This is a genomic window from Streptomyces lacrimifluminis (genome assembly GCF_014646095.1).
In the GTDB taxonomy this organism is placed as follows: Bacteria; Actinomycetota; Actinomycetes; order Streptomycetales; family Streptomycetaceae; genus Streptomyces; species Streptomyces lacrimifluminis.
In genome coordinates, this window is sequence record NZ_BMMU01000011.1 from 1 (window position 1) to 57,221 (window position 57,221).

51 protein-coding genes, 3 pseudogenes and 1 riboswitch (1 of these 55 running past the window's edge) are annotated in these 57,221 nt (G+C 69.9%); of the genes and pseudogenes, 24 read left to right on the forward strand and 30 right to left on the reverse strand.

Features of this window, described 5'->3' with window-relative positions; all coding sequences use genetic code 11:
* Positions 1-232: 232 nt before the first annotated feature.
* The 4 genes and pseudogenes from IEY89_RS17860 to IEY89_RS17870 form a co-directional block, all read left to right on the forward strand.
* Entirely contained in the window at positions 233-1,453 is a 1,221-nt protein-coding gene (locus tag IEY89_RS17860) for a metallophosphoesterase (RefSeq protein ID WP_189148421.1), read from the forward strand.
* A gap of 114 nt (positions 1,454-1,567) precedes the next feature.
* On the forward strand, positions 1,568-2,236 hold the full coding sequence (locus tag IEY89_RS40690; RefSeq protein WP_229695291.1) for an MMPL family transporter: 669 nt from the start codon (positions 1,568-1,570) through the stop codon (positions 2,234-2,236).
* Complete coding sequence (locus tag IEY89_RS40695) at positions 2,214-3,356, forward strand: MMPL family transporter (RefSeq protein ID WP_229695292.1); 1,143 nt, start codon at positions 2,214-2,216, stop codon at positions 3,354-3,356. The genes IEY89_RS40690 and IEY89_RS40695 overlap by 23 nt, the downstream gene beginning before the upstream one ends.
* Positions 3,353-3,631 (forward strand): annotated as a pseudogene (locus IEY89_RS17870) (2,3-diaminopropionate biosynthesis protein SbnB); the annotation flags it as partial. The gene IEY89_RS40695 and the pseudogene IEY89_RS17870, both read left to right, overlap by 4 nt.
* 115 nt (positions 3,632-3,746) lie before the next feature.
* On the opposite strand, the gene IEY89_RS17875 reads toward IEY89_RS17870, so the two are convergent.
* Both IEY89_RS17875 and IEY89_RS17885 read right to left on the reverse strand, forming a co-directional pair.
* Positions 3,747-4,769, reverse strand: coding sequence for an LLM class flavin-dependent oxidoreductase (locus IEY89_RS17875; RefSeq protein ID WP_189148422.1), 1,023 nt, complete (start codon positions 4,767-4,769; stop codon positions 3,747-3,749).
* 129 nt (positions 4,770-4,898) lie between these two features.
* Positions 4,899-5,368, reverse strand: a pseudogene (locus IEY89_RS17885) (aldehyde dehydrogenase family protein).
* Between the two features lie 104 nt (positions 5,369-5,472).
* Between IEY89_RS17885 and IEY89_RS17890 the strand changes: the two are divergent.
* On the forward strand, positions 5,473-6,288 hold the full coding sequence (locus tag IEY89_RS17890) for a penicillin acylase family protein (protein ID WP_229695293.1): 816 nt from the start codon (positions 5,473-5,475) through the stop codon (positions 6,286-6,288).
* A 97-nt stretch (positions 6,289-6,385) separates the two neighbouring features.
* Here the strand turns inward: IEY89_RS17890 and IEY89_RS17895 are convergent, their stop codons facing one another.
* On the reverse strand, positions 6,386-7,936 hold the full coding sequence (locus IEY89_RS17895; RefSeq protein ID WP_189148628.1) for an acyl-CoA synthetase: 1,551 nt from the start codon (positions 7,934-7,936) through the stop codon (positions 6,386-6,388).
* A gap of 8 nt (positions 7,937-7,944) precedes the next feature.
* Positions 7,945-9,087 carry a nitronate monooxygenase gene (locus IEY89_RS17900; protein WP_189148424.1) on the reverse strand — a complete coding sequence of 381 codons (1,143 nt, stop codon included), beginning with the start codon at positions 9,085-9,087 and terminating at the stop codon, positions 7,945-7,947.
* A gap of 183 nt (positions 9,088-9,270) precedes the next feature.
* Between IEY89_RS17900 and IEY89_RS17905 the strand changes: the two genes are divergently transcribed.
* The gene (locus IEY89_RS17905) at positions 9,271-11,049 is read left to right on the forward strand and encodes a serine hydrolase domain-containing protein (protein ID WP_189148425.1); all 1,779 of its coding nucleotides are present in this window, start codon (positions 9,271-9,273) and stop codon (positions 11,047-11,049) included.
* A gap of 29 nt (positions 11,050-11,078) precedes the next feature.
* On the opposite strand, the gene IEY89_RS17910 is transcribed toward IEY89_RS17905, so the two are convergent.
* The 3 genes from IEY89_RS17910 to IEY89_RS17920 all read right to left on the reverse strand — a co-directional run bounded on the left by IEY89_RS17910 (position 11,079) and on the right by IEY89_RS17920 (position 16,281).
* Entirely contained in the window at positions 11,079-12,665 is a 1,587-nt protein-coding gene (locus tag IEY89_RS17910) for a phytoene desaturase family protein (RefSeq protein WP_189148426.1), read from the reverse strand.
* A gap of 466 nt (positions 12,666-13,131) precedes the next feature.
* A complete protein-coding gene (locus IEY89_RS17915; RefSeq protein WP_189148427.1) occupies positions 13,132-15,366 on the reverse strand; it encodes a serine/threonine-protein kinase in 2,235 nt (744 codons plus the stop codon).
* Between the two features lie 57 nt (positions 15,367-15,423).
* On the reverse strand, positions 15,424-16,281 hold the full coding sequence (locus IEY89_RS17920; protein ID WP_189148428.1) for an oxygenase MpaB family protein: 858 nt from the start codon (positions 16,279-16,281) through the stop codon (positions 15,424-15,426).
* Between the two features lie 459 nt (positions 16,282-16,740).
* Between IEY89_RS17920 and IEY89_RS17925 the strand changes: the two are divergent.
* The 3 genes and pseudogenes from IEY89_RS17925 (at position 16,741) to IEY89_RS17935 (ending at position 19,357) form a co-directional block, all read left to right on the forward strand.
* Positions 16,741-17,390, forward strand: a pseudogene (locus IEY89_RS17925) (MMPL family transporter).
* 332 nt (positions 17,391-17,722) lie between these two features.
* Entirely contained in the window at positions 17,723-18,529 is an 807-nt protein-coding gene (locus IEY89_RS17930) for an SGNH/GDSL hydrolase family protein (RefSeq protein WP_189148429.1), read from the forward strand.
* Between the two features lie 72 nt (positions 18,530-18,601).
* Complete coding sequence (locus tag IEY89_RS17935; protein ID WP_229695294.1) at positions 18,602-19,357, forward strand: DUF3533 domain-containing protein; 756 nt, start codon at positions 18,602-18,604, stop codon at positions 19,355-19,357.
* Here IEY89_RS17935 and IEY89_RS17940 read toward each other — a convergent pair.
* Positions 19,251-19,826 (reverse strand): PadR family transcriptional regulator, encoded by a 576-nt coding sequence (locus IEY89_RS17940; RefSeq protein WP_189148430.1) that lies wholly within the window; start codon positions 19,824-19,826, stop codon positions 19,251-19,253. The two genes, IEY89_RS17935 and IEY89_RS17940, sit on opposite strands and share 107 nt — an antisense overlap.
* 125 nt (positions 19,827-19,951) lie before the next feature.
* Between IEY89_RS17940 and IEY89_RS17945 the strand changes: the two genes are divergently transcribed.
* On the forward strand, positions 19,952-20,344 hold the full coding sequence (locus IEY89_RS17945; protein ID WP_020269986.1) for a nuclear transport factor 2 family protein: 393 nt from the start codon (positions 19,952-19,954) through the stop codon (positions 20,342-20,344).
* A gap of 191 nt (positions 20,345-20,535) precedes the next feature.
* Positions 20,536-20,775 (forward strand): hypothetical protein, encoded by a 240-nt coding sequence (locus IEY89_RS17950; protein WP_189148431.1) that lies wholly within the window; start codon positions 20,536-20,538, stop codon positions 20,773-20,775.
* Between the two features lie 476 nt (positions 20,776-21,251).
* Here IEY89_RS17950 and IEY89_RS17955 read toward each other — a convergent pair whose 3' ends face one another.
* The 3 genes from IEY89_RS17955 to IEY89_RS17965 form a co-directional block, all read right to left on the reverse strand.
* Positions 21,252-22,442, reverse strand: a complete 1,191-nt coding sequence (locus IEY89_RS17955; protein ID WP_189148432.1) for an acyl-CoA dehydrogenase family protein — start codon at positions 22,440-22,442, stop codon at positions 21,252-21,254.
* A gap of 154 nt (positions 22,443-22,596) precedes the next feature.
* Complete coding sequence (locus IEY89_RS17960; RefSeq protein ID WP_189148433.1) at positions 22,597-23,373, reverse strand: CbtA family protein; 777 nt, start codon at positions 23,371-23,373, stop codon at positions 22,597-22,599.
* A 25-nt stretch (positions 23,374-23,398) separates the two neighbouring features.
* Positions 23,399-23,620 (reverse strand): CbtB domain-containing protein, encoded by a 222-nt coding sequence (locus tag IEY89_RS17965; protein ID WP_189148434.1) that lies wholly within the window; start codon positions 23,618-23,620, stop codon positions 23,399-23,401.
* Between the two features lie 37 nt (positions 23,621-23,657).
* A riboswitch (cobalamin riboswitch) is annotated at positions 23,658-23,789 on the reverse strand.
* A gap of 131 nt (positions 23,790-23,920) precedes the next feature.
* Between IEY89_RS17965 and IEY89_RS17970 the strand changes: the two genes are divergently transcribed.
* Positions 23,921-24,529, forward strand: coding sequence for a histidine phosphatase family protein (locus IEY89_RS17970; protein WP_189148435.1), 609 nt, complete (start codon positions 23,921-23,923; stop codon positions 24,527-24,529).
* 46 nt (positions 24,530-24,575) lie between these two features.
* Here IEY89_RS17970 and IEY89_RS17975 read toward each other — a convergent pair whose 3' ends face one another.
* The 9 genes from IEY89_RS17975 to IEY89_RS18010 all read right to left on the reverse strand — a co-directional run bounded on the left by IEY89_RS17975 (position 24,576) and on the right by IEY89_RS18010 (position 31,033).
* Positions 24,576-24,977: a four-helix bundle copper-binding protein gene (locus tag IEY89_RS17975; protein ID WP_189148436.1), complete on the reverse strand. Its 402-nt coding sequence runs from the start codon at positions 24,975-24,977 to the stop codon at positions 24,576-24,578.
* Positions 24,978-25,019: 42 nt separating this feature from the next.
* Positions 25,020-26,138, reverse strand: a complete 1,119-nt coding sequence (paaE, locus tag IEY89_RS17980) for a 1,2-phenylacetyl-CoA epoxidase subunit PaaE (protein ID WP_189148437.1) — start codon at positions 26,136-26,138, stop codon at positions 25,020-25,022.
* A complete protein-coding gene (gene paaD, locus IEY89_RS17985; protein ID WP_189148438.1) occupies positions 26,138-26,656 on the reverse strand; it encodes a 1,2-phenylacetyl-CoA epoxidase subunit PaaD in 519 nt (172 codons plus the stop codon). The genes paaE and paaD overlap by 1 nt, the downstream gene beginning before the upstream one ends.
* Positions 26,650-27,504: a 1,2-phenylacetyl-CoA epoxidase subunit PaaC gene (paaC, locus tag IEY89_RS17990; RefSeq protein ID WP_189148439.1), complete on the reverse strand. Its 855-nt coding sequence runs from the start codon at positions 27,502-27,504 to the stop codon at positions 26,650-26,652. The genes paaD and paaC overlap by 7 nt, the downstream gene beginning before the upstream one ends.
* Positions 27,505-27,525: 21 nt before the next feature.
* A complete protein-coding gene (gene paaB / locus IEY89_RS17995) occupies positions 27,526-27,810 on the reverse strand; it encodes a 1,2-phenylacetyl-CoA epoxidase subunit PaaB (protein WP_373287260.1) in 285 nt (94 codons plus the stop codon).
* A gap of 8 nt (positions 27,811-27,818) precedes the next feature.
* The gene (gene paaA, locus IEY89_RS18000; RefSeq protein ID WP_189148441.1) at positions 27,819-28,817 is read right to left on the reverse strand and encodes a 1,2-phenylacetyl-CoA epoxidase subunit PaaA; all 999 of its coding nucleotides are present in this window, start codon (positions 28,815-28,817) and stop codon (positions 27,819-27,821) included.
* Between the two features lie 191 nt (positions 28,818-29,008).
* Complete coding sequence (locus IEY89_RS18005) at positions 29,009-29,206, reverse strand: hypothetical protein (RefSeq protein ID WP_189148442.1); 198 nt, start codon at positions 29,204-29,206, stop codon at positions 29,009-29,011.
* Between the two features lie 2 nt (positions 29,207-29,208).
* Complete coding sequence (locus tag IEY89_RS41495) at positions 29,209-29,334, reverse strand: hypothetical protein (protein ID WP_268240738.1); 126 nt, start codon at positions 29,332-29,334, stop codon at positions 29,209-29,211.
* Positions 29,321-31,033, reverse strand: a complete 1,713-nt coding sequence (locus tag IEY89_RS18010; protein WP_189148443.1) for an IlvD/Edd family dehydratase — start codon at positions 31,031-31,033, stop codon at positions 29,321-29,323. The genes IEY89_RS41495 and IEY89_RS18010 overlap by 14 nt, the downstream gene beginning before the upstream one ends.
* Positions 31,034-31,081: 48 nt before the next feature.
* Here IEY89_RS18010 and IEY89_RS18015 point away from each other — a divergent pair, with 48 nt between their 5' ends.
* The 3 genes from IEY89_RS18015 to IEY89_RS18025 all read left to right on the forward strand — a co-directional run bounded on the left by IEY89_RS18015 (position 31,082) and on the right by IEY89_RS18025 (position 33,877).
* Positions 31,082-31,912 carry an IclR family transcriptional regulator gene (locus IEY89_RS18015; RefSeq protein ID WP_229695295.1) on the forward strand — a complete coding sequence of 277 codons (831 nt, stop codon included), beginning with the start codon at positions 31,082-31,084 and terminating at the stop codon, positions 31,910-31,912.
* A 73-nt stretch (positions 31,913-31,985) separates the two neighbouring features.
* On the forward strand, positions 31,986-32,846 hold the full coding sequence (locus IEY89_RS18020) for a fumarylacetoacetate hydrolase family protein (protein ID WP_189148444.1): 861 nt from the start codon (positions 31,986-31,988) through the stop codon (positions 32,844-32,846).
* Between the two features lie 14 nt (positions 32,847-32,860).
* Positions 32,861-33,877, forward strand: a complete 1,017-nt coding sequence (locus tag IEY89_RS18025; protein ID WP_189148445.1) for a zinc-dependent alcohol dehydrogenase — start codon at positions 32,861-32,863, stop codon at positions 33,875-33,877.
* An 830-nt stretch (positions 33,878-34,707) separates the two neighbouring features.
* Here IEY89_RS18025 and IEY89_RS18030 read toward each other — a convergent pair.
* On the reverse strand, positions 34,708-35,748 hold the full coding sequence (locus IEY89_RS18030; protein ID WP_189148446.1) for a LacI family DNA-binding transcriptional regulator: 1,041 nt from the start codon (positions 35,746-35,748) through the stop codon (positions 34,708-34,710).
* 312 nt (positions 35,749-36,060) lie between these two features.
* Between IEY89_RS18030 and IEY89_RS18035 the strand changes: the two genes are divergently transcribed.
* From IEY89_RS18035 to IEY89_RS18050, 4 genes are all read left to right on the forward strand, one after another.
* Entirely contained in the window at positions 36,061-37,386 is a 1,326-nt protein-coding gene (locus tag IEY89_RS18035; RefSeq protein WP_189148447.1) for an ABC transporter substrate-binding protein, read from the forward strand.
* A gap of 67 nt (positions 37,387-37,453) precedes the next feature.
* Positions 37,454-38,386: a carbohydrate ABC transporter permease gene (locus IEY89_RS18040; RefSeq protein WP_189148448.1), complete on the forward strand. Its 933-nt coding sequence runs from the start codon at positions 37,454-37,456 to the stop codon at positions 38,384-38,386.
* Positions 38,383-39,210, forward strand: a complete 828-nt coding sequence (locus IEY89_RS18045) for a carbohydrate ABC transporter permease (RefSeq protein ID WP_189148449.1) — start codon at positions 38,383-38,385, stop codon at positions 39,208-39,210. Before IEY89_RS18040 ends, IEY89_RS18045 begins: the two co-directional genes overlap by 4 nt.
* Before the next feature lie 43 nt (positions 39,211-39,253).
* Positions 39,254-40,684, forward strand: a complete 1,431-nt coding sequence (locus IEY89_RS18050; protein WP_189148450.1) for an RICIN domain-containing protein — start codon at positions 39,254-39,256, stop codon at positions 40,682-40,684.
* A 78-nt stretch (positions 40,685-40,762) separates the two neighbouring features.
* Here IEY89_RS18050 and IEY89_RS18055 read toward each other — a convergent pair whose 3' ends face one another.
* A complete protein-coding gene (locus IEY89_RS18055) occupies positions 40,763-43,963 on the reverse strand; it encodes an alpha-L-rhamnosidase (RefSeq protein ID WP_189148451.1) in 3,201 nt (1,066 codons plus the stop codon).
* Here IEY89_RS18055 and IEY89_RS18060 point away from each other — a divergent pair.
* Positions 43,934-44,125, forward strand: coding sequence for a hypothetical protein (locus IEY89_RS18060; protein WP_189148651.1), 192 nt, complete (start codon positions 43,934-43,936; stop codon positions 44,123-44,125). The genes IEY89_RS18055 and IEY89_RS18060 overlap by 30 nt on opposite strands.
* A gap of 77 nt (positions 44,126-44,202) precedes the next feature.
* Here IEY89_RS18060 and IEY89_RS18065 read toward each other — a convergent pair whose 3' ends face one another.
* From IEY89_RS18065 to IEY89_RS18075, 3 genes are all read right to left on the reverse strand, one after another.
* Positions 44,203-45,474 carry an ABC transporter substrate-binding protein gene (locus IEY89_RS18065; RefSeq protein WP_189148452.1) on the reverse strand — a complete coding sequence of 424 codons (1,272 nt, stop codon included), beginning with the start codon at positions 45,472-45,474 and terminating at the stop codon, positions 44,203-44,205.
* Between the two features lie 61 nt (positions 45,475-45,535).
* Entirely contained in the window at positions 45,536-46,357 is an 822-nt protein-coding gene (locus tag IEY89_RS18070) for a carbohydrate ABC transporter permease (protein ID WP_189148453.1), read from the reverse strand.
* A complete protein-coding gene (locus IEY89_RS18075; RefSeq protein ID WP_189148454.1) occupies positions 46,354-47,304 on the reverse strand; it encodes a carbohydrate ABC transporter permease in 951 nt (316 codons plus the stop codon). Before IEY89_RS18075 ends, IEY89_RS18070 begins: the two co-directional genes overlap by 4 nt.
* A gap of 340 nt (positions 47,305-47,644) precedes the next feature.
* Between IEY89_RS18075 and IEY89_RS18080 the strand changes: the two genes are divergently transcribed.
* The 3 genes from IEY89_RS18080 to IEY89_RS18090 all read left to right on the forward strand — a co-directional run bounded on the left by IEY89_RS18080 (position 47,645) and on the right by IEY89_RS18090 (position 50,822).
* The gene (locus tag IEY89_RS18080; RefSeq protein ID WP_189148455.1) at positions 47,645-48,682 is read left to right on the forward strand and encodes a LacI family DNA-binding transcriptional regulator; all 1,038 of its coding nucleotides are present in this window, start codon (positions 47,645-47,647) and stop codon (positions 48,680-48,682) included.
* 176 nt (positions 48,683-48,858) lie between these two features.
* Positions 48,859-49,998, forward strand: a complete 1,140-nt coding sequence (locus IEY89_RS18085) for an ABC transporter substrate-binding protein (RefSeq protein WP_189148456.1) — start codon at positions 48,859-48,861, stop codon at positions 49,996-49,998.
* A 194-nt stretch (positions 49,999-50,192) separates the two neighbouring features.
* Complete coding sequence (locus IEY89_RS18090) at positions 50,193-50,822, forward strand: hypothetical protein (RefSeq protein WP_189148457.1); 630 nt, start codon at positions 50,193-50,195, stop codon at positions 50,820-50,822.
* Between the two features lie 330 nt (positions 50,823-51,152).
* On the opposite strand, the gene IEY89_RS18095 is transcribed toward IEY89_RS18090, so the two are convergent.
* The 3 genes from IEY89_RS18095 to IEY89_RS18105 form a co-directional block, all read right to left on the reverse strand.
* Entirely contained in the window at positions 51,153-52,265 is a 1,113-nt protein-coding gene (locus IEY89_RS18095; protein ID WP_189148630.1) for a sensor histidine kinase, read from the reverse strand.
* Positions 52,266-52,267: 2 nt separating this feature from the next.
* Positions 52,268-52,957: a response regulator transcription factor gene (locus IEY89_RS18100; protein WP_189148458.1), complete on the reverse strand. Its 690-nt coding sequence runs from the start codon at positions 52,955-52,957 to the stop codon at positions 52,268-52,270.
* 180 nt (positions 52,958-53,137) lie between these two features.
* Positions 53,138-54,490 (reverse strand): hypothetical protein, encoded by a 1,353-nt coding sequence (locus IEY89_RS18105; protein WP_189148459.1) that lies wholly within the window; start codon positions 54,488-54,490, stop codon positions 53,138-53,140.
* Between the two features lie 113 nt (positions 54,491-54,603).
* On the opposite strand from IEY89_RS18105, the gene IEY89_RS18110 reads away from it, so the two are divergent.
* On the forward strand, positions 54,604-55,836 hold the full coding sequence (locus IEY89_RS18110; protein ID WP_189148460.1) for a molybdopterin-dependent oxidoreductase: 1,233 nt from the start codon (positions 54,604-54,606) through the stop codon (positions 55,834-55,836).
* A 337-nt stretch (positions 55,837-56,173) separates the two neighbouring features.
* On the opposite strand, the gene IEY89_RS18115 is transcribed toward IEY89_RS18110, so the two are convergent.
* Together IEY89_RS18115 and IEY89_RS18120 are read right to left on the reverse strand one after the other, a co-directional pair.
* A complete protein-coding gene (locus tag IEY89_RS18115; protein ID WP_189148461.1) occupies positions 56,174-57,025 on the reverse strand; it encodes a class I SAM-dependent methyltransferase in 852 nt (283 codons plus the stop codon).
* Positions 57,022-57,221 carry the 3' end of a TIGR04282 family arsenosugar biosynthesis glycosyltransferase gene (locus IEY89_RS18120; protein ID WP_189148462.1) on the reverse strand. Its footprint extends 418 nt past the window's final position, so the window shows 200 of its 618 coding nt (coding positions 419-618); its start codon lies beyond the right edge, outside the window; its stop codon occupies positions 57,022-57,024. Before IEY89_RS18120 ends, IEY89_RS18115 begins: the two co-directional genes overlap by 4 nt.

Below are 57,221 nucleotides of genomic sequence, written 5' to 3' on the forward strand. Positions count from 1 at the left end.
ACCGCCGCCACAGTCACTACGAACGCCACAAATCACCTGTAAACCAGATCAGTTGCTCTCTTAGAGGCAATGCCATCAGAGCCGGAGCGCTTCACGGTGTCACCGCGGAGTACTGCCATCCCGCAGGAATCTCCTCACCCCAAGGCGGCACCCCCCATGAACGCCCCTCCCACCAGCCCCGGGGCGACCGGATACAGTGCGCGAGACGGCAGCGCGGTCAGAGAGGGGAAGCGTGACCGACACCAGCGACACCCGACCCGCCGACAGCGAGGTGCAAGCTCCACACCAGAGCCGGCTGCACCGCCTGATGCGCTACCTCCCCCTGATCGCCCCCGTCCTGCTGTGGGCCGTGCCCTGCTGGGCGCTCCTATACGCCGGCCAGCACTGGCCTTTGCCCGTCACGCTGGGCGGCACCGCCCTGTTCGTCCTCGGCCTCGTCGTTATGCCGCTCGCGATGGGGCGCGGCCACGGCCGGCGCCAGAAGGACCGGGCGGCGATCGTCGGTGACACCCTGCTGGGCGCCAGCTGGGTTCTGTTCACCTGGTCCGTTCTGCTCGGTGTCCTCTTGCGGCTCGTCCTGACCTTGGCCGGCGTCGGCGAGAGTCAGGACCGGGCCCGAATCGTCACCTGGGCCGTCCTCGGCACAACCGCCGCACTGCTCGCCTGGGGGTACGCCGAAGCCCGCCGCGTGCCACGCGTGCGCCGCCTCGACGTACAACTCCCCCGGCTGGGTGCCGGGTTGGACGGCCTCCGCGTCGTCCTCATCACCGACACCCACTACGGCCCGCTCGACCGCACTCGCTGGTCGGCGCGGGTATGCGAGACGGTCAACACCCTGGAAGCCGACCTGGTCTGCCACACCGGCGACATCGCGGACGGCACGGCCGAACGCCGCCGCGCCCAGGCCGCCCCACTCGCCACCGTGCAGGCCACCCGGGCCCGGGTCTACGTCACCGGCAACCACGAGTACTACAGCGAGGCCCAGGGCTGGGTCGACCTGATGGACGAGCTGGGCTGGGAGCCGCTGCGCAACCGCCATCTGCTGCTCGAACGCGGCGGCGACACCCTCGTGGTCGCCGGCGTGGACGACGTCACCGCCGAAGCCTCCGGCCTGGCAGGCCACCGCGCCCACCTCGCCGGAGCCCTGAACGGCGCCGACCCCGACCTACCCGTCCTGCTCCTGGCCCACCAGCCCAAGTTCGTCGACCGGGCAGCAGCCGACGGCATCGACCTCCAACTCTCCGGCCACACCCACGGCGGCCAGATCTGGCCCTTTCACCACCTGGTCCGCCTCGACCAGCCCGCCCTCGCCGGCCTCAGCCACCACGGCACCCGCACCCTCCTCTACACCAGCCGCGGCACCGGCTTCTGGGGTCCCCCGTTCCGCGTCTTCGCCCCCAGCGAGATCACCCTGCTCGTGCTCCGCTCCCCGCACCTGCCCACCACGCCGTAGCACTGGGGCAGGCCATCACATCCGCTTGGAACAGTCCACGAGCGGCTCACCCCGCAGGTGCCGCGCCCTGACTGACGCGATCCCGCTCCTGCATGGACTGCTCGATGAGTCGGTGTGTTCGGCGCGCTGATCGCGGCGAGCGTCCCCCTGCTGCTCTCGATCACCGCCGTGCTCTCCGCCCTCGGTTTCCTCCAGGCACTCGGCCATGTGATCCCGATCAACAGCACCGTCTTCTCCGTGGTGCTCCTGATCGGCATGGCCGTCGGCGTCGACTACTTCCTCTTCCACCTGCGCCGCGAGCGTGAGGAACGGCAGCGGGGCCGCGACTTCAAGGAAGCCCTCCAGGTGACCGCCCGTACCTCCGGGCACGCCGTCGTGCTCTCCGGTGTCACCGTGATGCTCTACCTGTCCGGCCTGTACCTGACCGGAATGGACGGCTTCCGCAGCCTCGCCGTCGGCACCACCATCGTCGTCGGGCTGACGGTGATCGGCTCCATGACCGTACTGCCGGCCCTCCTGTCCGTACTGGGCCACCGCGTCGACAAGGGCCGGATCCCCCTGGCTGAGCCGCTGGCGCACCGCCGCGGGAGAATCACGGGTGTGGGCCGCGGTGGCCAGGGCCGTGGTCCGTCGTCCGCTGGCGTGGGGCGGTGTCGCGCTGCTGGCGGTCGCGCTCCCCGCGCTGGACATGCGCCTGCAGGATCCGTCCGTCACGGTCAGCATGCCGCACACCAACCCCACCGTCGAAACAGTGGCCCGCATGGACAAGGCCTTCCCCGGTGATCCGTCTCCGGCGCGGCTCGTGGTCTGGGGCGACAAGGTGGGCGACCCGGCGGTGCGCCAAGCGGTCGACTCACTGCGCGAGCGGGCGGCCGACACCGACGGGCAAATCGGCACCTCGATCACCAGCACCACGGTCGGCAACGCTCTCGTGGTCAAGGTTCCGCTGGCCGGTTCCGGGACCGACAAGACATCGAACGCCGCCCTGGAAACCCTCCGCGAGGACCTCCTGCCCCCTACTCTGGGCAAGGTCGACGGCATCGAGTACGCGGTGAACGGTCAGACGGCCCAGCCGTACGACTTCACCAAGACGCTGAAGGACACCACACCCGTCGTCCTGGCGTTCGTGCTAGCCGTGGCCTTCACCCTCCTGCTCGTCTCCTTCCGGTCGCTGGCCGTCCCCATCATCTCGATCGTCCTCAACCTGCTGTCGATCACTGCCGCCTACGGTGCCGTCACCTGGGTCTTCCAGGACGGTCACCTCAGTTCGCTCCTGAACTTCACGTCTTACGGCGGAGTGACCAGCTGGCTGCCGCTGTTCATGTTCGTACTGCTCTTCGGCCTGAGCATGGACTACCACATCTTCATCCTGAGCCGGATCCGTGAACGACGGCTGGCCGGCGAGGACCCGAAAACCGCCGTCGCCAGCGGTATCGCCACGAGTGCTGGCGTGGTGACCAGCGCGGCCGTCATCATGGTCGCCGTCTTCAGCATCTTCGTCACGCTGTCTGCCATCGAGTACAAGATGCTCGGTGTCGGGATGTCACTGGCGATCATCATCGACGCGACCGTCGTGCGGGGTGTGCTGCTTCCCGCGGTGATGTCCCTGTTGGGTGAGAACACCTGGGCTCTCCCCCGTTGGATGCAGTGGCTGCCCGCGGCGCAGGACGAAAGCCGCGGCCTCGGAGCCGATCCCCGCTCCCGGACACACGGAGCCCTCGGTCCTGGTGCAGCGCGGCGAGGACACGTCCCCGAGTACGCCCCGGTCCCAGGGATGAACCAGCGAAGGCGTGAGCCTCGAAGGTATGAGTCTCGAAGGTGTGAACCCACCGCTCGTCCGGAACGCCCAGCCCGTCCGGATCACCCAGCTCGTTCGGAGCGCCTAGTCAGGAGCGTCGCATGAGCCCGGTTCCGTCCTTTTCGGTGATCTCGGGCGCCCAGGTCGACGGCGTGCTCAGCGGGCAGGAGAAGGAAGTCCTCCGTCTCGTCGAGAACGCCTACCGACTGCACGGCGAGGGCGCCACGATCAACCCCGACTCCTACTTCCTGCGATTCCCCGACCGGCCCTCGTCGCGCATCATCGCGCTGCCGGCCTCCGTCGGGGGTGACGTCGACGTGCACGGCATCAAGTGGATCTCCAGCTTTCCGGAGAACGTGGAGCAGGGCATACCCCGGGCTGGGCCGCCGACCACATGTAGACCTCACGGTAGGCGGGCCCGCTGATCCGTCTAGTATTCAAGGCGGCCTGACCACCACGGTGCCGAGCCGACCCGCGTACAGAGCGGCAGAACACTCAGCGCCAGCCGAGCTCCGGTGCCACCTGGGTCAGGATGCTCTCCAGCACATGGGCGTTGTAGTCGACCCCGAGCTGGTTCGGGACGGTCAGCAGCAGGGTGTCCGCGGCCTGGATGGCCTCGTCCTCCCGGAGTTGCTTCACCAACACGTCCGGCTCGGCGGCGTACGAGCGTCCGAAGATCGCCCTGGTCGTGTCGTCGATCATGCCGACCTGGTCCCGCGAGTTACGGTCGCGGCCGAAGTAGGCCCGGTCCACGTCGTCGGTCAGGGCGAAGATGCTGCGGCTGACGGACACCCGCGGCTCTCGCGCGTGGCCCGCTTCCTTGTACGCCTCGCGGTACGCCTCGATCTGCTTGCGCTGCTGGACGTGCAGCGGCTCGCCCGTCTCGTCGTCCTTCAGTGTGGAACTCTGCAGGTTCATCCCCAGCGTCGCGGCCCAGACGGCGGTCGCGTTCGAGCTGGAGCCCCACCAGATCCGTTCGCGCAGCCCCTCCGAGTGCGGCTCGATGCGCAGCAGCCCCGGTGGGTTGGGGAACATCGGCCGCGGGCTCGGCTGCGCGAAACCGTCGCCCTCGATCGCCTTCAGGAAAGCCTCGGCGTGCCGGCGGGCCATGTCCGCGCCGGTCTCCCCCTCCTCAGGGGCGTACCCGAAGTAGCGCCAGCCGTCGATCACCTGTTCCGGTGAGCCACGGCTGATGCCGAGCTGCAGACGGCCGCCGGAGATGAGGTCGGCCGCGCCCGCGTTCTCGGCCATGTACAGCGGGTTCTCATAGCGCATGTCGATCACGCCGGTGCCGATCTCGATCTTCGAGGTCCGCGCGCCGATCGCCGAGAGCAGCGGGAACGGGCTGCCCGCCTGCTGCGCGAAGTGGTGCACGCGGAAGTACGCGCCATCCACACCCAGCTCCTCGGCAGCGGCCGCCAGGTCGATGGACTGGTGCAGGAAGTCCGCGGCGGACCGGGTCTTGGAATGCGGACTCGGCGACCAGTGACCAAACGAAAGGAAACCTATCTTCTTCACACAGGCCAGAGCGCCCGGCAGCCACGATTGATTCCCCGCGCCGGCGCACCGTGACCAGGCCAACCAGCCAGTGCGGCCATCGATATCCTCCTCAAGGAAGCGACCACTTCCGCGCCGAGGTCGACAACGTCACGGTGGTGATAGGCAGCGGCGCGAGGCGACCTCCAGACCGGTGGCGATGTTCTCCGTGATGACGCCGGCGCTGAGTCCGTGCGGTGTGTCGTTGGCGAGGGTCACGGCGTCGTGAATGCCGTCGACGGCATAGACGACGGTGGCTGGCCGAAGATCTCCTGCTGGTGGATGCGCATGCGATCGGTGACGCCGGACAGGACGACCGGCCGCAGGAGCGTGTCGGGTCCCTCGGGCTTTCCTGTGCCCGCCAGCATCGTTGCCCCCTTGGCGAGGGCGTCCCCGACAAGCGACGTCACCCGGTCGGCGGCCCGCGCGTCGACGAACGGACCGATGGCGTCGCCCGGGTCGATCGGGACGCCGTACGGCAGCTGGGAGACGCGGGCGGCGAACCGTGCGGTGAACTCCTCGGCCACGGAGAGCTCGACGATGACGCGGTCCACGCGCACGCAGATCTGTCCGGCGTTCATGAAGGATCCCAATAACCGCCGCGTCCAGGGCGAACTCCAACGACAGTGCGTGGCTGGCCAACCTGGACCGGCCGATCACCGGCTACGAGCGGATCTTCGGCCCGGTGCGCACTGCCGCTTCACCGCGTACCCGTGGCGCCGTCGCCGATGTGGCGGCGCTGGCCGCGAAGGGCGGCCTGACGGTAGCGGATCTCCAGCGGCAGCAGTTCGCGAACCGTTCCACGTCGGGCGCACTGGCCGCCGCCGACGCGGCCCGGGCCTGCGCGGCGCTTCCGGGCGGTACAGCAACAGGCAGCAACGGTACGCCAGTTGATGTCAGTCAGGCGTGCGGTGTGCTGGCGTCCTGGGATCGGACCATGAACAGTGACAGCCGGGGGGGCGCTGCTCTTCGCCCGGTTCTGGCGGCAGTTGCTCGGCGCCGTGCCGTCCGCGCAGCGCTGGAAGGTGCCGTTCTCGGCGGCGGACCCGGTCGGCACCCCCAACACGCTCAACACGGACGCGCCGGGCTTCACCAGGGCCCTCGCCGACGCGGTGACGGAGCTGCGCGCGGCGGGCATCCCGTTGAACGCCCGGCTCGGAGACCACCAGTACCTCGTACGGAAGGGTCAGCGCCTGCCGGTCGGCAGCGGGACCGAGTCCCTGGGCGTCTGGAACAAGATCGAGCCGGTGTGGACAAGGCCAACGGCGGTTACCGGGACAACGCGTTCGGGTCCAGCCACATCCAGGCCGTGGGCTGGGACGGCAGCCGCTGCCCGGTGGCCCGCACGCTGTTGACGTACTCCCAGTCGTCGAACGCCGACTCGCCGCACTTCGCGGACCAGACGCGGCTGTTCTCGGCCGAGAAGTGGGTCAAGGCGAGGTTCTGCGAGAAGGACATCCTGTCGTCGCCCGCGCTGCGGGTGATCCGGGTGCACAGCTGACGGACTGACCGACGTACGTACAGTCGGCCCGCCGTGGTCCCGTCCCGTCGCCGGGGCGGGACCACCACGGTCCACACCGCGCAACTCACACAACCGCTCACACGGGCCGCGTACGGCCCTCCCAGTAAGGGTCGCGCAACCGGCGCTTGTACAGCTTGCCGTTGGGATCGCGCGGCATCCGCTCGATGAAGTCGACGCTCTTGGGCCGCTTGTACCCGGCGAGTCGGCGCGCGCAGTGGCCGAGGATCTCGGTGGCCAGGTCGGGCCCCGGCACCTGTCCGGGCGCCGCCTCCACGACCGCCTTGACCTCCTCGCCCCAGTCGTCGTGCGGGATGCCGAAGGCGGCGGCGTCCGCGACGGCGGGGTGGGCGAGCAGGGCGGCCTCGATCTCGGCGGGGTAGATGTTGACCCCGCCGGAGATGATCATGTCGATCTTGCGGTCCCGGAGGAAGAGGTAGCCGTCCTCGTCCAGGAGACCCAGGTCGCCGACGGTGAAGAAGTCGCCGATGCGGTTCTTCCGCGTCTTGCTCTCGTCCTTGTGGTAAGCGAAGCCGCCGGTGCTCATCTTCATGTAGACGGTGCCGAGTTCACCGGGAGGAAGCCGGTTGCCGTCGTCGTCGAAGATCGCGAGTTCACTGATCGGCCAGGCCTTGCCGACCGTGCCGGGCTTCTTCAGCCAGTCCTCGGCGGTCGCGAACGCGCCGCCGCCCTCACTGGCCGCGTAGTACTCCTCCACGCACTCGCCCCACCAGTCGATCATGGCCCGTTTCACATGGTCGGGGCAGGGCGCGGCCCCATGGATGGCATGCCGCATGGACGACACGTCGTACGCCCGCCGCACCCGCTCCGGCAGCGCCAGCAACCGGTGGAACTGGGTCGGGACCATGTGGGTGTGCGTGCACTTGTGGGCGTCGATGACGCGGAGCATCTCCTCCGGCGTCCACTTGTCCATCAGCACCAGGCGGTGCCCGATGTGCAGGGACGCGCCCGCGAACTGGAGTACGGCGGTGTGGTAGAGCGGCGAACAGACGAGGTGCACGTTCCCGCCGAGCGGCTTGATGCCGAAGATGCCGAGGAACCCGCCGAGGTACGCCTCCTCGGGCGGCTTGCCCTGCAACGGGCGCCGGATGCCGCGCGGGCGGCCCGTGGTGCCCGAGGTGTAGTTCATGACCCAGCCGAGGGTGCGGTCGCCGGGCGGCGATCCGGGCTGCCCGTCGAGGAGCCCGGTGTACGGCCGGAATCCGTCGACCTCGCCGACCGCGTACCGCCGCTCCGCCGGGAGCTGTGCCTCGTCGGCGGCGGCGCGTGCCGCGTCGGCGAACCGCTCGTGCGCGATGAGCACCTTGGCGCCGGAGTCGGAGACGATCCAGGCGATCTCGGGTCCGACGAGGTGGTGGTTGACGGGGACGAGATAGAACCCGGCCTGGGAAGCGGCCAGATAGGCGACGAGGAACTCGACACCGTTGGGCAGGACGACGGCGAAGGCGTCCCCTCGTTCGAGTCCGGCGGCGCGCAGCCCGTGGACCAGCTGGTTGGTGGCGGCGTGCAGGCGTCCGGCGCTCCACTGCTCCCCGTCGGGCGCGATGAGGACCAAGCGCTCCGGGTCGACGGCGGCCTGCGCCCAGAATCCGTTGGCGGTCTGGCTCACTGTCTCGCTCACGACTGGTCGCCCCTTCCGTCGGTGCTGCTTCCGTCGGTGTTCCGGCCCGCGATCCGGTTGACTCGGTTCACAGCTTGCTCAAAGCCGCTGGTGAGGTCGTCGAAGACGGCCTGGACGGTCCGCTCGCTGTTCATCCGGCCGACGATCTGACCGACGGGCGTGCCGAGGAGCGGTGCGACCTCGTACTTCTGGATGCGTGAGACCGCCTCCGCCACGAGCAGACCCTGCAAGGGCATGGGCAGGGTGCCGGGTCCGTCGGTGGAGTCCCAGGCGTCGGTCCAGTCGGTGCGCAGCTGACGTGCGGGTTTGCCGGTCAGGGCGCGGGAGCGGACAGTGTCGCCGGAGCCGGCCGCGAGCAGTTTCCGGGTGAGCGCCGTCGAGTGCATGTCGGCCTCGGTGACGGTCAGCCAGAGGGAGCCCAGCCAGACCCCCTGGGCGCCGAGGGCCAGCGCGGCGGCCACCTGCCGTCCGCTGCCGATGCCGCCGGCCGCGAGCACCGGCAACGGGTCGACGGCGTCGACGACTTCGGGGGTCAGCACCATGGAGGCGATCTCGCCGGTGTGCCCGCCCGCCTCGTAGCCCTGTGCGACGACGAGGTCGATACCGCCCTCGGCGTGCTTGCGCGCGTGCCGGGCACTGCCCGCGAGGGCCGCCACGAGCACGTCCTGATCATGCGCGCGGGCCACCACATCGGCGGGGGGCGAGCCCAGGGCATTCGCCAGCAGTTTGATCGGGTAGTCGAAGGCCACGTCGAGCTGGCTGCGGGCGACCTGCTCCATCCACCCCGTGATGCGCCAACCGGACGCCTCGCCCTCGGCCAGTTCGGGCACGCCGTACTTGGCCAGGGTGTCCCGGACGAACTGGCGGTGCCCCTCGGGGATCATCGCCTCGACCTCGGCCTCGGTCACCCCCTCGACCTTCCGGGCCGGCATGACGACGTCCAGCCCGTACGGCCGGCCGTCGACATGCGCCTCGATCCAGTCCAGGTCGCGTTTGAGGTCGTCCGGCGCCGTGTAGCGAACCGCGCCGAGCACCCCGAAGCCGCCGGCCCGGCTGATGGCCGCGGCGACGGCGGGGAACGGCGTGAAACCGAAGACGGCGTGCTCGATTCCCAGTTTCTTGCTCAGCTCCGTCTGCATGGCCGCAGGATGCCGCAGTCCTCCGGACGAGGGAAGACCTTTTCTGATACACCGTCAGATTCTTGGCCACGGCGGCCGGTGCGGCTGACACGCGGTTGACACACACCTCGGGTGACACGAAGGTTTCACCGCGCAGGGCGGTCCCGAAGAATTCTTTCAGGCAGTGCGGTGGGAGGCTCCCCGATGACGGAAGACGCGGCGAGTGGCGGACTGACGCGACGTCAGCTGGGCCTACGCGCGCTGGCGTTGGGCGGAGCTCTGACCTTCGCCTCCTTCCCGACTGGACCGGCCGAGGCGACCTCCCGGACAACAGGCCGGCGCTCGACCCTGCGCCCCGGCTCACCCGAACGAGCCGGTCTCCTTGCCCGGCACCTGGACCAACTGGTCACGGACGCCGAGGCGTTCCTCCATTCCTCTCCCAACCATCCCTGGTACGCGGGCGCGGTGCTGCTCGCCGGGCGTGGCTCCACCGTGGCACTGCATCAGCCGATCGGCATGGCGGTGCGCTATGCGGCGTACGACGAGAAGACGGACACCGGCGTCGAGTTCCCGCCCGCGGAGCAGATCCCGATGACCGAGAACACGGTGTTCGACCTCGCGTCGGTCTCCAAGCTGTTCACGTCGATCCTGGCCGTGCAGCAACTGGAGCGGGGCGCGCTGGAACTGGAGGGGAAGGTCGCCACGTATCTGCCGGAGTTCGCACGGGCCGGCAAGGAGAAAGTGACGATCCGTCAACTTCTTACCCACACCTCGGGGTTCCGTGCCTGGATCCCGTTCTACAACGCCCCGACTCACGAGCAGAAGCTCGAACTCATCTGGAATCAGGCGCCGCTGAACCCGCCGGGCACCAAGTACCTCTACTCGGACCTCAATCTGATCTCGCTCCAGCTCGTCCTGGAGAAGATCACCGGCCTTCCGCTGGACACCCAGCTCCGCGGCGAGGTCACCGGTCCCCTCGGCATGTACCGCACGCGCTACAACCCGCCCGCGTCCTGGAAACCGACGATCGCCGCCACCGAGGACGCCCGCGCGCCCTGGTCCGGGCTCGACCGGGGTCTGGTGTGGGGCGAGGTGCACGACGAGAACGCCTACAGTTTCGGCGGCGTGGCGGGTCACGCCGGTGTGTTCTCGGCGGCCTGGGACCTCGCCGTTCTCGGCCGGACACTCCTCAACGGGGGTGCGTACGGCAGCGCACGGATCCTGTCGCCGGCCTCGGTCGAGCTGATGTTCACCGACTTCAACACGGCCTTCCCCGGGGACGAGCACGGTCTCGGCTTCGAGCTCCACCAGCACTGGTACATGGGCGCGATGGCCACGCCCCGCACCGCAGGGCACACCGGCTTCACCGGTACCTCCCTCGTCCTCGACCCGACGACCGACTCCTTCCTCGTCGTCCTCGGCAACTCCGTTCATCCCGTGCGCAATTGGCGCTCCGGCTCCGCACCCCGGGTCGCCGCCGCGAACAACCTGGCCCGTGCGGTGCCGGTCCGTCCACGCCACGGACGCAAGGCCTGGTTCTCCGGCATGGCAAGCGCGGCGACGGCGACGCTCGCCCTCCCGCCCCTCGCCACCACTGCCAACTCCCGCCTGTGCTGCGCCCTGTGGTGGGACACCGAGCCACAGTCGGACGTGCTGTTCCTGGAATCCTCCGCCGACGGCGGCGCGACCTGGCAGCCGGTCCCGTTCACCACCACCCCCGCCGACGGAACCCCGCAGGAACATCCGGCGGGTTCGGTCACCGGCTGGTCCGGGCGCGTCTGGCACCGGCTCTCGGCGGACCTTCCCGCCGCGCCGGCCCTCGTCCTGCGCTGGCGGTACACGACCGACCGGCTGTACGTCGGCCGTGGAGCGTACGTCGACGGCCTGACCGTACGCGGCGACGGCAGCACCGCGTTCGACGAGACGCGTCCGGGGGACACGGCACGGATCGAGGCGGTGGGCTGGACGGCGTCCGCGAACTGACCCCGCGAAAGGCCGGCCAGAACCTGCGCTCAGCCCACATCCGTCTCCAGTACGGCCATGGCTGCGTTGTGCCCCGGCACCCCGCTCACGCCGCCCCCGCGCACCGCGCCCGCCCCGCACAGCAGGATGTTCGCGTGCCGGGTCTCCACGCCCCAGCGCCCGCTGTCCTCCTGGGCGTACGGCCAGGTCAGGTCACGGTGGAAGATGTTGCCGCCGGGCAGGCGCAGGTCGCGTTCCAGGTCGAGGGGGGTCTTCGCCTCGATGCAGGGGCGTCCGTCGGCGTCGGTGGCCAGGCAGTTCGCGAGAGGTTCGGCGAGGTGGACGTCGAGCTGGGCGAGGGTGGATTTCAGGAGCTCGTCCCGGACGGCGTCGTTGTCGCGAGCGAACAGCCGTGCGGGCGTGTGCAGGCCGAAGAGGGTCAGCGTCTGGTAGCCCTGCTCGACGAGGTCCGGGCCGAGGATCGTCGGGTCGGTGAGCGAGTGGCAGTAGATCTCGGACGGCGGCGCCGCGGGCAGGTCACCGGCCGTCGCCTGGGCGTGGGCGGCGGCCAGTTGCTCGTACCCCTCGGCGATGTGGAAGGTTCCGGCGAACGCCTCGCGCGGGTCGACGGACGTGTCCTTGAGCCTCGGCAGCCGGGTGAGCAGCATGTTCACCTTGAGCTGGGCACCCTCGGCGGGGTTCGGCGGCGCCTCCCCCGTCAGCGCGGCCAGTTCCTGCGGCGAGGCGTTCACCAGGACGTGCCGGGCGCCGACCGTGCCCTCGCCGTCAGCCGTCCTGTACGTCACCTCGGCGGCGCGGCCGTCCGTGTCCACCCGCACTGCCTCGTGGCCGGTGGCGAGCACGGCGCCCGCGTTCCGGGCGGCGGCGGCCAGCGCGTCCGTGAGGGCGCCCATGCCGCCCACGGGCACGTCCCAGGCACCGGTGCCGCCGCCGATGACGTGGTAGAGGAAGCAGCGGTTCTGCCGCAGGGAGGGGTCGTGGGCGTCGGCGAAGGTGCCGATCAGCGCGTCGGTGAGGACGACTCCGCGTACGAGGTCATCGGCGAAGTTCGCCTCGACGGCGGCGCCGATCGGCTCCTCGAAGAGGGTGCGCCAGGCGTCCTCGTCGTCGATGCGGCGGCGGAGTTCGTCGCGGGTGGGCAGGGGCCCGGTGAGGGTGGGGAACACCTTTTCGGCGACGCGGCCGGTCATGCCGTAGAAGCGCTGCCAGGACTCGTACTCACGTTCTCCTCCGGTGAGGCGCGCGAAGGCCTCGCGGGTGCGGCGCTCGCCGCCGCCGACGAGCAGTCCGGTGGGCCGGCCGTCGCGCTCCACGGGGGTGTACGAGGAGACGGTGCGCCCGCGCACCCGGAAGTCCAGGTCGAGATCGCGCACGATCTTCCGGGGCAGCAGGCTGACCAGGTAGGAGTAGCGCGACAGCCGGGCGTCGACGCCGCTGAACGGGCGGGTCGACACGGCGGCGCCACCGGTTCCCGCCAGCCGTTCCAGCACCAGCACGGACTTCCCGGCACGGGCCAGGTAGGCGGCGGCGACGAGGCCGTTGTGGCCACCGCCGACGATCACCGCGTCGTATCGATCGGGACGGCCGGATCGGTCGGGGCGCTCGTGTGCGGGCATGGTTCTTCGTAACACGTGATGATCCACCCGGGCCAGAGCTGTACGGCCAAGGGGCTCCGGACCCTTCCGCCAGATCATGCGGGAGAGGAGGGGCTCGGCGCCCCTCGCCCAGCGGCGTTGCCGTCGACACCCGGTCAACGCTCGGCTTCGCCCGCCACGGGTCCCGGCGTCACCGGCCACGACGGCAGCCGGCTGCGGCGCCGACGCCGCGTCACAGCCCGACCTTTCCCCACTCGACGTCGCCCACACGAGGCCCGTAGCCCGCAGGCCCCCTGCCCCACCGCGTCACCGCCCCTCACCGCCTCACCGCGGCAACCGATGACGGCGGGGCCGCTGCCTTGGTGTCGGACGTTGCCCGCACGACACGGCTGACAGGGGCGAGGGGTCCCATCACCCCCTCTCACCCTCACTCTCACACGCCGCAGCCGTCCTCCGCCCGGCCTGCCGGGCAGGTCCTCAATGGCCCTCAATGGCCGGAAGCCCGCTGCTGTCGCAGCACGGCCACCCGCCGGTACAGCTCGACGGCCTCGGCGCCCCGGCCGAGCTGCTCCAGGCAGTGGGCCTCGTCGTTGCGGCTGGCGAGGGTGTCAGGGTGATCGGCGCCGAGCACCCGCTCGCGGGCCGCGGCGACCCTCCGGTACTCGGCGAGGGCGTCGGGCCAGCGGCCGAGCCAGCCGAGGCCGACGGCCACCTCACGACGGCTGACCAGCGTGTCCGGGTGATCGGCGCCCAGGATCCGTTCGCGGATCGCGCACACGTCACGCGACTCGGCGAGCGCCTCCTCCCAGCGGTCGAGGCGGCCCAGGTTGACGCCGAGACCGTGCCGGGCGCGCAGTGTCTCGGGGTGCGCGGGGCCGTTGACACGGGTGCGGTCGTCGATCAGGTCGCGGTACAGCTTGAGTGCTTCCACGCTGCGACCGAGCCGCCCGAGGCTGATCCCGACCTCGTAGCGGGCGGCGAGCGTGTCGGGATGATCGGGGCCGAGCGCCTCGGCACGCGCCACCGCGACCTCCTGGTACGTCCGGAGGGCCTCGGGCCAGCGCCCCAACTGGCCGAGCGCGTAGGCGACTTCGTACTGCGTGACCAGGGTGTCGGGATGGGCGGCGCCGAGCACCCGGGCACGCGCCGTCGCCACCTCGCAGGCCATGCGGTACGAGTCCTCCAGACGCCCCAGGCGACTCAGGTTGAAGGCGAGGTTGTGGCGGCAGCGCAGGGTGTCCGGATGGTCGGGGCCCATCGTGCGCTCCCGGGCGGACAGGACGGCCGTGTAGGCCTGGTGCGCATCGAAGTGACGGCCCAACTGCCCCAGGACGTACGCCATTTCCTGTCGGGCGGCCAGCGTGTCCGGGTGGTCGGCGCCGAGCACACGCTCCCGTTCCCGGGCCACATGGGTGTACTCGCGCAGGGCGTCGGCGGCGCGGCCGGTGCGGCTGAGGGTGAAACCGACCTCGTAGCGGCTGGCGAGGGTCTCGGGGTGGACGGGCCCGAGGACGTGTTCGCGCTCGGCGGCGACCGCGCGATGCACCTCGCCCGCCTCGGCCCAACGCCCGAGGCGCCCCAGGCTAAGGCCCGCGTTGTGCCGCCCGGCCAGCGCGTTGAGCACCTGGGGTGAGGGCGCGGGCGGCAGCTGCGGTACGGGTTCCTCGGGACGGCCGGTGGCCGGGCGGGCGATCCAGTCGCCGGTGAGGCCGGCCGACGGGTCCGGGGGTGCGGTGCCGATCCCGGCGCCGGTCGCCTTGTGCCCGGTGGTCATGCCCCGGGTCCAGGACGGCAGCCGGGGTTCGCGGGCGGCGGGCTCGGGGGGCCGGAGCTGGGGCTGCGGGGAGACGACGGTCGGCACGTCCAGCGGGGTGGCCCGGCCCGCGCTGATTCGGCGGGCCAACTCCCGTGCGTCGCGCGGGCGTTCGTCAGGAAGCTTGGCGAGGAGAGCGAGGATGACCTGCTCCAGGAACTCGGGGAGCTCCGAACGGTGGCTGCGCGGCGGCTCGGGCGGGGTGTCGCGGTGTCCTATGAGCACCGCCCAGGCGTCGTCGAGGTCGAACGGAGGTACCCCGGTGGCCAGTTCGTAGAGAACGCAGCCGAAGGAGTACAGGTCGCTGCGCTGGTCGACCTCGCTCCCGCTGATCTGTTCCGGCGACATGTAGTGCGGGGTGCCCATCGCGATTCCGGTGCCGGTGAGCCGGGAGGTGAAGCCGATGTCGTGGCCGAGGCGCGCTATGCCGAAGTCGCAGATCTTCACCGTACCGTCGGTCAACCGCATGATGTTCGCGGGCTTCAGATCGCGGTGGACGATGCCCTGTTCGTGGGTGTACGCGAGGGCGGCGGCGACCTGGTCGGCGATGTCGACGACGTCCGGGACGCGCAGCGGATGATGCTTGTTGTCCTCCAGGAGCTGGCTCAGATTGCGCCCGTCCAGCAACTCCATGACGAGGTAGAGCACCCCGTCGGACTCGCCGAAGTCGTGCACGACGGTCACGCCGCGGTGCTGCAACGCGGCGGCCACCCGCGCCTCGCGCCTGAACCGTTCCCGCAGGACACGCGTGAAGGAGTGGTCGTGGTGCGGCCCGAGCGGCTTCAGACACTTCACGGCGACCTGCCGCCCCAGCGACTCGTCGCGAGCACGCCACACTTCCCCCATGCCGCCACGCCCGATCAGATCGATCAGCCGGTACCGGTTCTGGATCAGTCTGGTGTCCGCCATCTCGTGCTGCCGCCCCCGGTCCTGTTCACCCTCCCCTGGCCCGTCCAGTATGGCGAGCTATCCTCCGAGTTTGTACGGCGCGGGCCGCGAGCCGGGGCCGAGCCGTGACATGGCCTGCAGCACTTGTCTGCGCGGGAGTTGCCAGCGAAGACGTGCGGGAACGCAGCGGAGCACGGTGCCGGTGGCACGCAACTGCCGGGTGACAGTGGCCGGTTCGGCTGCGGCTCTGCCGTACAACTCGTGGGCGTGCGGCGGCAGAGAGGCGTACGCCAGCCGCGACACGCGCCGCCACAGCAGCTCACGCGCCGGGACGAGCAGCGGATTCGTCGGTGGACGGCGAAGGAAGTCGTCCACTTCGCGCGCGTCGGCCCCGACGGCCAGTTCGGGCCGGACCTTCTCGAAGTACTCGCGCATCTCGGCCTGGTCGGCCGGTACGGCGTCGGGGTCGAGGCCCACCAGGCGGGCGCTGACCAGGTGTTCGCGGATGTACCGGTCGGCGTGGGCGTCGGTGATCGGGTATCCGGAGCGGCGCAGGATGTGCACGTAGGAGTCGATCTCGGCGCAGTGCACCCACAGCAGCAGCTCGGGTTCGTCGACACCGTACCGCTCCCCGGTGTCCGGGTCGACGGCGGACAGCATGCGGTGGATCTTCCGGACCCGGGCGCCCGCCTTCTCGGCGGCGTCCTCGGTCCCGTAGGTCGTCGTGGCCACGAAGCTCGCGGTGCGCATGAGCCGGCCCCAGGCTTCGTTGCGGAAGTCCGAGTTCTGTACGACCCCGCGCACCGCACGCGGATGCAGCGCCTGAAGGTAGAGCGCGCGGACTCCGGCGACCCACATCATGGGGTCGCTGTGCAGCTGCCACGTCACGGACCGGGGGCCGAACAGTCCCGGGTCACCTGCGTCTTTGCCGTCCACTCGACGCCTCCCTTGTCGGGCTGCCTGAAAGGGCACGCCTTCGCCACGACGTCACCCCGCATCCTTCCCCGGCATCTCCGGGTCATTCCCTCAACGGGCCGTGATGGTACCGGCCATGGGTTCAGCCGCCCGTCCCGGGTTCGGGTGCGGCGACACCGGCGGGGGCGTCGCCTTGCAGAGTGCGTCGCCGGCCGACGGGCACTGAGGAGGACAGGGATTGGTACAGCGGTACCAACAGGCTCCGCCTGATTCGGTTCCGCGGTACCGGACGGTCACCCGGTACCGCTCCTAGGTTGAGATCGCGGGTCAGTCGGGCCCAGCTCACCAATGATCTCTTCTCCTGGTGGGAGTAACTCCGTGGCCACCTTCCTCTATCGGCTCGGCCGACTGGCGTTCCGGCGACGACGCATCGTCGTGATGCTGTGGGTCGCCGTCCTGGCCGCCATCGGCGTCGGCGCCATGAGTGCGCCCGGCACGTCCTCCGGGGCCCTGAGCGTTCCGGACACGCAGTCGCAGCGGGCGATCGACCTGCTGCAGGAGGAGTTTCCGCAGGCTGCCGCCGACGGCGCCACCGCGCGCGTGGTGTTCGAGGCGCCCAGCGGGCAGAGGCTCACCTCCGCCAACAAGGCCGCGGTCGAGTCCCTGGTGGCGAAGCTGGAGAAGTCGCCGCAGGTGTCGGGCGTCTCCGTCCCTTCGCCAGCGGCCTGGTCAGCGAATCCGGCACCATCGCCTACGCCCAGGTGTCCTACGAGGTCGCTCAGACCGACGTCAGCGGCGCGGCCCACACCGTCCAGTCCGAGGTCGTGGCCCAGGGCGAGAAGGCCGGCGTGAAGGTGAGCCTGGGCGGCAACGCCGTCAAGAACGAGGCGACGAGCAAGGTGGCCGAGCTGATCGGCGTCGGGGTCGCCGCCATCGTCCTGATGATCACCTTCGGCTCGCTGATCGCAGCCGGACTGCCTCTGCTCACCGCGATCCTCGGGGTGGCCGCGGCCATCCTCTCGGTCCGCCGCGTAGGTGAAGAAGCCTGTGGCGCGTTGATCAGCGGCATGGGCTCGTCGAGGCAGAGTAGGCGTTGTCGCCCGGGCCGTGGACGCCACCGTTCAAGGTGACCCGGTACGGGCGGTTCGGCGCGAAACGGCGGGCGGTGGTGAAGCCGACCGCGTCCTCGGTGTGCATGCCGTTGAAGACCCAGGCGCTCAGTTGCCGGCGCAGACCGTGGTCGGTGCTCAGGTCTGAAGAGGGAAGGGGCGGTGAGGTCGGCGCGGGACCAAGGCGGTGGACCGCTCTCGACGGCCTCAGCACCTGCCTGAGCGGCGTCACATTGCAGGAAGGTGAGCCCGCGGCTATCCTCCTAATCAACAATGCGACTAAGTGCCTAGTTGTTTAGCGATGGCCGTGTGCCACGTCTATCAGCAAGCGTTGACGAGAGGCGGTCGGCCCCGTGTCGAGCAGTGGGTATCTGCGCTATGTCGCCCTGGGCGACAGCCATACCGAGGGGCTCGGGGACGGCGACGACATCTGTGGTCTTCGGGGCTGGGCGGACCGGCTCGCCGAGCAGGTCACCCGCCACAGTCCCGGCCTGCTCTACGCCAACCTCGCGGTGCGCGGCCGCAAGGCCGGTCAGGTGCGCGCCGAGCAGCTGGCTCCGGCTCTCGCGATGCGGCCCGACCTCGCCACCGTGGTGGCTGGGGTCAACGATGCGTTGCGCCCGGGCTGCGACCTCGACGAGGTGGCCGGCCACGTTGAGGCGATGTTCGCCGCCCTCACAGCGCAGGGCGCCACCGTCGCGACCCTCATGTTTCCCGATGTCGGGCGTATCACGCCCTTGGCCCGCCCGATCGGTCACCGTGTTCTCGCACTCAACGCGCGCATCCGGGAGGCCGCCGACCGCCACGGCGTGGTGGTGGCGGAGACGGCCGCGCACGCGGCGGCGACCGATCCACGGTTGTGGAGTGCTGACCGGCTGCACGCCGGTCCGCTGGGACACGCGCGCATCGCGGCTGCCGTGGCCCAGGCGCTCGGTCTGCCGGGCAGCGACGACACGTGGACCCTTCCCCTTCCGGCCGAGGGGACAGACATCTCGGTCCGGAGGACCGTGGGTGCCGAAGTGCGCTGGGCCGGCACCTTCCTCGGCCCTTGGGTCGGCCGCCGCCTGCGTGGCCGCTCCTCCGGCGACGGCCGCCAGGCCAAGCGGCCGGCGCTGCTTCCGGTGGCCGCGTCCGCTGGGGACACCTCCCCATCGGTGTGATGCTCCGGATTGCGACGACACCGGCGGCTCCTCGTGCTGAACTGCTCTTCACCGGACGAGAGCTGGAGATGAGTGACATCCATCCCTTCGCGTAGTGACGGGCCTCCGCTCTCCCACAGCGGCCTGGGTCTGAGTGCCTTCTCCTACTCGCTCGTCCTCGTCGTCCGCGGCATGCGAGCCGCCAACGTCATCAGCGGCCAGGTGGACCACGCCCTCGGCCACACCCGCAGCGACATGGGCACGCTGCGGATCCACAGCCCGCTACTGCGGGCGACCCGGGTACAGACCTGGCCCTCAGCAGCACGCTCATGCCGGGGATGGCTGTTCATCACGATCTTCTACATCGCCGTAGTGGTACCGACGTCCGGCGCCACGGTCCCCCTCCAGGCACTCCCGGGCTTCCACCGCACCCTCGGCGAGTTCCAGCCCCTGCGTCAGATCACCGGCGTCGTCCGCTCCATCCTCTACTACGACGCCCAGGGCGAGGCCGGACTGCCCCGAGGCTGGGTGATCCTGGGCTTGGGACTCGCGGTCGCGTGCCTCTACGGCTTCGGCGTGACCCGGTTCTACGACCGCAAGCGACTGCATCGCGATCCCGCCGACAAGGAACCGCAGCCGGTCCTCGCTCGGACACTGACCGACGACCCCTGTGAGGCCGGGCTGTTCACGACCGTCCAGCTCCTCACTTTGGTGACTAACTGCGCGGGTGGGGCCGCCGCAGTCAGCCGTCGGCCCGGAGCGCGGCCGTGCGCTGTTCGAGCCTGCGCAGCGCCATGTCCCCCCACCGGAGGTTCTCCCGCTCGAACGACATCCCGCGCAGCAGGGTGAGATACGGGCCGATGCGCTCGGCCTCGGCGAAGTACGCCTCCTCGGAGCGCCCGTCGAGCAGGCGCTGCCGGAGCCGCTCGTAGCGGGCCAGCTTGGCGGTGGCCCACTCCATGCGCTCGGTGACGGCGGTCCGGACCGCTTCCATGTCACCCGCGTCCAGGCACTGCACCTTGACAAGCAACTCGTCCCGGATCACCGCCGGTTTGCCCAAGGGCTCGGCGGTGTAGGCGTGGACGGCCTTCCGCCCGGCCTCCGTCAAGGAGAACAGTCGCTTGTTGGGGCGGCGCTTCTGCTCGACGACGCGGGCCTTGACGAGTCCTTCGGCCTCCATGCGATCCAGCTCCCGGTAGAGCTGCTGAGGCGTCGACATCCAGAAGTTGGCGACCGTCGCGTCGAACGCCTTCGCGAGGTCGTACCCGGACGCCTCGCCCTCCAACAGCGCGGCCATCACCGCGTTCCGCAAAGCCATGGATGCACGTTAGCAGATTAATCAACTAGGTGACTAATGGTTACCCCTTTCCCATAGACAGGCCCCAACGGGCCCTCTATTCTCCAACCCGACTATTCATATTTCGGAGTATCTGAGGTGGGCTCATGCATCCCTTCCGCAAGGCCGTCGAGAGCGGCGACCTGGACGCCGTGGCCGCTCTGCTGGCCGACGACGTCGTCTTCACCAGCCCCGTCACCTTCAAGCCGTACCCGGGCAAGGCCATCACCGCCGCGATCCTGCGCGGCGTGCTCCGGGTCTTCGAGGACTTCACCTACATCCGTGAGATCGCCAATTCCGACGGCCGCGATCACGCCTTCGTCTTCACCGCCACCGTCGCCGGCAAGCAGCTCCAGGGATGCGACTTCCTGCACTTCGACGACGACGGGAAGATCGACGAGTTCACGGTGATGGTGCGCCCGCTCTCCGCCGCCCAGGCACTCGGCGAGGCCATGGGCGCCCAGTTCGAGCAGATCGCCCGAGAGGCCGCCGAACAGTAACCACCACGACGGACTTCGACGCGGTGGTCATCGGCGCGGGGCAACGCCGGACTGACCGCCGCCACCCTCCAACACTGGGACCGCGTAACCTCCTGTCGGAGCGCCACAACGTCCCCGGCGGCTGTGCCACCTCCTTTCGAGGAGACCGCTTCGAGTTCGAGACGGCGCTGCACCAGCTGTCCGGAGTCGGCTTGGAAGTCCAGCCGTACACGCTGCGCGGGCTGTTCGAGAAGCTGGGCGTCGCTGACTCACTGTGGTTCGTCCAGGAGTACGACCTGTATCGCGCCGTGGACGCCCTGAAGGACGACTTCCCCAGCAACCGCGCCCGCGTCGAGCGCTTCTTCGCGCTCGCCAGGGATGTGACGGAGCCGTCACGACACACGACCTCGACGCCCGGATGCTCGCGCAGCCAAACTAGGTCTGCCGCGTAGGTCGACGCTTCCTCGGCCATGCTCCAGCTCATCCCAAGTAGGTGACCGGGCCACTTGCATTGCCGATCAGAGGATCGCTCGACCAGGGCAAGGTCTCTCCCGCATGCTCGGTGATGTCGCACCACCGCTCAAGAAGCGCGGCGACGTAGGCGGCGATGCGTTCAACGCCGGTTGCTCGACCATTCCCGACGGCTGGTGTCCACGAACCTGCGCATACTGGCGCGAGCGGTACGGCTTGCTGTCCAGCACAGCTTCTCGCCTCGCAGGAACACGGCAATGTGGCTGCCGCGTTCCTATCAAAGCTGTCGTCGCGGAAGATCTCTGGCCCCGCTATGGCGACACACCCCTCATGACCTGCGCTATACCAAAGTGCCAACTATTTCGCTGATTCTGCGGCTCCGGCCACTGAAGCTACTTGGCATCAGTGCAGGTCGTGAACGTGGCCTGGTGCCAACTACCGAGCCCGGTCACGGCTCCTAACGCCGCACCCTCGGCATCCCCAGCCCGATCCACGAGATGATCTCCCGCTGGATCTCGTTGTTGCCGCCCCCGAAGGTGAAGATCACCGCTGAGCGGTAGCCGCGTTCCAGTTCGCCGTGGAGTATCTCGCCGGCCGAGCCCTCCTTCAGCGCGCCCGGGGCGGCGACGATCTCCAGGAGCCAGGCGTAGGCCTCGCGGCGGGCCTCGGAGCCGTACACCTTGACCGCGGAGGCGTCCTGGGGGGTGAGGGTGCCTTCCTGGACGGCGTTCACCATCTGCCAGTTGAGGAGTTTCATCGCGTCGAGCTTGGTGTGGATCTGGGCCAGACGGCGGCGCACCCACGGCAGGTCGACGACGCGGCGGCCGTCGGCGAGTTTGGTCTCCATCGCCCAGCGCTGTACGTCGTGCAGGGAGCGGATGGCCATCGTGCCGTGGGCGGCGAGGGTGACGCGCTCGTGGTTGAGCTGGTTGGTGATCAGCCGCCAGCCCTGGTTCTCCTCGCCCACGCGGTGGGCGACGGGGACGCGGACGTTCTCGTAGTAACTGGCGGTGGTGTCGTGCGAGGCGAGGGTACGGATGAGGGTGCAGGAGTAGCCGGGGTCGGTGGTCGGCATGAGGAGCATGGTGATGCCCTTGTGCGGCGGGGCGTCCGGGTCCGTGCGTACGGCCAGCCACACCCAGTCCGCCGTGTCACCGTTCGTCGTCCAGATCTTCTGGCCGTTGACTGTGTAGTGGCCGGTGGCCTCGTCGCCGTCCCGTACCGCGCGCGTTTTCAGGGCGGCCAGGTCGGTGCCCGCGTCCGGCTCGCTGTAGCCGATCGCGAAGTCGATCTCGCCGGCGAGGATCTTCGGCAGGAAGTACGCCTTCTGCTCCTCGCTCCCGTAGCGCATGATCGTCGGGCCGACGGTGTTGAGCGCCATCAGCGGCAGCGGTACGCCCGCCTGGGCGGCCTCGTCGAAGAAGATGAACTGTTCCATCGGGGACAGCCCGCGCCCCCCGTACTCCCGCGGCCAGCCGACACCGAGCCAGCCGTCGGTGCCCAGACGGCGGATGGTCTCGCGGTAGAAGCGCTTCTGGGCGACATGGTCGTTGAAGCGCGAGTAGGCCCGGTCCGGCACCAACTCGGCGAAGTAGGCGCGCAGTTCGGTGCGCAGCTGCTGCTGCTCGGGCGTGTATTCGAGATGCACGGCGCCTCCTGCTGGCTCCCCAAGGCCGGACCTGTCGGCGCACACGGTAGAACGTGTTCCAGAAATTGGGAATGGCGGTGCGTGTACCCGTGCGCACATGCCCCGAGGGGGTCCCGGACGTCCGGGACCCCCTCGGGGCAGATAGGCGAACCGCTCAGTGCGTCACGGGAGTCGCCTGCGACTCGGCACCACTCGCCCCGACGGCCGCTGCCGTCCTCGGAGCCAGCAGCCGTTCCGCCAGCAGTCCGAAGACCAGGCCGAAGGCGGTCCACATCGTCGCCTGGATGGCGAGCGTGGCCACCCGGTACCGCCACAGCAGGCTCGCGGAGAAACCCTCCGGGACCTCGTTGGTGAACGACGGCAGGAACGCGTACGCGAGTCCCACGACCAGGACGAAGGAGGCGATCGCGGCGAGGGTCGCGTTCCAGTTGCCCAGGCGCGGGGCGAGGCGCTTGCCCAGGATCACCGCGCCGACGGCGAGCAGCACACTCAGCGCGACCATCAGGAAGAACAGCGCGGTGCGCTGGTTGAGGGTGTCCGGGTCCCCGACGGCGGGCGGGTTGGCCGGGTACTTGAGGAACGGCACGACGTACACGGCGAGCAGTCCGGCCCCCGCGAGGAGCAGCGCGGTCGCGCGCGGCCCGAAGCGGCCGATCCGGCCGAGCGCGAAGCAGTACGCGAGGGCGGCGATACCGCCGAACGCGACGCCGTAGACGAGGACCCCGGTCCCCAGACCGACGGTGGACTGCAACGCGCGGGAGACCAGATCCTGTTCGGCGTGCCCGTGGGCCTCTTGCGTCTCCTCGAACGCGATCGCTTCGTCGACGAGCGGCTCGGCGAGGAGGTACGCGACGACCCAGACGAGCGCGCCCGCGACCAGGCCCGCGAGCATGCCGCGTACCAGGAGGTTTCTGACAGTGGTGGAGTTCATGAGCTCGTACGTTTCCCTGCCCTCGTCAGTGGCAGGGGAAGCCGAGCAGGTGACGGGCGTCGTGCACCCATTCGTGCACGCCCTCGCCGGAGACCAGGGAGGTGGCGCCCTGTTCGGCGCCGACGAAGTAGAGCAGCACCAGCATCAGCACGCCGAAGAAGACCGCCCAGGGAGCGATCGCCCCGATCGGCAGCTTCTCGGGTACGGCGGTGGGTGCAGCGGTCGACTGGAGTGCGGACTGTGCCATGGCAGGACCTCCTGGGGGAACTCGCGTCCCGTATCGGTGGTGCAGAGGACGACAGTCACGGGTCTGACTTGCCCCCGGGCCGCACCGGGCGGGTGCGTACGGGGCTTACAGTGGCGCGACCGTGCCGGATTCCCACCGGCTTCCGTCGAACCGTCGTCAATATCGACGAGAAGGTACCGCGAAGCGGGGGTGCGGCCAAGGGCGCGCGGGACGGCGTACGGTGCGCCGGTGCGCCGTACGCCGCTTCAAGTGCCGTACATGACAACGACATTGGGGCAGAATGAGTACGGGAACGACCCGATGACGAGCCGAGTGATGTTGATCTCACCGGCGATCAGTGCGGCCCTGCGGGAGGCCCGCTTCGACGACGACTGCCCTCTGGACGCCTCGGGTCTGCGGCTCGCGCGGTCGGCGGCGGGATCGATCCCACCGGTCTCCCGGGTCTGGGTCTCCCCCACCGCACGGTGCCGTGAGACGGCTCAGGCGCTGGGCCTGGACGTCGGTGCGCAGCCGGGCCCGGCCGGCCTGGACGCGGGCCGCTGGCGCGGCGCGACCCTGACCGAGGTGACGGAGAAGGAACCGGAGGCGCTGACCCAGTGGCTCACCGACCCCCAATCGGCCCCGCACGGCGGTGAGTCGGTCCGCGCGCTCTGCGACCGTGTCGCCCACTGGCTGGACGACACGGCGGCACAGGTCACGGGCCGGTCCGTCGCGGTCGTCGAGCCGGAGATCGTACGCGCGGTGACGGTACGGGTGCTGGGGGCGCCCGAGTCGGCGTTCTGGCGGATCGACGTTCCGCCGTTGACGGCAACGGAGTTGAGCGGCCGGGCGGGACACTGGAACGTGCGGGTGGGCGGGCGGCTCGGCGCGCCGCACGAGGAGCCGGCGGGGGCACCGCACACCGAGTAGTGGGGCGGCGTGTCCGTGAACCCTCGGGTTCACGGAACGTCGTGTCTCACCCGCCGCCGCGGCCGGAGTCCGGCGCCTCCAGCGTCCACGCGAAGTCCGTGCACGCCTGTGCGCACTCACGGCATGCCTTCGCCGCGTCCTCGCCACCGGGGTATTCGTCGAAGACCTGGGCGGTTTCCAGGCAGACCGTGCTGCACCACTCCAGTTGCACTCGGAGGGCGGCCTCGTCCAGGTCCACCTGTTCGGAGAGCAGGCGGCACGTCGCGTCGCACACCTCCGCGCACAGAATGCCCTTGCGGCGCGCGAGGGCCTCGGCGGCGGGCCCGTCCGGGTCCGCGAGACTCGCGCGCAGTGCGCACGCCCGCGCGCACTCGGTGCACGCCTGGGCACAGACGAAGCGGTCCTCCAAGAACCGGAAGAGTTCCTGTTGCGTAGTTGTAGGGGTCACGTCGGTCGAGTTGCCGAAGCGCGGCCCGCCAAACCCTTTGATTCAACTGTCGTAGTCGACCGTCAATGTCTCCGAGACCGGGAACGACTGGCAGGTCAGCACGTACCCCGCGGCGACCTCCGCGGGTTCGAGGGCGTAGTTGCGGCGCATGTCCACCTCGCCCGAGGTGACCAGCGCCCGGCAGGTGCCGCAGACACCGCCCTTGCAGGCGAACGGCAGGTCCGGGCGGGTGCGCGCGGCCCCGTCCAGGACGGTCGTCTCCCGGGGCAGCGCGGTCGTGGTGGAGCGGCCGTCGAGGGTGACCGTGACCCGGCTCACCGGGCCCGCGGCCACCGCGTCCGTGTGCTGGACCTGGCGGACCGGCTGGTCGTCGGCGTAGAAGAGTTCCTGGTGGACCCGGTCCGCGGGCACACCCAGCTGCGCCAGCAGGTGCTGGGCGTCGCGGACCATGCCGTGCGGTCCGCACAGCCACCAGTGGTCGGTGCCCGGGACGTCGACGAGGCCCGCGAGGAGCGCGGCGAGCCGTTCGGCGTCCAGCCGCCCCGACAGCAGGTCGGCCTCGCGCGGCTCCCGCGACAGTACGTGCCCCAGCTGGAAGCGCGCTGGGTACAGATCCTTCAGGTCCGCCAGTTCGTCGGCGAACATCACGGTGTCCGTACGCCTGTTGCCGTACAGGAGGGTGACCTGTGAGCGGTCGTCGGCGGCCAGGACGGACTCGGCGATCGACATCAGCGGGGTGATGCCGGAGCCCGCGGCGATCAGGACGTGCCGGCCGGGCGCGGTCAGGTCGGGGGTGAAGGCGCCGGTCGGGGTCATCACGTCGACCACGTCACCCGGGCGCACCTCGTCGACCAGCCAGGACGAGAACAGGCCGCCGGGCACCACCCGTACGCCGATGCGGGGTCTTTCGCCGGCCGGGGCGCAGATCGAGTAGGAGCGCCGCTCCTCGTGCCCCTCGAACTCCCGGCGCAGGGTGAGCGACTGCCCCGGCGCGAAGGCGTACTCGGCGGCCAGGTCCGCCGGCACCTCGAAGCCGACGGCGACGGCGTCCGCGCACAGTCGTCGTACGTCGGCGACCTTCAGGGCGTGGAAGACCGGGCGGCGGCGTACAGGGGTCGGCGTGGCTGCCGGGGCGGTGGTCGGGGAGACGGTCGCGGCCATCAGATCTCCTTGACGTACTCGAACGGCTCGCGGCAGGCGTGGCAGCGCCACAGGGCCTTGCAGGACGTGGCGGCGAACCGGGAGGTCTCCTCGGTGTCCGCCGAGCCGCAGCGGGGGCAGGGCACGGTGCGCCGGGTGGGCAGCAGTGAGAGGGCGACCGGGCCGTGCGGTGCGGCGCCGGGCGGGGCGATGCCGTGCTCGGTGAGCCTGCGGCGGCCCTCCGGGGTGATCCAGTCGCTGGTCCAGGGCGGATCGAGGACCGTACGGATCTCCACGCGCGGGTACCCCGCGGCGCGCAGCCGGGCGTCGACTGCGGCGCGCATCTCGGCCATCGCCGGGCAACCGGAGTAGGTGGGGGTCAGGCTCGCCACCACCGTCCCGTCGCCGGTCATCTCCACGCCGCGCAGGACGCCGAGGTCGGCCAGGGTCAGCATGGGCAGCTCGGGGTCGGGAACGCGCTCGGCGATGCTCCGGGCGCGCCGGACGTCCTCGGTCCTGCTCCCCGTCGCGGTCACCATGTCGCCTCCGGGTGGGCGCGGGCCACGCTCTGCAACTCGGCGAGCAGCGGAGCGAGATGCTCGGTGTGCTGTCCATCGCGCCCGGCTCCGTGCGCCGCCGGAATCTGCGGCATGGGCAGCCCGGCGGCTTCGGTGACCTGCCGCAACACCTCGACGACGTCGCCCTCGACGTCGTACACCGTGAACAACTCGCCGATGTACGGGGTGACTTGGTCCAGTGCCGAGCGCATCCGGCGGTGCGACTCGTCGGTGCCGTCGCCGAGCCGGACGGCCCATTCGGCCGCGTACTGCCGGTGGTAGGTCAACTCCTTGACGCCCTTCGCGGCGATCGCGGCGAGCACCGGATCGTGGTGGGCGGCGAGCCGTTCGAAGTGCGCGAGCCGCCAGCTGGACAGCACCAGCAGCCGCACGATCGAGAACGCGAAGTCCCCGATGGGCAGTTCGGCCAGGCGTACGTTGCGGAAGTCACCGGCGTCCCGGAAGTAGGCGTACGCGTCCTCGTCGCGTCCGGTGCCGTCGACCTGGCCCGCGCGCGCGTACAGCAGTCGGGCCTGGCCGAGCAGGTCGAGGCCGATGTTGGCGAGCGCGACCTCCTCCTCCAGCTCGGGCGCCCGGGTGCACCACTGGGCCAGCCGCTGGGCCGACACCAGCGCGTCGTCGGCGAGTTCGACGCAGGTCGCGGCCACCTCGCCGGCGTCGACGCCCTCGGGCACGGTGGTGTCGACGCCGTACAAGGGGTCCTCGAACCCCGTGCCGAAGGCCCAGCGGGCGTCGCTGCCGTCGTCGTGCCCTTCGGCGAGGGAGAGATAGACGTGGTCGTCGTCGTGGGCGGTGTCACTGCCGCTCATGTCTGCTGCTCCGCTCCTCGGCTATATGTGGGGGACGTCGTCGGGGATGTCGTAGAAGGTCGGGTGGCGGTAGACCTTGTCGGCACTCGGCGCGAAGAAGGGGTCCTTCTCGTCGCGCGAGGAGGCGGCGATGTGCTCGGAGCGCACCACCCAGATGCTCACGCCTTCGTTGCGCCGCGTGTACAGGTCACGCGCGTGGGTGAGCGCCATCCGATCGTCCGCCGCGTGCAAAGAGCCCACGTGGACGTGGTTCAGCCCACGCTTGCCGCGCACGAACACCTCGTACAGCGGCCACTCGTTGGACATCTCGTTGCTCATGCCACTGCCTCCTTCGCGGTCCGTGCGCGCCGCTTGGCGGCGTGCGCGGTGGCCGCCTCACGCACCCAGGCGCCCTCCTCGTGTGCGGTCCGGCGCCGTGCGACCCGTTCGGTGTTGCAGGGCCCGCCGCCCTTGATGACACGCATCAGCTCGTCCCAGTCCGGGGTGCCGAAGTCGTGGTGACCGCGCTCCTCGTTCCAGCGCAGTTCCGGGTCGGGCAGGGTCACGCCGAGCTTTTCCGCCTGCGGGACGGTCATGTCGACGAAGCGCTGGCGCAGTTCGTCGTTGGTGTGCCGCTTGATCTTCCAGGCCATGGACTGCGCGGAGTTGGGCGAGGCGTCGTCGGGCGGGCCGAACATCATCAGGGAGGGCCACCACCAGCGGTCGACGGCGTCCTGGACCATGGCGCGCTGTTCCTCCGTACCGCGCGTCATCGTCATCAGCAGCTCGTACCCCTGCCGTTGGTGGAAGGACTCCTCCTTGCAGATGCGCACCATCGCGCGCGCGTACGGTCCGTACGAACTCCGGCACAGGGGCACCTGGTTGCAGATCGCGGCGCCGTCCACGAACCAGCCGATCACACCGACGTCGGCGAAGCTCAGCGTCGGGTAGTTGAAGATCGACGAGTACTTCTGCCGACCCTCGATGAGCCGCTCGGTGAGGTCAGCGCGGTCGGCGCCCAGCGTCTCGGCTGCCGAGTACAGATACAGCCCGTGCCCTGCCTCGTCCTGGACCTTCGCGAAGAGGATGGCCTTGCGGCGCAGCGAGGGCGCGCGCGTGATCCACTCGCCCTCCGGCTGCATGCCGATGATCTCCGAGTGCGCGTGCTGGGCGATCTGCCGGACCAGCGTCTTGCGGTAGCCCTCGGGCATCCAGTCGCGCGGCTCGATCCGGTGGTCCCGCGCGATCGTCGCCTCGAAGTGCTCCTGAAGCAGCGCCTCGGGGGCATGCCCGGCACCGCCCGTGTCCGAGGCGGCGGAGTGTGTCGTCGTCATCGATACCCGCTCCCCAACCGACCATTCGTTCGGTACCAGTGTGACGACTTTTCCCCGCCCGCACAAGCCGTTGCCCGGACCGTCTGCAGGTGCCGTGTCCGCCGCTGGCCGGAAGCCGGGAAGGCGACCGGTTCGGCGACCCCTGCGGGCGGCAGAACCGGGTCCGCATGGTGTTCACGGTGCCCAGGGCGTCACATCGAGGACGTGACGCCCTTCCTTTCCTCAGGGCTCGGCCCGGTGCGCGGTCCGTCCGGTCCGACGATGCCGGCCGCGTCGATGGACCAGGATGTCCATGGGTCGACCGCTGCGGCGACTGGGCGCAGCGCCGCCTCGTCCGGGGCGTCCGCGCGGATGTCGGCGCCGTCGGGGGCGAGGTCGAGCGTCGTCACCTTCACGCCTTCAGCCCGTCGGTCGTGAGCCGTTCGGTGGTGGGCGCGCGAGCCCACGGCGCCCCGGCGACCAGAGCCGACCCGACGGTCGTACCGTCCCTCCGCGCGTTCGCGTCAGTGTGACTCACGGCTCACCTCGGAGCCGCTGGAGCCGATGAGGAAGTCCAGGTCGGCGCCCGTGTCCGCCTGCTGGACGTGGTCGACGTACAGGCGTTCCCAGCCGCGCCGGGGGTTGGCGAAGCCGGTGACGGTGGCCTCGTTGGGGGTCCTGCGGGCGAGTTCGACGGCGGGTACGTCGACGTCGAGGCGTCGGGCCGCAACGTCCAGGTCGATGACGTCGCCGGTACGGACGAGGGCGAGCGGGCCGCCGGCCGCTGCCTCGGGGGCCACGTGCAGGACGACGGTGCCGTAGGCGGTGCCGCTCATCCGGCCGTCGCAGACCCGGACCATGTCACGGACGCCCTGTTCCAGCAGCTTCTTCGGCAGCGGCATGTTGGACACCTCGGGCATGCCCGGGTAGCCCTTGGGGCCGCAGCCGCGCAGGACGAGCACGGAGTCGGCGTCCACGTCGAGGTCCGGGTCGTCGATGCGGGCGTGGAAGTCCTCGATCGAGTCGAAGACGACTGCGCGGCCCCGGTGGCGCAGGAGGTGCGGGGAGGCCGCCGCCGGTTTGACGAGCGCTCCGTCAGGGGCCAGGTTGCCGCGCAGGACGGCGATACCTCCCTCCGCGACCAGGGGTTCTTCGCGGGTACGGATGACCTCCGCATCCCAGATGGGCGCGTCGTCCAGATGGTTCACCAGGGGCTCTCCGGTGACGGTGAGCGCGTCGGGATCGAGCAGGTCGCGCACCTCGCGCAGGACGGCGGACAGGCCTCCGGCGCGGTGGAAGTCCTCCATGAGGAAGCGGCCTGCCGGCTGGAGGTCCACCAGGACCGGGACGCGGGAGCCGATCCGGTCGAAGTCGTCGAGCGTCAGGGGGATGTCCAGGCGTCCGGCGATCGCCAGCAGGTGCACGACGGCATTGGTCGAGCCGCCGATGGCGGCCAGGGCGACGATCGCGTTGTGGAAGGACGCCTTGGTCAGGAAGGTGCCCGGCCTGCGGTCGGCGGCGACCATGTCCACCGCCAGCCTGCCGGTGCCGTGGGCGGCTTCCAGCAGGCGGCTGTCGGGCGCCGGGATGCCGGCCACCCCTGGCACGATCGTGCCCAGGGCTTCGGCCACCAGGGCCATCGTCGAGGCGGTGCCCATGGTGTTGCAGTGCCCGCGGCTGCGGATCATCGCCGACTCGGAGCGGGTGAACTGCTCCTCGGAGAGCGTGCCCGCCCGCACCTCCTCCGACAGCCGCCACACGTCGGTGCCACAGCCCAGCGGCGTCCCCCGGAAGGTTCCGGTCAGCATCGGCCCGCCGGGGACGACAACCGCGGGCAGGTCCACCGAGGCGGCGGCCATGAGCAGCGAGGGGATCGTCTTGTCGCAGCCGCCCAGCAGCACGACACCGTCGATCGGGTTGGCCCGCAGCATCTCCTCCGTGGCCATCGCCGCCATGTTCCGCCAGAGCATGGCGGTGGGCCGCACCTGGGTCTCGCCCAGCGACACCACCGGCAGGTCCAGGGGGATGCCCCCGGCCTCGTACACACCGTTGCGGACCGAGGCCGCCACCTCGTTCAGATGCGCGTTGCAGGGGGTCAGGTCCGAGGCGGTGTTCGCGATGGCGATCTGCGGCCGGCCGGTGAAGGCGTCGTCCGGTGCGCCCCGGCGCATCCAGGCCCGGTGGATGTAGGCGTTGCGCCCCTGCCCCTCGTACCACTGTGCACTGCGAAGCGTCACCGTCACCCTTTCCGATAATCGGTATAGTGGTCTACCCTTCGGAACCTCATGGAGCATAGACAGATCGCCAAGGGCCCGTCAGCCCCTGTGAGCGAGGAAGCCGCCGGAGGCGAGGGTGACGCCGTGCGTCTCGTGGGATCCGACCGGGTGCTCGCCGTCCTCAAGGAGCTGGCCCGGTATCCCGACGGCGTGGGCCTTGAGGAGCTGACCCGGGTGATCGGCAGCCCCAAGCCGACCGTGCACCGGGCGTTGGGTGCCCTACGCCGGGCCGGGCTGGCCGACCAGGACGCCCGCAGTCGGTACGTTCTCGGTGACGAGTTCCTGCGCATGGCCTTCGCGCACCACCAGGACCGCCCCGAGCACGTCCGGGTACGTCCCGTACTGGAGGCTCTGGCCGACCGGTTCGGCGAGACCGCGCACTACGCGGTCCTCGACGGCCGGGAGGTCGTCTACCGCGCCAAGGTCGACCCGCCCACGGGCGCCGTCCGGCTGACGTCGACGGTGGGCGGCCGAAACCCCGCCCACGCCACCGGCGTCGGAAAGACGCTGCTCGCCCACCAGCTGGACACCGTGGCGGCGGTCGAGGCGTGGATCGGCGACTCGCCCCTGGAACGGCGCTCACACCGGACCCTGTGCACGGCCGCCACCCTGTACCGCGACCTGCGGGCCACCCTCGACCGGGGTTACGCAGTGGACGACCAGGAGAACGAGTCCGGCGTCAACTGCCTCGCCCTGCCCGTGTACGCGACCTCGCCGACCACTCCCTCGGGCGCCGTGAGCGTCAGCGCGCTCACGTACCGGACGCCGCTGCGCACCCTGGTCGACGCGGTCGGCGAGATGCGCGAGTTGCTCGGCCCGCTGGGCCGGACCCGTCCATGACCCGCCGATGAGCCCTCGCGAGTACCTCGGCCCGCACCAGCACCACTCTGCCGTTCGAACTGGAGACTGACCCGTGTTCCTCATGCGCATCGGTGCCGCAGGCGCCGAAAAGCCTGTCGCCCGCGTCGACGACGAGACGTACGTCGACCTCTCCGACGCCGTCACGGACTTCGACGAGGCGTTCTTCGGGTCGGGCGGCCTCGACCGGATCCGCCCCGTGGTGGCCGAGCGGACGGCCGCCGGTCAGGTGTCCCGCTTCGCCGGAGAGCGGATCGGCGCACCGATCGCCCGCCCGCACCAGATCCTGTGCATCGGGCTCAACTACCGTGACCACGCGGCCGAGAGCGGGATGGCCGTGCCGGACGAGCCGATTCTGTTCACCAAGTCGCCCAACACCCTCGTCGGCCCGAACGACGACGTACGTATCCCGCGCGGGTCCACCAGGACCGACTGGGAGGTGGAGCTCGGCATCGTGATCGGCCGCCGTACCAGCTACCTCGACTCGGTCGAGGAGGCGCGCGACGCCATCGCCGGGTACGTGGTCGTCAACGACGTGAGCGAGCGCGCCTTCCAGTTGGAGCGTGGCGGGCAGTGGACGAAGGGCAAGTCCGCCGAGACGTTCAACCCGGCGGGCCCCTGGCTGGCCACCACCGACGAGATCGACGACGTCCTCGCGCTCGACATGTGGCTCGACGTCAACAGTGTCCGCCGCCAGAACGGCAACACCAGGACCATGGTCTTCGACCCGTACTTCATCGTGCACCACCTGAGCCAGTTCCTCGTCCTGGAACCCGGCGACCTGATCAACACCGGCACTCCGCCCGGCGTGGGCATGGGCTTCACGCCGCCCGTGTGGCTGCGGCCCGGTGACGTGATGGAGCTGGGCATCACCCGCCTCGGCAGCCAGCGCCAGCACGTGCTCGGCCCACGGTGACCGCCCGCCGTCTCATGCGCGCGTTCGTCCTGACGGCTCCCGGGAAGTACGAGGTCCAGGAGGTCCCCGTCCCGGTGGCAGCCCCCGGCGAGGCCGTCGTCGACGTCGAGCGGGTCGGCGTGTGCGGCACCGACATGGAGTTCCACACCGGCGCGATGGCCTATCTCCACCAGGGCCACTCCGCGTATCCGATGCGTCTGGGCCACGAGTGGTCGGGGCGCGTGGCGGCGGTCGGTGACGGTGTCGACGCCGGGTGGATCGGCCGCCGGGTCATGGGCGACACGATGCTCGGCTGCGGCTCCTGCCGGCGTTGCCTGCGTGGCCAGCAGCACGTGTGCGAGAAGCGGCAGGAGGTCGGGATCCGCGGGGAGAGGGCCGGCGCCCTGGCCGAGCAGCTCGCGGTACCGGTCTCCTCGTTGCACGTCCTGCCCGACTCCGTCGACGCGGTGCTGGGCGCGCTCGTCGAGCCCGGGGGCAACGCCCTGCGCGCCGCCCGAGCGGCCGAACTGCACCCCGGGGACCGGGTGTTGGTTCTGGGTCCGGGGACGATCGGCCTCCTGGTCGCGATGTTCGCGCGTGCCGCCGGTGCGGAGGTCCACCTGATGGGCGCCACCGAAGGCTCGCTCGCCTTCGCCCGTGAGCTGGGCTTCGAGCACGCCTGGCGGGAGGACTCCGTCCCGGTTCTGCCGTACGACGCTGTCGTCGACGCCTCGAACGCGGTGCATCTCCCTGATCTGGCCCTGGACTTGGTCGAACCGGCGGGCCATGTCGTCTACATCGGTCTGGCCGGCGCACCGAGCCGGATCGACACCCGCACCCTGGTCCTCAAGGACGTCACCGCGGTCGGAGTCCTGTCCGCCTCCCCCGGTCTCAACGCCACCATCCGGGCGTACGCCGAGGGTTCGGTGGATCCGCGACCGCTCGTCGCCGCGACGGTGGGCCTGGACCAGGTCGGAGCCGTCCTCGCGGGTGACCGCCCGGCGGGCGCGGGTCCTGGGCCGAAGTTCCATGTGGACCCACGCCTGCGCTGAGACGGGAGAGCACCGGCGCTGTGCCCATCGGGCCAACCGCGGCGACAGAACGCAGCTCACCGAGGGCGACTTGGACCCAGATCGTGGCGACGTTCGGCGAAGCGTCGCCGAAGGCGGTGCTTGAGAGCATCAACGAGCCAACGTTCAGGGGCACTTCAGACAACGAGAACGGCAGCAGGAACGCGGCCGGCCGGGGCATGAGCCGACAAGGAGTGGTCTCCCGCCCATGGACGCGTGGGGGCCGGGTCCCCGGAGGCATCCCGTTCACCCGCAGCCATTGCTCGGCGTCGGCCGCGATCCACCTCACGGCACTGCCCGGCTTGGCGGCCAGGGTGAACGACCTGCGGAAGGCCACCCATTGGTTCGCCGTGATGAAGGGCGCCCAGGCCCCCTTGGCGGTCCAGGGATCCGCGGCGTCATAACGGCCGGCGCGAACGCCGGCAGCACCAGGCAGCTCAGCACGGGGGCGAGCGTCACAGCTGTGGCGGTGCGGAGGACAGACCCTGCGGTCATCTGTCGTGTCGGGGTTCCGTCCCGAGGCCGACAGGCGGGGATCCCCGGGCGTCCAGAGGTGTGTGCCGTGCGCGGCGGTCCGCAACGGTCGCGCCGTCCAGCTCCACCACCTCGTCACCGTCTGCCGCCGCCTGGAGTCGTCCGTGCGCACCCGCCGGGGAAGGCGGGGCGCCGGGGCCTGCTCCAGGGTCACGCCCGTACCCTTCCGCACTCTTCCCGAGTTGTGGAACGTTCCACACTTAAAACGACTCAACCATGATTCGTGGAGGTCTGGGCGTCAAGAGGAGACGGAAGAGAAATCCGCGTGTTCGCTCCGCTCAGAGGCGCGCCGGCGCGGTACTGCCCCGCACCACGAGGTGCGGGGTCGACGCGATGACGACGGCGCGGTCGCGGCGGTTCTCGATCCGCTCCAGCAGGAGCCGGGCGGCCGTCTCGCCCATCATGGCGCCGGCCTGGTCCACGCTGGTCAGGCTCACCGGGGCGAGGGCGGCCACGGAGGTGTTGTTGTATCCGGCGAGCGAGAGATCCTCGGGAATGCGCAGGCCGAGTTCGACGGCGGCCCGGAAGACACCCGTCGCGGCGACGTCGGCGCCGGCGAAGATCGCCGTGGGCGGGCGCGCGGAGGTGAGCAGTTCCATGGCGCCGCGGTAGCCGCCCTCGTCGGAGTACCCCGAGTTCACCACCCGGGCCAGACCGGCCAGACCGTGCCGGGCCATCGCATCGCCGTAGGCGGCCCGGACATGATGTTCCGGCCGCTGCCGCCACTGGGTCCCGCGTACCGTCGGATGCGACAGATGGGCGATGTCCCGGTGCCCCAGCCCGACCAGGTGGTCCACCACCAGGTCCACGCCCAGACCGTCCTGGTTGACCACGCAGTCGTACGCCGTCGACGGGTCGTGGTGACCGAGCACCACCGTCGGCACATCGGCAGCGATCCGCACCACCTCCGATCGGGCCACGGCGGGCGCGACCAGGATCAGGCCGTCCATCTGCCGGTCCACCATGGCATGGATGAGCTTCGTCTGGTCGTCCATCTCGGCGGAGCCGCTGGAGCCGATGAACACCGCGTACTCACTGTCCCGCAGCAACGCGTCGACCCCCTCCAGGAGGTCGGCGTAGAAGGCGTTGCGGATGCTCGCGAGCAGAATGCCGATCGTGTAGGTACGGCCCCGCATGCCGCGGGCGGCGGCATGCGGACGGTAGCCCAGTTCGGCCATCGCGCCCCGCACCCGCTCACGCATGGCGGGGCTCACCCCGTAGGCGTTGGTCAGCACCTTCGACACCGCGGAGGTCGACACGCCCGCACTGCGCGCGACATCGGCGATGGTCACTCTCTTCGCGCCGCCCGTTGATCCCATGAGGGTCCCCACCTCCGTTGTCCCGCGCCGCTCCGCCCCACGTCGACGTTTCCGGAACGTTACTCGCAGATGGCTTGACGGCTCCGGGCGGTTCGCTTCAATCTGTGGGGCATTCCCTTTGTGGCACGTTACACGAAAGGCCTGGCGCGGCAGGCCGAGCCGCCAGCCACATCGCAGTGCACCGCGCCCGGTGCCGGTGAACGGCCGCGACGGAGGACAACCGATCCGGCAGCGAGCCGAGCCGCTCCTCGCCACCTGCCTGACCACATTCACACTGAAACGATTCACCGACGCTCGAACGAAGGAACATCCATGAGGTCAAGCACTCTCACCAGGAGAAGGGCCGTGGTGGCCGTGGCCGCCGTTCTGCCGCTCGTGCTCAGCGCCTGCAGCGCCGGTTCTCTCGGCTCGTCCGGCGAGGAGGGGGACGCGACGTCGATCAAGCTGCTCGTCGACAACGCGCCCGACAACCTCCAGTCCGCCCAGCAACTGGCCAAGGCCTTCGAGGCGAAAAACCCGAAGACCAAGGTGAGCGTGGAGACGCGTCCCGGCGGGACAGAGGGTGACAACCTCATCAAGACGCGGCTGCAGACGGACAGCATGGCGGACCTCTTCGTCTACAACGTGGGATCCCTGTTCCAGCAGATCGACCCGACGAAGACGCTGACGCCGATCACGCAGGACCCGTACGTCAAAAACCTCGACGAGTCCTTCGTTCCGCAGGTCACGGTCGGTGGCCAGACCTACGGCGTCCCGTTGGGCTCCGCTCTCGGTGGCGGCGTCCTCTACAACAGGAAGGTCTACGACAGGCTCGGCCTGAGCGTGCCCAGGACCTGGGCGGAGTTCATCGCCAACAGCGAGAAGATCAAGGCCGACGGCGTCACCCCGGTCATCCAGACGTACCAGGACACCTGGACCTCCCAGCTGCTGGTCCTGGGCGACTTCCACAACGTGTCCGCCGCGGAGCCGGGCTTCGTCAAGGACTACACCGCCAACAAGGCGAAGTACGCGACGGACCCGAACGCGTTCAAGGGCTTCCAGCACCTGCAGCAGATCCACGACCTGAAGCTGCAGAACCCCGACTTCGCGTCGGCCACCCTGGTCAAGGGCCTGCAGATGCTGGCCACCGGCAAGGGCGCCCAGTACCCGATGCTCTCCACCGTCATCAGCGGGATCAAGACCAGCAACCCGGACCAGCTCAACGACATCGGCTTCTTCGCACTGCCGGGTGACGACGCCGCCACCAACGGCCTGACGGCGTGGTTCCCGAACGCCCTCTACGTCCCGAAGACCACCACGGGAGGCAAGCTCGCCGCGGTCAAGAAGCTCCTGGCGTTCGCCGCGAGCCCGGCCGGGTGCACGGCCCAGGCCAAGGCGTCGACGCCGACCGGACCGTACCTGGTCAAGGGCTGCACCCTGCCGACGGACGTGCCGACGATCACCAAGGACGTCGCCGCCTACTTCACGAAGGGCGCCCAGAGCCCGGCACTGGAGTTCCTGTCCCCGGTGAAGGGCCCGAGCCTCGACCAGATCAGCGTCCAGGTCGGCTCCGGCATCACCAACGCGAAGACGGGTGCGACCCAGTACGACAACGACACGAGGAAGCAGGCTCAGCAGCTCGGTCTGTCGGGCTGGTAGGAACGCACGTCAGTGCCTCCCCGCCTTCGGAGAGCGGTGCGGGGAGGCACCCGAGAGAGGTCGATCGATGACCACAGTTGCACCGACCCCGCCGAAAACGACCGAGCGGGCACCGACGCCGGTCCGGGCACGCCGGGCACACGGCACGCACAGTTCCTACCCCACCTGGTTCTACCTGCCCGCCGCGGTGATCTACGGGGCGCTGTTCCTCATCCCCACCCTCGCGTCGTTCTACTTCAGCCTGACCAGGTGGACGATCTTCAAGTCCACCTTCATCGGCCTGGACAACTACACCGCGTTCTTCCAGGAGCCCGCCCTCGTCAAGGGCTTCGTCAACACGTTCCTCTACGCGATCGTCACCTCGGGCCTCAAAGTCGTCCTCGGCCTCTTCCTCGGGATCCTGCTGACCAGCCAGATCCGTGCCCGGGGATATCTGCGCTCGGCGGTGTTCTTCCCCGTACTGGTCAGCACCGTGGGCGTCGGCATCACCTTCACCGCCTTCATGGACCCCTCCACCGGCGCGATCAACAAGGCGCTCTCGGCGATCGGCGTCGACGGTCCGGGATGGCTGACCGACCCGTCGCTGGCACTGTTCTCGGTGGCCCTCGTCGATGTGTGGAAGGGCGTCGGACTCGCGACCGTCATCTACATCGCCGGCATCGTGTCCATCCCGGACGAGTACCACGAGGCGGCGAAACTCGACGGCGCGAACGCGTGGCAGCTGCTGCGCAACGTCGTCCTGCCGCTGAGCTGGCCGGCGACCTCGACGGTGATCATCCTGTCGCTCATCGGTGGCCTGCGCTCCTTCGACCTCATCTGGGCGATGACACGCGGCGGACCGGGCTTCAGCTCCGACGTGGTCGCCTCCGTCATCTACAAGCAGTACCAGGCGGGCTTCTACGGCCTGTCGACCGCCGGGAACGTCATCCTCTTCCTGGTCGTGACGGCGGTCATCGTCCCGCTGTCCCGCTTCCTGGCCCGCAAGGAGGTGCAGCGATGAGGAACTCCACCCGTACCTGGCTGGGTGCCCTGTCGGTCACCGTCAGCATCGTCGTCTTCGTCGTCCCGTTCGCGTTCATCGTGCTCACGGCCGTCAAGGATCCGCAGCAGGCCGCCCAGCTCGACTTCTCGTGGCCACGCCACTTCCGGCTGGTCGACAACTTCGTCCAGGTACTCGAAGCGCGGGACTACATTCTCGTCATCGCGTTCGTCAACAGCGTGATCCTGACCGTCGCCAGTGTGACGGTGATGGTCGTCCTCGGCGCGATGGTCGCCTTCGTGCTGCAGCGCCGCGTCACCCGGTGGACGGGCCTGATCAACTTCCTGGTCCTGTCCGGGCTGATCATCCCGCCGGCGGTCGTGCCGACGATCTGGGTCCTGCAGAAGGCCGGCCTGTTCGGCACTCTCCCCGGGCTGATCCTCGTGGAGATCGCCTTCGGACTCTCCTTCTCCATCCTGCTGTTCCGCGCGTTCATCGCCACCATCCCGCGCGAACTCGACGAGGCCGCCATCATCGACGGTGCGTCCCCGCTGCGGCTCTTCCTCCGGGTCGTCCTCCCCATGCTCCGCTCGGTCGTCGTCACCGTGATCGTCGTCCAGTCGGTCGCCGTCTTCAACGACTTCACCAACCCGCTGTACTTCCTCCCGGGCGAGCAGAACGCCACCGTCCAGCTGACGCTGTTCAACTTCCAGAGCCAGTACAGCACCAGCTACAACCTGCTCTTCATGGACATCCTGCTCATCACGATCCCGCCGCTGATCATGTTCCTGTTCTTCAACAGGCAGATCGTGGCGGGCATGACCGCGGGGGCGGTCAAGGGCTGAGTCCTGCCTGTACCACCACCTCACCGACACAAAGGAGTCTCGTGTGACCAGCCCACGTGCAGAAGGCATCCTCCTGCGGATACACGGACGACGGCGCCGTCCCGTCCTCGCCGCTCTGCTGGCGGCCACCCTGGCCGTTCTCGGTCTACTCGCGGCCGGCCGGGCGGAGGCTCTCAGCGGTGACATCCGTATGCACGACCCGTCCGTCATCAAGGTGGGCGGCTGCTACTACGGCTTCTCCACCGGGTTCGAGAACGACCCGCTCAACCCGAGCGGGTCCATCACCGAGCGCAGGACGTGCGACGCCACGGCGGCGACCGGCTGGACCAAGATCGGCAACGTCTGGGAGTCGACGCCCTCCTGGATCACCGCCAGGCTCGGTGCGACGCCGCCGAACATCTGGGCCCCCGACATCAAGTACTTCAACGGCAAGTACCACCTGTACTACGCCGGTTCGCGCTGGGGCACCTCGTACGCCGTGATGGGTCTCGCCACCGCCACCAGTATCGAGGGCCCGTGGGCCGACCAGGGCATGGTCACCGACGTCAACTACCCCATCGACCCCAACGTCGACTGGGGACCCGACGGCAGGCTGTACGTCTCCTGGGGTTCCTGGACCGGATCCGGCACCTATATGCACGTCCTGGACCAGGCCACGGGCAAGCTGTCGACGAGCGACAACAACCTCTGGCGCATCGCCGTCGACATCGAGAACCCGACGATCATCCTCAACGGCGGCTACTACTACCTCTTCGGCTCCAAGGGACTCTGCTGCAGCGGAACCAACAGCACCTACTACACGGTGGTCGGACGGTCCACCGGCATCACCGGCCCCTACCTCGACCAGAACGGCATCAACCTGGCGTCGGGCGGAGGAACGCAGGTACTCGCGGGCGCGTACCCCAAGGTGGCGGCCGGGGGCGCGGACGCCTTTGACGACGGCGCGTCGAAGTTCCTCGCCTACCACTACTACGACGGCGGCAACAACGGCCAGGAGGCCCTCGACATCCGCCAGGTCACCTTCGCCGGTGGCTGGCCCGTCCTCGCCGCCCCACTGGGCTCCGTCAACAACCGCCTCATGAACCGCAACAGCGGCAAGTGCGCGGACGTCTGGTTCGCGAGCACCGCCGACGGCGGCGCCGTCAACTCCGGGAACTGCAACGCCGGAACCAACCAGCAGTGGGTGCCCACCCCCTCCGGCGCGAACTACCGACTGGTCAACGTCAACAGCGGCAAGTGCCTCGAAATCCCCGGTGGCTCCAAGGCCGACGGTGCGGCGGCCGACCAGTGGACCTGCGACGGCGGCACGCACCAGCTCTGGCGCAAGACGTCGGTGATCGGCGCCTACGTCACCTTCACCAACGTCAACAGCGGTCTGTGCCTACAGGTCACCGGAGGGTCGACGGCCAACGGGGCCGCCCTGAACCAGGCGAGCTGCAACACCGGCACGAACCAGCAATGGCTCGTGGTCTGATGCCTCGGACGTGTCTGCGGCGCCGCCGACCGGCACCGCGGACACGTTGCTCTCCCCCGTCCTGTCGGCACAAGCCCATCAGCGCAGCCGGGCGCTCACCCGGTACCGACCGGACGCCAACCGGCAGACGTACACCCCGTCGCCGAAACCGATGAAGCGCACACCCTCGGCACCCGCCAGTCGCGCACGTCCTTCGCGGACCGAGTCGGCCGACACCGCCGGAAGCCGCAGGGTCGCCTCACTGTTCGCGGGCACCACCACGTCGTACACGAGGGCCCTGCCGCCCTCCGTCACCTGCCACTCGCTCCTGATCTCCCCGTACGGCGACTCGTACGTCCCCGACACCCTGGTGATCCCGCCCGTGGGATCGATGTGCGGTTGCAGCACGAAGTGCTTGAACCCGGGGCTCTCCGGGTCGCGGGCGATGCCAGCCATGTAGGCGTACATCCACTCCATGATCGCGCCGTAGGCGTAGTGGTTGAAGGAGTTCATACCGACGGGCCCGAACCCGTCCTCCTTCGAGTACGAGTTCCAGCGCTCCCAGACCGTGGTGGCACCGTTCTTCACCGAGAACAGCCAGGACGGCAGCGCGTCCTGGTGGAGCAGCTTGTACGCCAGGTCGGCGTGCCCCTCGTCGGTGAGGACCGGGGCGAGGACGTTGACGCCGAGAAAGCCCACGGACAGCGTGTTCTCGGAGTACCGGACCCGGATGCTGCCGGGGTGTGCGGCCTTGTAGGCATCGTCGTTACCTATGTTGGCGGCGAGATGGCCGACGAGTGTGCGGCGTTGGGCCAGTGTCTCGTAGAAGCCGAGCTTGAGCACCCAGAGCAGCGCTGTCTGACTGTTGTCCTCCGTCTTCTGGTCGGGGTCGGAGCCCGGTTCGATCGGCGAGGCGTCGCCGAGGCTGGACCTGACCGTGACCGTGCCGCCCTCCGTACTCAGGTACTTGGTGATGAACGCCTGCCTGATGCGTCCGAAGAGCCGGTCGTACGCCGCTGCCTCCGCCGTCCTGCCGAGCGCGCGGGCCATCTGTGCCATCAGCCGCGTGCTGTAGCCGTAGTAGACGTCGCTCATCAGCTGGGCGCTGGTCTTCTGCGGCCCCAGCCAGTCGCCGGTGAGGGATCCCTGGCCGGCGTAGGTGTCGCCGGTCTGCTGCTGGATCCAGTCCAGGTAGCGCGTCATCGCGGGCCAGTTGTCCTCGACGACGGTCGCGTCACCGGTCATCTGCCACACGGTCCACGGCACGATGACGCCGGCGTCCGCCCAGCCGCTGCCACCGCCCGGGAAGTTGTACCGTCCCGTCGGGGCGACCCCGGTGAACTGTGCCTTCCCCATGCCGTAGATGAGTGCGGAGTCGACGACGGTGTCCTGGAAGTGGCTGAGGAAGACACCGGCGTCCACGTTGTACAGACCGGTCGCCGAGAACACCTGGGTGTCGCCGGTCCAGCCGAGGCGTTCGTCGCGCTGGGGGCAGTCGGTGGGCACCCAGAGGTAGTTGCCGCGCTGGCCCCAACGGATGTTGCTCGCCAGCTGGTTGATGTCGGGATCATTGGTGGTGACGGTGCCGGTCTCACGGATCGCGGACGTGGCGACCTTGCCGGTCAGGCCGGTGATCGTGATTGTGTCCGTCGCGGTGACGGAGACGTAGCGGAAGCCGTAGAAGGTCAGGGAGTCCTGGTGGGTCTCGCCTTGCCGGTCGCCTTTCAGGACATACGTGCTGGTGGCCTTGGCGCTGCGGAGGTTCGCCCGGTAGAGGGATCCCGCCGGACCGTCCGCGCCGGCGCTGTCGTCGTTGAGTATCTCGCCGAACCTGAACTCGGCCCTGGTTCCGGCGGGGCCGCGCAGGCTGTAGCGGGCCACGCCGACCATGTTCTGGCCGAGGTCGAAGACGACGGTCTCCCCCGCGCCGATCGTGACCGGGGCGGAGGCCGCCTTCACAGGATCGGTCACCGTCCGGGCGGGGTCCACGACGATCCGACCCCGGCCGTTCCGGCTGCCGTCCTGTCCGGTCACCCCGGTGGCGACGGTGATCGACTGCGGTCGGCGGTCCCACCGGCGCATGAAGCGTGCGGTCTCGCCCGGGTAGGCGAGGAGGCGCGAGTCCGGGAACCTGTCGTCGAAGGCGACTCGTTCCACGTCCGACCAGGCCGAGTCGTCGAATCCGTGCGCCGTCCAGCCCGGCAGTTCCTTGCGGGCGTCGTAGATCTGGCCGTCGTAGATGTCGTCGGCGCGGTAGGGGCCCGTGTCAGTGGCCTTCCAGCCGTCTCCCGGAGCGGTGACGACCGTCTGAGACGTTCCGTCGGCGTACCGGATCAGCAGCTTCGCCTTGACGGCGAGGGCGTTGCCGTCCGCCGAGTAGTACGTACTGCCTTCGGAGATGCGGCCGTTGTACCAGCCGTTGCCCAGGACGACCGCGAGGGTGACGTCCGGCTCCCGCGTCACACGGTCGGTGACGTCGTACGTCATGTAGTTGACGCGCGCGTCGTAGTTGGTCGAACCCGGGGGCAGCAGTTCGATCGTGGTGCCGCCGTCCTGCTCCACGGTCACCTGTCGCCCGTTCACGTGGGCGTCGTACACGCCGAGGGCCGAGACGTAGAGTCGCGCCTCGCGAACGCGCGGGCGGTTCCTTCCGGGGCCCGCGCTCCTGAGGGCTTCCTCCTTCCGCAGCATCGGCGCGCCGGGCGAGTTGGGGGTCTTGGCCTTCATCCCGATCCACCGCGCGCCCTCCCATCCGCCGACACCGTCGGTGCTCATCAGGCCGGTCTCGAAGAAGGAAGGGGACGCGGTACCCACCAGCCGGTCCTCGGTGTCCCATACGGTGACGGTCCAGTGGTAGCGGGTCGAGGCGCGCAGCGGTTTGCCCGCGTAGCGGACGGCCACCGAATCGGAGGTACGGACCCGGCTGCTGTTCCAGACGTCCGCCCGGGCGACGGTCAGTTTCTCCGGGGAACTCGCGACGAGGATCCGGTACGCCCCCTGGCTCCGCCCGCGCGCCGTCGACCGCATACGCCAGCCGAAGCGCGGCCGGGAAGCGTCGACGCCGAGCGGGTGTGCGCGATGTTCCACGGTCAGTCCGAGCACTGCGCCGCCCTCCTCACCACGGGACGCCTGTGCAGCCGCGCTCGTCCCACCTCCGATGGCACCGGCCCCCAGCGACACGGCGCCGGCTGTCACAGCGAGCACGGTGCGACGACGCACTGCCGTCCTGGCGGTACGGGGAGGTGTCCCCGCCCCGGACTCGCGGTCGGCGTGGTCCGTACTGCGCGCTTCCTGGCTCACGTCTTCGTCCTTCTCTCGGTCGTACGGCAGTCGGTCGGGGAGGTGCGCACGGTGAACGTGTGCCTCGCCGAGCCGACGGTGTGGGGGGTTCCGGCCGCCCGTGGGGAGAGGGTCGCCATGCCCTCGGGACCGGCGGTGACGGGTGCCGTGAAGCAGCCGTAGCTGGGCCGGGTGTCCTCCTGGCGGACGTCCCGCAGGACGTCGTCGCGCTCGCCCTCCGGCGGGGCAACGGCGTGATGTCAGCTTCCGGCTCTGTAGTCGGCGTCCATCTCGGCGAGAAGCTTCTTGGGGGTGGACTGGTCGCTGAAGATCTCCTGGAGACCGCTGAGCATGGTCTGCTGGACCTTGGCGTTGGGCCAGAGCTGGTCCATGAACGGCACGGTCCTGCCGGCCTCGATGTACCCGGACAGCTCGGCCAGCGACGGGTTCGCGACGAAGCCCGTGTCGGACAGACTGGGCAGGCCGCCCTGCTTCTTGACGAACAGGTTCATGCCCTCGGGGGACATCACGAAGTCCACGAACTTCAGGGCGAGTTCCTCGTTCTTGGCCTTGGCGTTGACGCCGTAGCCGGCACCCGCCGCAGCCGGTATGAGGGTCTTCGACGGATCGTCGGTGGCCGGCAGCGCCCGGAGCGTGAACCTGCCCTTCGGGTTCTTCGCCTCCAGGAGGGCGATCACCCAGTTCCCCTGAATGATCCCGAGCGTCCTGCCGGTCGCGGCGAGGCCCTGGCTGGCCTCGTAGTTGGTCCCCAGGGGGTCCTTCTGGAAACAGCCCGTCCTCTCCATCGTCACGTACTTGTCCAGGGCCGTGAGCCATGGCGACTTGGCGAAGGTGGCCTGTCCCGCCTGCATCTTCTCGTCGAAGTCACGGTCGTCGCCGTAGACGGTCGTGGCGACCAGCGCGTACTGGACGAGCTGGGTCACCCAGTTGTCCTGGTTGCCCAACGCGAAGGCGGGTGTTCCCTTGGCCTTCGCCGCCCGGCAGAAGTCGAGCAGCTTCGTCCAGGTGTCCGGCGGGGTGAGGCCGGCCTTCGCCAGGGCCTGCTCGTTGTAGACCGCGCCGATGCCGTTCTGCCCGAAGACCGCGGTGTAGGTCTTCCCCTCGTACTGGGCGACGCTCTTGATCGCCTCGGGCATCCTGGCCGCCCAGTGCCTGTCCGAAAGGTCGCGCAGGTAGCCGGGTCTGGCCAGGACGTACGTGGCGCCCGGGTTGCCGTTGCCGGGCCAGACCGACATCACGTCGGGTGCGGTGCCCGAGGACAGCTGGGTGCGGATCTGCTGCTGGTACTGGTCGGCGCCGCTGGTGGTGTAGCGGACCTTGACGCCCGGGTTGGCCTTCTCGAACGCCTTGACGACGTCCTCGACCGAGCCCTGGTCGATCGACGCGAGCGTCAGGGTTTTTGAGCCACCCGAACCGCCGCCGGAGCCGGCCTTGGTTCCACCACTACAAGCGGCCAGCACAGCCATGGAGGTCGCCGCGGCGATCAGGAGTGGGAGTGCACGTGTCTTCATGATGTCCTTCTCGGGGAAGAGCCACCGGGCATGAGGGTGAGGGTCGGTCGGGCGTCGGGAGTCATCCCTTCAGCCCTCCCGCGAAGCCGTTGATGATGCTGCGCTGCAGCACGAAGTAGACGAGCAGGACGGGCAGGATGCTGATCACCAGTGCGGCGAAGATCAGGTTCCAGTCGGTCACGTACTGGCCGACGAACCCCGCGATCGCGACCGGCATGGTCTGCTGCGCGCTGCCGCTGAGGTACAGCAGCGGCGTGAAGAAGTCGCTCCACACCGCTACGGAGTTGAGCACCAAGACGGTCACCGTGATGGGCTTGAGCATCGGCAGGACCACGTACCGGAAGCCCTGCAGCGGTGTGCAGCCGTCGATCAGTGCCGCGTCCTCGAAGTCGCGTGGCAGGGCGCGCAGAAAGCCGACGTAGAGGAAGACGGTGAACGGCACCTGCAGGCCGGAGTAGAAGAGGACCAGCGCCCAGGGTGTGCCGAGCAGACCCAGGTCGCGCATGGTCTGGTACAGGGGCAGCGAGGCGAGTTGGAAGGGCAGGACGAGGCCTAGCAGGAAACCCAGGTAGGTACCCCGGGACCAGCGGGCCGTGGCACGCGCCAGCGGGAACGCCGCGAGCGAGGAGACGGCGAGCACGATCGCGACGCTGCACGCCGTCACCAGCACGCTGTTGAGCAACGCCCCGCCGAGCGCCCCCTGTTGCCAGGCCTGGGTGAAATTCTGCAGCGTGGGCGAGGTGGTCGGGCTGATCGGCGACGAGGTGTCCGACGCCGACCGTACGGCCAGGTTGACCAGGACGTACACCGGGAAGCCCACGACCAGGGCGATGGCGACCATCGTCAGTTCCAGCGCGAACGTTCGTCCGCGGTAGCGGTTCACGACGTGGCCCTCTCGTTGCGGGACAGCACGGCGTACTGTCCGGTCGAAACGACGGCCACGATGATCGTGAGGACGACCGCGAGCGCGATGCTGTAGCCGAACTCCCCCAGCGTGAAGGCGTCCTTGTAGATCAGCGTCGAGAGGGTGTCGGTCGCGTGCCCCGGCCCTCCGCCCGTCAACGCGTACACCTGGTCGAAGAGTTTGATCCCGCCGATGATCGACAGCATCAGGTTGATGGTGAGGGCCGGGGCGAGCAGTGGCCGGGTGACCGACCAGAAGCGCCGGACAGGTCCCGCGCCGTCGATGGACGCGGCTTCATGGACCTCCTTGGGCACGGACTGGAGTCCTGCGAGGAAGATGACCATCGAGTAGCCCGCGAACTGCCAGACGATCACTCCGACGACCGACCACAGGGCGACCGTCGGACTGCCCAGCCAGTCCTGCCGCAGGCCGTCCAGTCCGACCGCGCCGAGCAGGCTGTTGACCGCACCGTCGGGGCCGAGCAGGTTGCGCCAGAGGTAGGCGGTGACGATCGGGGTGATCACGGCTGGGGCGAACAGCAGGACCCTGAGCAGGTTGCGGGACTTGACGGCCGAGTTGACCCCGAGCGCGAGCAGCAGGCCCAGCGCGTTCTGGACGACCGTGATCGACACGGCGATCAGCAGGGTGTGCCGGATGGCCTGCGTCGCGTCGGGATCGCGGAACAGCTCGGAGAAGTTGTCGAGGCCCACGAAGGAGAAGTGGGGATCCAGGCCGTCCCAGTCGGTGAAGGCGTAGTACACACCACGAACGCTCGGCACCAGGACGACGAAGGCGAACAGCAGCACCGCGGGCAGAGCGAACCACCAGGGCGGATCGGTTCGCGCCCGCCCCCGGACGCGAGGAACCGGCTCGGCGTCCGGAAGCCGGGCGTGGTCCGAAAGCTGCTCGTGCGGGGCCGTGGTCACCGGCGCACTCCCTTCTCCAACCTTCTATGACCCTTGTTGAATCGATTCAATACGGCTGCCCGGTCGAGGCGGTGGCCGGCGGGGCACAGGGAGAGCGGCCGTCGCCGCCCGCCACGGGACGACGAGGCCCGACGCCGGGTCGATGGCGCCGCAGGCCCGATGAGTAACGTTGCCCATCGGGTCTGGCCAGACCCTAGAGAGCGTCTCGCGTGACGTCAAGATGCCGCGCACGCTGCACGATTGTTACGACGGCGGCCCCGCGTAGCCGTCACGAGGTGTCCGCCGGGCCACAGGCCCGTCCGTAGACTCGACCACAGCCGTCCCAGGGAAAAGGAATCGAATGGAGCCGCCAGCACGACGCCGTCGCGTCACGATCATCGATGTCGCACGCCACGCCCAGGTGTCCACCACCGCGGTGTCCAAGGTGCTGCGCAACGCGTACGGCGCCAGCCCCCAGATGCGCGCGAAGGTGCGCCGCGCGATGGACGAGCTCGGCTACCGGCCGCACGCGGGAGCCAGAGGACTCCGCGGACAGACGTACACCATCGGCGTGATGCTCCCCGACATCCGGAATCCCTTCTTCCCAGACGTGCTCGACGGCATCACCGCCGCGCTGGGGGACACGGAGTACCAGGTGCTCCTGGGCCCCGGCTGCAACGGCGAGAAGGAAGAAGCGCGGGTCACCGAGGCGATGCTGGACCGCGGCATGGACGGCCTCATCCTGGTCGCACCCGTCTCGCCCCGCGCCCACCTCGAACAGGTCGCCTCCTCCGTGCCGACCGTGGTCGTCGGTCGGCACGGGTCATCTCCGGTGTACGACACGGTGGTCGACGACGATGTCGAGGGCGCGTCCCTGGTCGTCGGCCATCTCGCCGGCCTCGGGCATCGCCGCATCGCCCACATCGAGCATCACGAGACCGACCCGACTCGCCTCGTGGAAATGCCCAACGCCCGCCGCGCCGACGGATACCGGCAGGCCATGCGGGCGCTCGGGCTCGGGGAGTGGATCGACGTGGTCTCCACCAACTACACCCAGGAGGGCGGCTACCGGGGCGCGCAGGAACTGCTGGCCCGTCCCCGGGTTCCGACGGCCGTATTCGCCGGCGCGGACATCGTGGCCATGGGTGTGCTGGAGGCAATGAGCGAAGCGGGCCTCGCCGTTCCCGGCGACATCTCGGTGGCCGGCTACGACAACACCACCTTCGCCGCGCTCGGCCCGATCTCGCTGACCAGCGTCGACCAGGCAGGCCACAAGATCGGCGGGAACGCCGCCCGCCTGCTCCTGAAACGGCTTTCCGACCGGCAGAAACCCACGGACCAGGTCCTCCTGTCCCCCACTCTGATGCCGCGCCGGACCACGAACCGACCACCGGAGTAGGGCGCCGACCGAGCTGCGCGAGCATTCAACCGTTCGATTGAACGTGGGATTCCACCTATGGAAAACGTTGCCCATCAGCGTGAGGCGGTGCAGGATGAAGGCCACCCGACGCCTCTGCCCATCTCCGAGGTACCGGGTTTTTTCACCACGCCCCCCATCAGAGAGGCTTCCTCAGCGTGTCCAGCTTCCTCAGCAGACGACATGTCCTCGCCACCGGAGCGGGCGCCGCCCTCGGGGTCGGCGCGGTCGCCGCGAACGCCACCCAGGCCGCCGCCTCCCCCGCCACCTCCCGGGGCACCACCCGCGGCGAGGAGACCAGGACCCTCGACGAGCTCTACCGGACCGCTCTGGCGGAGGGCGGCAAGCTCGTCGTCTACGCCGGCGGCGACACCCCCACCCAGCAGGACTTCACCAAGGCGGCCTTCAAGGCCCGCTTCCCGGACATCGACCTGACGCTGATAGTCGACTACAGCAAGTACCAGGACGTCCGCGTCGACAACCAGTTCGCCACCGGCACCCTCGTCCCGGACCTCGTCCAACTCCAGACCCTCCAGGACTTCACCCGCTGGAAGGGGCAGGGCCGCCTGCTGCACTACAAGCCCGCCGGATTCTCGAAGGTCTACGACAGGTTCAAGGACCCGCAGGGCGCCTGGGTGGCCACGACCGCGCTCGCCTTCAGCTTCATGTACAACACGGCGGCGGTCGGTTCGACGACACCGCTCACCCCGCGCGACCTTGTCGACCCGAAGTGGAAGGGCAAGATCGCCTCCGCCTACCCGCACGACGACGACGCGGTGCTGTACCTCTTCACGCTGTACGTGCAGAAGTACGGCTGGGACTGGGTGGCCAAGTTCGCCGCCCAGGACGTGCGGTTCGCGCGCGGCAGCAACACCCCGGGCGACGCCGTCTTCGGCGGGCAGAAGGTCATCGGTGTCGGCACCGCCGGGTCCGCGGTCAGCACTTCTCCCGTGACGTTCGCCATCGGCGCCGGACATCCGTTCATGGCCTGGGGCCAGCGCGTGGCCGTCCTCAAGCAGGCGAAGAACTCCACGGCCGCCAAGCTGTTCCTCAACTGGCAGCTTTCGAAGGAGATGCAGAACGGCTCCTTCAACGGCTGGTCCGTCCGCACCGACATCACTCCCCCGGCGGGTCTGAAGCCGATGTGGGAGTACCCCGACGCCCATGTGGACGGCTTCCCCCGCTTCATGGAGGACCGCGCCGCGGTCGAGCGCTGGAAGCAGACCTTCGCCCTGTACTTCGGCGAGGTCAAGGGCGACCCCACGCCCGGCGTGCTCGGGCTGCACCCGGGGGCGTAGGGGTTGATGGGCGGGAGCGTCGGCCGATGCAGCGACAGCGGCCACGAGTGGACCGGCGCCCCGCTCTCTCGGGGGATCCTGCGCCCGCCTCCTCGGGGAGCGTGCCCAAGCGGTCCGGCACCTCATCTTACGAACCCCTTACGCCCCCGTTCTCGCCCCCGATCCGGGGGGCGTCACGTGCCTACGATCGCACCGTGCTGACCCTCCGAAAGATCGCCCTCGCCACCGCCGCGCCCCTTGCGCTCGCCACCGCGGGCATCGCACACCCCCACGGTCTCTCCAGGTCGACAGCCGCGGACTGGATACAGCTGCACGTCGTCCTGTTGCCGGTCTTCCCACTGCTGACGATCGGCCTCCTCGTCCCCTTGTGGCACCGACCACGCCGCGACCCGGCGGGCGCCGCCACGGTGCTGGCCTGGGTAGGTGCGTTCGTCTACGCGACCTTCTACACGGGCCTCGACGCCGTGGCCGGCATCGCGGCCGGAACCGCGGTCGAACACACCGCCGGGACAGAGAGCCTGGGACCGGTCAAGCATCCGCTCTACGACATGGGTGAGGCACTCGGGCAGGTCGGCGCGTACGCCCTCATCGGTGCCGTTCTGGCCACAGCCGTCGCGCTCTTCCCGAGACACGGCGCGCGGGTCGTCCCCGGCACGGTGGTACTCCTGGCGGCCGGCTGGTCCTTCACGGACAGTCACATCTTCTGGCCTCGCGGGGTGTGGACGATGCTCGCCTTCGCCCTGGGCTTCGCCCTGCTCGTCTGGGGAACGGACAGGACCGCACCCGCCGGCCGGCCAGCCTCACCTTCGCCCCTCCGCGTCTGACCCCACGGACCGGTGGCCGACCGCGTCGCGCCTGCCATTCGGGACACCTCCGGTGGATCACTCCTCATGCGTACATGACGCCCCACCCGAACGGCTGCCGAGCAACTCCCACCCGGTGAGTCCGGGTCCGGTGATCACCCAGGCGACGCTGTCGCCTCCACGACGCTGTCCGTCCAGACGGTCGACTGCCTCAACACCAAGGGCTCGCGGCCTGCCGCCCGGAGCCCGGCCGCGTACGGGAAGCTCCCGTGGAGGTGCGGCCCGCGGAACCCGGCCGAGGTCGGTTTTCATCACCCGGCCTCGGCCTCGTCCGGCCGCAGGACTTTCCGGTCAGGCCTCGGCCAAAGGCAGTGTCACCTCGAAGCGACAACCGCCGGGCACATTGCGTACGGCGGCCTGACCGCGGTGTGCCTCGACGATGCCGCGGACGATGGCGAGACCGAGGCCGGCGCCGGCCGGAGGGGTACGGGCATGCGTGCCGCGCCAGCCGGTGTCGAAGACACGCGGCAGATCGTCGTCCGGGATGCCGCCGCAGCCGTCGGTGACGGACACGACGACACCGTCGTGGGAACGCTCGGCGGCGACCGCGACCGTACCGTCCGAGGGTGTCCGGCGGATCGCGTTGACCAGCAGATTGCTCAACACCCGGCTCATCTCCTTGCCGTCCACCTCCACGGGCACCGGTTCGATGCGATCGCCGATCAGCCACACACCGTGCTCTCTGGCGAGAGCGTCCGCTCCGGCCAGAGCGTCGCCGACGAGGTCGTACATGGACATGCGCGACGGAGAGAGGGCGAGCGCCCCGGCGTGGATGCGGGAGAGTTCGAAGAGGTCCCCCACCATGTCGTTGAGACGTTCGACCTCCGTGCGCATCTGGCGGAGGTAGCGCTCCGGTTCGGCGGCGACGCCGTCCTCCAGGGCCTCGGACATGGCACGCAGCCCGGCGAGTGGGGTGCGCAGGTCGTGCGAGATCCACGCGACCAGTTCGCGTCTCGATGTCTCCAGGGCGCGCTCACGGTCCCGGGACGTGGCGAGCTTCGCACTGGTGCTGGCCAACTCCCGGCTCAGTGCGGCGAGTTCGGCGTTCGCCGAGCCGTCGGGTGCCGCGAAATGGCCGCCGTCACCGAAGGAACGGGCAGCCGCGGTGAGCGCCCTGCTGCCGGCGACGACCCGCCGGCCGAGCAACAGCGCGGTGGCCAGGGAGACGACCGCCGCCATCGCCACGACCATGGTGACGACAGCAAGATCGTGCGAGGACAGGAACATGGCCCTCGCCACGGCCAGCGTGCCCGCCAGCATGGCCGTCACCGCCACGGCCACGACCACGGCGAGGGACATGGTCAGCGAGCGTCGCCGGATCAGCCACAGGACACCGGCCCCCAACAGCCCGGCCGCGACAGCGCCGAGCAGGGCGAACAGGCCGATCAACAGGAAGTCGCTCATGCTCATACGGCCTCCTCGAAGGGCGTGGTGTCGAAGCGGTAGCCCACTCCCCACACCGTCTGGATCAGCTGCGGCCGGGCCGGGTCGTCCTCCACCTTGCCCCGCAGCCGACGTACATGGACGGTGACGGTGGACAGATCGCCGAAGTCCCAGCCCCACACCTCACGCATCAGCTCTTCGCGACTGTAGGCGCGGCCGTGGTTGCGCAGGAGGAAGACGAGGAGGTCGAACTCGCGGAGCGTGAGGCTGAGTTCGAGGCCGTTCTTGGTGGCTCGCCGGGCGGCCGGGTCGACGGTGATGCCTGCCCCGTGCACCGGGTGGGTTGTCGCGGCGGGCCGGGTCCGGCGTAGTACCGACTCGACCCGCAGCACCAGCTCACGGGGACTGAAGGGCTTTGTGACGTAGTCGTCCGCGCCCACTTCGAGGCCCAGGATCCGGTCGCCCTCGTCGCCGCGGGCGGTGAGCATGATGACCGGCACGGGTCCACGGGCCCGGATGCGGCGGCACACCTCCAGGCCGTCCATTCCGGGCAGCATCAGGTCGAGCACCACCAGGTCCGGCCGGTTCGCGGCGGCCCGCACGAGTGCGGACGGCCCGTCACCGGCTCGTTCCACGTCGTACCCGGCTCGGTCGAGATAGCCGGAGACGATCTCGGCGACCGTTGGGTCGTCGTCCACCACGAGGACGCGCATCGCGCCTCCACGCCCAGGTGGAGCAAGCTCGGAACCCGCGGATTCATGCGACTGCTGCATGCCTCCAGCTTCCCACCGGCGTCACCCCCGTGCGGCACGGCCCACCCGACGTCCGCGTTTCGTAAGAACCCGGCCCCGCTGTCCGTCCGTGGCGGCTCGAACCGGGCCCGCCGTCGGTCGTCACCACCCCGTCAGCAGCAGGTGGTTGAGGAGCAGGGCCAGAGCGGCCTGTGCGGTGAGCCAGGCGCGGGGTCGGGTCAGAAACGCGCAGGCCGGGAGCAGCCACAGGGCGAACGGCAGCCAGATGCGCTCCGTCTCCGCCTTGCTCATGCCCGAGAGGTCGGCGACGAGAAGGGCGAGCAGCGCGGCGAACACGAGGAGGGCGAGCCGTGATCCGGGAGCGTCCGCGGTTGTACGCAGGCGACCGCGGAAGCCCTTGCGTACCGGAGCCGCGCCCGCCCGCCGCAGGCCCGCGGCTGTCGCCGGACCCACCACCAGAGCCGTGCACGCGAGGTTCGCCCACACCCAGTATCCGTACGGCCGGACACCGCCGGCCCCTTGGTAGTAGCGGGTGACGAGCAGGTGGTAGGCCTCCCACCAGTTGAAGCCCGCGAACGTGAACGCGGCCGGGACGACCACGAATCCGGCGAGGACGTACGGGAGTGGGCGCAAGCGTCGGGAGCCGAGCAGCACGACACCGCCGGCGATCACCGCGAACAGTGTCAGCCCGTACGAGAGATACGCGGTGAGGCCGAAGAGGAGCCCGGAGGCCAGCCCTGCCGATCGTGGCCGGTGTCCGGTGACCGCGAGGGCGAGGAAGGCGACGGCCCAGGCGGCCACCGCCGCGAAGTATCCGTCCGCGGAGGTGCCCATCCACACGGCCGCCGGGACCAGGACCAGGAAGGGTGCGGCCCGGCGGGCGAGAGCCTCCCCGCACAGCGCGCGCACGGTGACGAGCACCGCCACCGCCGCTGTCGCCCCGACGGTGATGCACCAGACGCCCGCCCAGGCCCCGCCGCCCAGCCCGATCCGGTCGAGGAGGACGAACGTGAGGGTGGCCCCGGGAGGATGCCCGGCGACGTGCGCGGGCCAGGCGTCGGGGGAACGGATCAGGATGTGCTGAGTGAAGTCCCGCAGGGCGGCGGGGATGTCGTGGAAGCGGTTGACGGGTTCGATGACCTGGAGGTACTCGTACTTGGTCGTCAGCCGCAGGGCGATGCCCCGCTGCCACCCGTCGACCAGGGCGAGCGAGAACGTCCACGCCGTGGCGGTGCCGCAAGCAGTGACCAGCAGCACGCGCCAGGGCAGCCGGGCGGCGAGCAGCGGCCCGTACGCGACGACGGCGGCGGCCACGACGATCGCGGCGGGGGTGCCGGGGCCGACGTGCGGCTCCCAGTGGCCGTACAGGGGAGGCCAGCTCACGCGTAGGGTTCCGTAGCGGTCCTGGATGACGGTACCGATCACAGCGGCCGTCGTGACGAGCAGCGCTGCGGCCAGGGCCGCGGACAGGTCGCGGAGATGATCGCGGTTCACACCGGCACGCTAAGCCGCGGTAGGCCGGACAGGACTCCGGCAAGCCAGGACGTCAGCGTTTCGTCATGAGTCGCAAGCCCTGTTCCCCGCCTGTCCCGGCCTACGGTCGGAACATGCGCGCCCCTCTCCTCCCCACCTCCCCCGGTTTCTGGCGCAGTCCGCTGCGCGGCCCCTGGTTCACGTCCGTGCTCGGCGTCGTACTGCTCGGCGGGATCACGGTGCTCTTCGTGACGGGCCTGGTGTCGTACGCGGCCTACAACCCGGGCCTGTCGCCGGTGAACGAGAAGACCCCGGACAAGGGCCTGCTCGGCTTCTACCTCTTCGTCTGGCCGACCGACCCGCCCTGGCTGTACCGACTCACCCAGGGCGTACACGTCACCCTCGGCATCGTGCTGATCCCCGTACTGCTGGCGAAGCTGTGGTCGGTCCTGCCGCGGCTGTTCACCCTGCCGCCCGTACGGTCGCTCGCACACGCGCTGGAGCGGATCTCGCTGCTTCTGCTGGTCGGGGGCGCGCTGTTCGAGTTCACCACAGGCGTGCTGAACGTCCAGCTGGAGTACCTCTTCCCCGGGTCCTTCTATCCGCTGCACTTCTACGGGGCCTGGGTGTTCTTCGCGGCGTTCGTGACGCACGCGGTGCTGCGAGTGCCGGCGGCGCTGCGCAATCTGCGCCACCTGCGCGACGAGGACAGCGACCTCGTCTCCCCGGCCCCCGCCCCGCCCACCTTCTCCCGCCGGGGCGCCCTCGGGTTCGTCGGCGGCGGCTCTCTGCTCCTGCTGGTCACGACGGCGGGCCGGAGCTTCGACGGGCCACTGCGGCAGACGGCTCTGCTCGCGCCGCACGGCGGCCCCGAACCGGGGTCGGGGCCCGGCGGCTTCCAGATCAACAAGACGGCCGCGTCGCGTGGCATCAGCACGACGGAGACGAGTGACGAGGCGTGGCGGCTGGTCATCGAGGGGCCCGGACGGACGGTCCGGCTCAGCCGGGCGGAACTGTTGCGACTCCCGCTGCACAACGCCGCGTTGCCCATCGCCTGTGTGGAGGGCTGGTCGACCTCCGACCAGTCGTGGCGGGGCGTACGCCTACGGGATCTGGCGGCGCTCGTGGGGTACGAGAGCGACGCTCCGCCCGACGTACTGGTGGAGTCGCTCCAGCGGCACGGGGCGTTCCGCCGGGCAGCCCTGCGTGACAACCAGGTGGGCGACCCGCGTGCGCTGCTGGCTCTCTTCGTCAACGGCGCGCCCCTGACCCCTGACCACGGCTACCCGGCGCGGATCATCGTCCCCGCGGCGCCCGGGGTGCTCAACACCAAGTGGGTGGCACGGATGACGTTCGGAGACCTGTGATGCGACGATCTGCGATGCGACGCCTTCCGCTGCGCCGGTACATGGGGAGCCCGTTCCCACTCCTGCTTCTCGCCTGTTCGTTCGCGCTGGCCGGGTACGCGGGGGTGCGGCTGTTCGCGGACGACTGGTTCTCGGTCGCGCTCTGGTTCGTGGGCGCGGCGCTGGTGCACGACCTGGTGTTGCTGCCGCTGTACGCGGGCGCGGACCGGGTCGTCACGCGGGCGCTGGGCGTGCTCGGCCGCCGGGAGTGGACTGTCTTCGTGCGCGTCCCGGCGGCGTTCTCCGGCCTTCTGCTGCTGATCTGGTTTCCGCTGATCAGCGGACAGGCGGCGGACCGCTACCGGTCTGCCACCGCCCTGTCCGGCGACGGGTTCCTGTCCCGCTGGCTGCTGATCACGGCGGTGCTGTTCGGCGGCTCGGCGGTGGCCCTCCTGCTGCGGTCGGCGCGGTTGCGCAGGACGACGAAGGAGCGGTCGCCGGTCGTCCACTGACCCGCTGGACGCCAGCCCGCCCGGGTCGCGAGCCGGAGCAGGGCCGGGGTGCCGAGACGGGCCCAGGGGAAGGGTGGGCCGACGGACCCGTGAGCCTCGGCGGGGATGCGGACGACGTGGACGGTGACACGTTCGTCGACCTGGCTGTCCGGGACGGTCTCGGTGATCAAGAGGCCGCCGTCATTGAGGAGTTGGGACATCCGCCGCAGGAGGGCGCTCGGGTCGCCGCCGATGCCGATGTTGCCGTCGATGAGGAGGACGGTGTCCCAGCGTCCTTCGGCGGGCAGCGGTTCGAAGACGGAGCGCTGCAGGGCCTGGCCACCGAGCCGCACGGTGCGGGCGACCGCGGCTTCGCTGACGTCGATGCCGAGCGCGGGCAGGCCCCGGGACGCGAGTTCGGCGACGAGCCGCCCGGGTCCGCATCCCACATCGAGCACCGCCCCCTCGCAGTGCTCCAGGACCTTCATGTCCGCCGCGTCGGCCCTGGCGCACCAGCGATCCACTTCCAGCGGCAGCAGCCAGCCGTCGGTACGACGGAGGAAGAGCGGCCCGCCACCGGCGGCCAGGGCCTCGGAGTAGGGGTCGGCAGCCCAAGGGCCCGGGGTGCCGGAGGACGCGACGGACGCGACGGACGCGACGGACGCGGGACGATCCGGGCCGATCGCCCTCGGCGACGTGATCTCGTGTGCGGTGCTCATCGACCGGCGACCGCTCCGAGACGCCCCAGCTCAACGGCGAACCGGATTTCCGGGGCCGATGCGGCGACCGCCGCCGCGTCACGGGCGGTGTCCACGTCCCGGAGGCACGGCAGCTCACGTACGCGCAAGCCCGCCTCGACCAGTCGCCCTCGCTGCACGGCGCCCGTCGTGGGCGTCGACATCGGCACACCGCGCA

Coding starts and splice junctions, on each gene's coding strand:
- IEY89_RS40695 (WP_229695292.1), top strand. CDS start 2,214: ATGGACAAGGCCTTCCCCGGTGATCCGTCTCCGGCGCGGCTCGTGGTC.
- IEY89_RS17900 (WP_189148424.1), bottom strand. CDS start 9,087: ATGCAGACGGAGCTGAGCAAGAAACTGGGAATCGAGCACGCCGTCTTC.
- IEY89_RS17905 (WP_189148425.1), top strand. CDS start 9,271: ATGACGGAAGACGCGGCGAGTGGCGGACTGACGCGACGTCAGCTGGGC.
- IEY89_RS17910 (WP_189148426.1), bottom strand. CDS start 12,665: ATGCCCGCACACGAGCGCCCCGACCGATCCGGCCGTCCCGATCGATAC.
- IEY89_RS17915 (WP_189148427.1), bottom strand. CDS start 15,366: ATGGCGGACACCAGACTGATCCAGAACCGGTACCGGCTGATCGATCTG.
- IEY89_RS17940 (WP_189148430.1), bottom strand. CDS start 19,826: ATGGCTTTGCGGAACGCGGTGATGGCCGCGCTGTTGGAGGGCGAGGCG.
- IEY89_RS17945 (WP_020269986.1), top strand. CDS start 19,952: ATGCATCCCTTCCGCAAGGCCGTCGAGAGCGGCGACCTGGACGCCGTG.
- IEY89_RS17960 (WP_189148433.1), bottom strand. CDS start 23,373: ATGAACTCCACCACTGTCAGAAACCTCCTGGTACGCGGCATGCTCGCG.
- IEY89_RS17965 (WP_189148434.1), bottom strand. CDS start 23,620: ATGGCACAGTCCGCACTCCAGTCGACCGCTGCACCCACCGCCGTACCC.
- IEY89_RS17970 (WP_189148435.1), top strand. CDS start 23,921: ATGACGAGCCGAGTGATGTTGATCTCACCGGCGATCAGTGCGGCCCTG.
- paaE (WP_189148437.1), bottom strand. CDS start 26,138: ATGGCCGCGACCGTCTCCCCGACCACCGCCCCGGCAGCCACGCCGACC.
- paaD (WP_189148438.1), bottom strand. CDS start 26,656: ATGGTGACCGCGACGGGGAGCAGGACCGAGGACGTCCGGCGCGCCCGG.
- paaC (WP_189148439.1), bottom strand. CDS start 27,504: ATGAGCGGCAGTGACACCGCCCACGACGACGACCACGTCTATCTCTCC.
- paaB (WP_373287260.1), bottom strand. CDS start 27,810: ATGTCCAACGAGTGGCCGCTGTACGAGGTGTTCGTGCGCGGCAAGCGT.
- paaA (WP_189148441.1), bottom strand. CDS start 28,817: ATGACGACGACACACTCCGCCGCCTCGGACACGGGCGGTGCCGGGCAT.
- IEY89_RS18015 (WP_229695295.1), top strand. CDS start 31,082: ATGGAGCATAGACAGATCGCCAAGGGCCCGTCAGCCCCTGTGAGCGAG.
- IEY89_RS18025 (WP_189148445.1), top strand. CDS start 32,861: ATGCGCGCGTTCGTCCTGACGGCTCCCGGGAAGTACGAGGTCCAGGAG.
- IEY89_RS18030 (WP_189148446.1), bottom strand. CDS start 35,748: ATGGGATCAACGGGCGGCGCGAAGAGAGTGACCATCGCCGATGTCGCG.
- IEY89_RS18035 (WP_189148447.1), top strand. CDS start 36,061: ATGAGGTCAAGCACTCTCACCAGGAGAAGGGCCGTGGTGGCCGTGGCC.
- IEY89_RS18040 (WP_189148448.1), top strand. CDS start 37,454: ATGACCACAGTTGCACCGACCCCGCCGAAAACGACCGAGCGGGCACCG.
- IEY89_RS18045 (WP_189148449.1), top strand. CDS start 38,383: ATGAGGAACTCCACCCGTACCTGGCTGGGTGCCCTGTCGGTCACCGTC.
- IEY89_RS18065 (WP_189148452.1), bottom strand. CDS start 45,474: ATGAAGACACGTGCACTCCCACTCCTGATCGCCGCGGCGACCTCCATG.
- IEY89_RS18080 (WP_189148455.1), top strand. CDS start 47,645: ATGGAGCCGCCAGCACGACGCCGTCGCGTCACGATCATCGATGTCGCA.
- IEY89_RS18095 (WP_189148630.1), bottom strand. CDS start 52,265: ATGAGCGACTTCCTGTTGATCGGCCTGTTCGCCCTGCTCGGCGCTGTC.
- IEY89_RS18100 (WP_189148458.1), bottom strand. CDS start 52,957: ATGCGCGTCCTCGTGGTGGACGACGACCCAACGGTCGCCGAGATCGTC.
- IEY89_RS18110 (WP_189148460.1), top strand. CDS start 54,604: ATGCGCGCCCCTCTCCTCCCCACCTCCCCCGGTTTCTGGCGCAGTCCG.
- IEY89_RS18115 (WP_189148461.1), bottom strand. CDS start 57,025: ATGAGCACCGCACACGAGATCACGTCGCCGAGGGCGATCGGCCCGGAT.